This is a genomic window from Caulobacter sp. GW821-FHT10C03 (genome assembly GCF_059415485.1).
The window spans coordinates 55,244-110,295 of sequence record NZ_JBWKNI010000006.1; the positions used below are offsets into that span (position 1 = coordinate 55,244).

Sequence of the window (55,052 nt, forward strand, 5' to 3'; positions counted from 1 at the left end):
AGCGAGCAGAAGCACCCCCGCCACCGCGGCCCCGATTCCCGCTCCGCGCAGGCTGAGCGTCTGGCTCTTCCACAGGGTGTAGAGCGCGCAGCCATAGAAGAAGCAGGGCACGATGCGCAGGGCGCCCCAGCGGATCGTCGCCTCGGTCAGCGGGAAGCCGGCCAGCTTTTCGAAGGCCGGATAGAGCGCCGCGATCACGGCCAGGGCCGCGCCCAGCAGCACCAGCGGCCGCTCGCGCAGCTTCCAGGCCACGAAGGCGAAGGCCGGGAAGCTCAGATAGGCGAACCACTCGGCCGAGATCGACCACGAGGGGTGGTTCCAGCCCGACACCGGCGCGAAGCCCCAGGCCTGGACCATCAGCAGGTTGGCCGGCAGGGCGTCCCAGGCCAGCATGTTCTTGTCGACGGCGATGCCGGCGATCCCGGCGGCGATGGCCATCAGCCCGACGCCGGCCATGGTGAAGAGGTGCAGCGGATAGACCCGCGCCAGCCGGTTCCACAGGAAGCCGCCATAGCCGAACCGGCCCTCGCCGAAAGCCGTCAGATAGACGTGGCAGAGGATGAAGCCGGACAGCACGAAAAAGGCCTCGACGCCCAGGTAGCCCTTGGCCACCACGCCCGGAACCGCGCCCGTGACGGCGAGGTTTGGCCAGTAGTGATACATCACCACCCAGAAGGCGGCGAAGAAACGAAGCGCGGTCAGGGGCTTGATATGGGCGGCGTCGGTCATATCTGCATTTCCAAGTCCCAGTTTCGCCGCATTTCGCCGACCGCCGTTTTGGCGGCCGCGGCGGGGCTCGCGGCGGGCTGGGGCGTGATCAATTTGTCCACAGCCTAGCCAGGACCCATGAACGAACTCCTTCACCTCGCCGCAGACCCGGCCGCATGGGCGGCCCTCGTCACCCTGGTGGTCATGGAAGTCGTCCTCGGGATCGACAACCTGGTCTTCATTTCGATCCTGTCGAACAAGCTGCCGCCCGAGCATCGTCAGCGCGTGCGCCGCATCGGCATCTCGCTGGCGCTGATCATGCGCCTCGTCCTCCTGTCGACCATCGCCTTCATCGTCGGCCTGACCGCCCCGGTCTTCGACCTCGGCATCGTCGGCCCGGTGGGCAGCCACGGCGAGCCGGCCTTCGAGACCGCCTTCTCCTGGCGCGACCTGATCCTGATCGCCGGCGGCCTGTTCCTGATCTGGAAGGCCACCAAGGAGATCCACCACACGGTCGATCCCAAGGAGGAAAGCCACGACGTGCTCGACAAGACCGGGGCGGCGATCTCCAACGTCGGCGCGGCGATCTTCCAGATCATCCTGCTGGACCTGGTGTTCTCGATCGACTCGATCCTGACCGCCGTCGGCATGACCGAGCACCTGGCGATCATGGTCATCGCCGTCGTGGCCGCCGTGACCGTGATGCTGCTGGCCGCCGACCCGCTGGGCAACTTCATCAACAACAACCCGACCGTGGTGATGCTGGCCCTGGGCTTCCTGCTGATGATCGGCACCGTGCTGATCGCCGAGGGCTTCGGGGTGCACGTGCCCAAGGGCTACATCTACACCGCCATGGCCTTCTCGGCCGGCGTCGAGGGCCTGAACATGCTCTCGCGCAGGTCGGCGAGTAAGAAAGGGAAGTAGGCGCGGCCGCCCCTCGCGGGGCGACCCCCTCCGGCCCTCCGGGCCACCTCCCCCAGAGGGGGAGGATCTGGAGCGTCGACCAAGATGCTCCCCCTCTGGGGGAGCTGTCGCGGAGCGACTGAGGGGGATCCAGCGACCTCGAACGAAAAACGCCGCGACGGCCCTGGGCTGTCGCGGCGTTTCTTTTATCTGGCTCTCACCGACTTCAGTGCGCCGTCGCCGGCGGCGGGGTCCTTCTCGGCGCCCGCTGCAGCATCCCCCGGGCGATCTCCTGCTCGCCGATCAGGGCGTCGGTGGCGCCCATCTGGGTGAGCAGGTCGACATCGGCGTCGGTATAGGCGCGGGCGACGATGCGGGCGTCGGGGTTGGCGGCGCGGGCCTGCTCGATGATCCGGGCGGCCTCGAAGGGGCTGGGCACGGCGACGAAGACGTGGGTGGCCTTGTCCAGGCCCGCCTGCATCAGCACCTCGGGACGCACGGCGTTGCCCTGCACCACCTCGAAGCCGGCCTCGCGCAGTTCGATGGCGCGGTCGCCCTCGTCCTCGATGACGACCAGCGGCGTGCGGTTCTTCAGGCCCTCGGCGACCGCCTTGCCGACCCGGCCGTAGCCGACCAGCACCGCGTGCGGCTGGGCCGCGGCGGCCACCGGCTCGACGGCCTCCTTGACGCTGACCTTGACCATGGCCTTGTCCAGCCAGGCGAACAGCAGCGGGTTGATCAGGATCGACAGGATGGCGCCGGCCAGGATCAGGTCGCGGCCTTCCGCCGGCAGCAGCTTCAGCGACACGCCCAGGCCGGCCAGGATGAACGAGAACTCGCCGATCTGGGCCAGGCTGGCGGAGATGGTCAGGGCCACGCTCTGCGGACGCTTGAAGGCCAGCACCAGGGCGTAGGCGACCAGCGACTTGCCCACCACGATGATCAGCACGGTGGCCAGCACCGCCAGCGGCTCGCGCAGCAGCACCATCGGGTCGAACAGCATGCCGATCGAGACGAAGAACAGCACGGCGAAGGCGTCGCGCAGCGGCAGGGTCTCGTTGGCGGCCTGATGCGACAGCTCGCTCTCGGCCATGATCATGCCGGCGAAGAAGGCGCCGAGCGCGAACGACACGCCGAACAGCGCGGCCGAGCCGAAGGCCACGCCCAGGCAGATGGCCAGCACCGCCAGGCGGAAGAGCTCGCGCGAGCCGGTGTGGGCGATGCGGTGCAGGATCCAGGGAATGACCCGGCGGCCGACGATCAGCATGAAGGCGACGAAGGCGACGACCTTGCCGATGGTGATGGCGAAGGTCATCAGCAGGCCGCCCGAGGCGTTGGCCGGCGGGGTGCCGCCCATCAGGCCCGAAAGCGCCGGCAGCAGCACCAGGGCCAGCACCATGGCCAGGTCCTCGACGATCAGCCAGCCGACGGCGATGCGTCCCCGGTCGGTCTCGATCAGCCGGCGCTCCTGCAGGGCGCGCAGCAGCACCACGGTCGAGGCGACCGACAAAGCGAGGCCGAACACCACGCCCGCGCCCCAGCCCCAGCCCAGCGCGACGGCCAGGCCCACGCCCATGACGGTGGCGGCGGCGATCTGCACGACGGCGCCGGGGATGGCGATCTTGCGCACCGCCATCAGGTCCTTGACCGAGAAGTGCAGGCCGACCCCGAACATCAGCAGGATGACGCCGATCTCGGCCAGCTGCGGGGCCAGTTCCTGGTCGGCGACATAGCCCGGGGTGAAGGGGCCGACGATGACGCCCGCCAGCAGGTAGCCGACCAGTACGGGAAGCTTCAACCGGTTGGCGAGCGCGCCGAAGACGAAGGCCAGGCCAAGCCCCGCGACGATGGTTGCGATCAGCGAGGTGTGGTGCATGAAGCCTCCTTGACGGTCATCTTTTTCGGGCGTACTCAACCAATATGGGTGACAAGCCCGCGAGTTTCCAGATGCCTCACGCAAAAATTCTCCTTCCGGCCCAATGCCGGGGCGCCCGCGGCCTGCTCAACTGGTCGCAAGGCGAGCTCGCGGACAAGGCGGGGGTGTCGCGCAGCACGGTCAAGGACTTCGAGACCGAGCGCCACGCCTTGCACCATAGCACCGAGCGGCTTCTCATCGATGCGCTCGAAGAGGGCGGCGCGGTGCTGATCGCGGCGGTCGAGGGCGGCGCGCCGGAAACGAGCGCGTGGGGGCCCGGGGTGCGGCTGAAGGCGGCGACTGATTAGGATCGACCAAGGAGGGCAGGGCGCTTGAACCACGAGGTTTCACCGGCGGACTACAAGGATCTGGTCCTGTTCCTGGCCACGGCCGGGATCGTCGCGCCGCTGTTCAAGCGCCTGAAGATCAACCCCATCCTCGGCTTCCTGCTGGCCGGCGTGATCCTGGGGCCGTTCGGCCTGGGCCGGCTGATCGGCATCGCCCCCTGGCTCGACTACGTCACCGTCGACAATCCCGACGAGATCGGCCAGCTGGCCGAGTTCGGCGTCGTCTTCCTGCTGTTCATGATCGGGCTGGAGCTGTCGTGGGAGCGCCTGCGGCTCTTGCGCAAATACGTCTTCGGCCTGGGCGCGGCCCAGGTGGTCGGCTGCTCGCTGGCCCTGGGGGCGGTGGCCATGCTGCTGGGCCAGTCGCCGGTGGCGGCCCTGGCCATCGGCTCGGCCCTGACCCTGTCGTCCACCGCCATCGCCGTGCCGGTGCTGGCCGAGCGCAAGCGGCTGCACGCCGAGGGCGGGCGCGCGACCTTCTCGGTGCTGCTGTTCCAGGACCTGGCGGTGGCCCCGATCCTGATCACCCTGGCGATCCTGGGACGCGGCCATGGCGAGTTCGACGCTCGCGGCCTGCTGGCCCTGCTGCCGGCGGCTCTCGGCCTGGGGGGCATCGTGCTGGTCGGTCGTCTGGCGCTGCGGCCGATGATGCGCTCGGTCGCCAAGGCCAAGAGCGAAGAGATGTTCATGGCCGCCTGCCTGCTGGTGATCATCGGGGCGGGCCTGGTCAGCGCGCTGTCGGGCCTGTCGATGGCCCTGGGCGCCTTCGTCGCCGGCGTGCTGCTGGCCGAGACCGAGTATCGCCACGAGGTCGAGGTCAAGATCGAGCCCTTCAAGGGCCTGTTGCTGTCGCTGTTCTTCGTGTCGCTGGGCATTCGCCTGGACCTGTCGCTGCTGGTCGCCTCGCCGGTCCTGGTGCTGGGCACGGCCGTCGGTCTGGTGGTGGTGAAGGCGGCCATGGTGTTCGGGCTGGGCAAGCTGTTCGGCCTGTCCAACCGGGCTTCGGCCGAGAGCGCCCTGGCCCTGGCGGCCGGCGGCGAGTTCGCCTTCGTGCTTTTGGCCAACGCCATGGACGCCGAGGTGGTCAGCCCCTCGGTCGGCCAGGCCGTGCTGGTGGCCGCCACCCTGACCATGTTCCTGATCCCGGCCCTGACCGGCATTGGCGCGCGGCTGGGGCGCAAGACCCCGGCCGAGACCACCGAGACGCCGGAGGGCGTGGACCTGTCGACCGAGGAGCCCAAGGGGCGGGTGCTGGTGGTCGGTTTTGGACGCGTGGGGCGGCTGGTCGGCGACATGCTCGACCGCCACGACCTGCCGTGGATCGCCATCGACCGCGACCCTGGTCTGGTGCAGCAGGGCCGCCGCGCCGGCCACCGCGTCTATTTCGGCGACGCCGCCCGGATCGAGCTGCTCGAGCGCTGCGGCCTCGATCACGCCCGCGCGGTGGTCGTCACCATGGACGCGCCCGAGGCCGCCGAGGCGGTGGTGGCCGCCGCCCGGGGCCATCGTCCCGACCTGACCATCGTCGCCCGGGCCCGCGACGCCCGCCACGCCGCGCGGCTCTACGAACTGGGAGCCACCGACGCCGTTCCGGAGACCATCGAGGCCTCGCTGCAGCTTTCCGAGGCGGTGCTGGTCGATATCGGCGTGCCCATGGGGCTGGTCATCGCCTCGATCCACGAGCGCCGCGACGAATACCGCAAGGTGCTCAACCGGCCTGACGCCCTGGGCGGAAAGCGCAAGCGGCTGCGCGACGCCGGGTGAGGTCCGCCTGCGCCCATCAAGGTCGCAGGTAGCCGGACACCATGTGGAAAACTTGGCCATTACGGCCATTTTTCCGCCTCTAGAACCTGCGCGACGCTACGGAAGGCCTTGCGCGGACGCGCTTTGCGTGCGAACCGAGAGGGGAGCGGACGCCTTCGGGAAACCCCGGTCGCCAGATTCGGCGAGCGGGTTTCACAGGGCGACCGTGAGGTGTCGCGGGGGGCTTTCCGCCTCGGTGAAACTTTGGACGGTGTTGCCGAGCCGACACTTTCGCGGAACGTGCGCCTTGGTATAACGATGCTCGGCCGTTGGGCCGAGCAGGGCAATAGAGGGCTCTTGATATGAAACTCAAACTCCTGGCGGGAGCCGCCCTGGCCGCGGTGTTCGCCGCGTCGGGCGCTTCGGCCCAAGAGACCGGCTGGTACGGCGCGGTCGACCTCGGCTACCACTGGCCGAACGAAGTCACCAGCGAGTCGGACGGCAACGCTCCGGACGGCGCTCACTATCACTGGACCTGGAACACCGACTCCGATTGGACCGGTTTCGTGCGTCTGGGCTACCAGTTCACCCCGAACTGGCGCGCTGAACTCGAAGGCGGCTACCGTCCGGGCGACCTGAAGAGCGTCCGCGGCAACCCCGTCCGTCAGCAGCCGATCGGTCTCTGCACCCCCGGCGTGACCCGTACGACCGCGGCTCCGCGCTGCGGCGGTCCGGAAGGCTCGATCGAGTCCTGGTCGCTGATGTTCAACGTCCTGTACGACTTCGCGCCGGACGCCAAGATCAACCCGTTCCTGGGCGCCGGTCTCGGCGTCAACCGCCTGGACGTCCAGACCCTGGGTCAGTTCAGCGGCGTCTCGGGCGCGATCACGACCGCCAACCCGGCGATCCAGAACCTGACCGTCGACGACGACGACATCGCGATCGCCTGGCAGGGCATCGCCGGTCTGGCCTGGAAGGCGACCGACAAGCTGAAGCTCGACGTCACCTACCGCTACTTCGCCACCGACGACCACAGCTGGCAGTCGAAGGGTTCGGCCGCTCTGCAGCCGGGCACGTTCGAAGGTCAATACAGCGACCAGTCGCTGACGGTCGGCCTGCGGTACTCGTTCGCGGCTCCGCCGCCCCCGCCGCCGCCCCCGCCGCCGCCGCCTCCCCCGCCGCCGCCGCCTCCGCCGCCTCCGCCCCCGCCGCCTCCCCCGCCGCCTCCCCCGGCGTTCGAAGCGCGTGAATTCATCGTCTACTTCCCGTTCGATCAGTACGTGCTGACGCCGGAAGCCCAGTCGGTGGTTTCGGAAGCCGCGAAGTACGCCAACGACGGCAAGGCCACCAAGATCGTGGTCGTCGGTCACACCGACACCTCGGGCTCGCCGAAGTACAACGTCCGCCTGTCGGAACGTCGTGCGAAGGCCGTGGCCGACGCTCTGGTCGGTCTGGGCGTCGCCCAATCGACCCTCGGCGTCGACTGGAAGGGTGAAAGCGCCCCGGCCGTCGCCACCGGCGATGGCGTGAAGGAACCGCTGAACCGTCGTTCGACGATCTCGATCAACTTCTAAGATCGGATCCCGGACGGAGGCTTCACGCTTCCCGACGAAATGCGAAGGCCCCGGAGGAAACTCCGGGGCCTTTTGCTGTCTGGCCTTCTCCCCTTGCGGGAGAAGGTGGCGGCTGAAAGCCGACGGATGAGGGGTCTCTCAGAACTTCAAGGCCCCACCCGGTCGACCCGCCACAGCGGCGGATAGGACTTTCGACCCCTCACCCGACCTCCTTCGGAGGCCACCCTCTCCCGCAAGGGGAGAGGGACTTTGAGCGCCACATATCCCCGCTCTTTTTTGCTCCGAACCCTTCCGAAGAATCCGGAATCGTCGGTTGGCCGACCCCTCCGGTCGCGGAGCTTCGTTAACGCTGCTGCGGCGCTTCGCCGCGCCGAAAAATTCTCATGTGGGCAACCCCTTGATACGCACGGGGAACCTCCAGGCGTTCACAGCTTGTTAACGAAAAACTCGCCTCGGAAGCGTTCCGACCCGTTGACGAAGAGGCGGGGTCTGTGGCCCCATATATGGGCTCTGGGGGCGCAACGCCCACTATATCTAGCGGCTTCGCCGGAAGCGGACGGCTTCTCGCAAGCGCATGGTAAATGGACGGGTTCTGCACATGACCGCTGGTGAAGCGACCAAGATTCAAGCTGCCGCGCGCCCTGCGTCGGCCTTCAAGGAACGTCCGGCCCTGGCGCTGGTGCGCAAGGTCGAGGTCGACCGTTCGCGCGACGCCCTGCTGACCGATTTCGGCAAGACCACGCTGGAAGACCGCTATCTGCTGCCGGGCGAGTCCTACCAGGACATGTTCGCGCGCGTCTCGACGGCCTTCGCCGACGACGCCGACCACGCCCAGCGCGTCTACGACTATATGAGCCGCCTGTGGTTCATGCCGGCCACCCCGGTGCTCAGCAACGGCGGCGCCGATCGCGGCCTGCCGATCAGCTGCTTCCTCAACGCCGTCAACGACAGCCTCGACGGCATCCTGGGCGTCTGGAACGAGAACGTCTGGCTGGCGGCCAACGGCGGCGGCATCGGCACCTACTGGGGCGGCGTCCGTTCGATCGGCGAGAAGGTCAAGGGCCAGGGCCAGACCTCGGGCATCATCCCCTTCATCCGCGTGATGGACTCGCTGACCCTGGCCATCTCGCAGGGCTCGCTGCGCCGCGGCTCGGCCGCCGTCTATCTCGACATCCACCACCCGGAAATCGAAGAGTTCCTGGAGATCCGCAAGGCCTCGGGCGACTTCAACCGCAAGTCCCTGAACCTGCACCACGGCATCTCGATCACCGACGAGTTCATGCACGCCGTGCGTGACGGCCTGAAGTTCGGCCTGCGCTCGCCCAAGACCGGCGAAGTGCTGCGCGAAGTCGAGGCCCGCGGCCTGTGGCAGAAGATCCTGGATCTGCGCATGCAGACCGGCGAGCCCTACCTGATCTTCTCCGACACCGTGAACCGCGCCATGCCGTCGTTCCAGCGCGAGCTGGGCCTGAAGGTGCGCCAGTCGAACCTGTGCAGCGAGATCATGCTGCACACCGGCACCGACCACCTGGGCAAGGAGCGCACCGCGGTCTGCTGCCTGTCGAGCGTCAACGCCGAGACGTTCCTGGAGTGGCGCGACCACCCGACCTTCATCGAGGACGTCATGCGCTTCCTCGACAACGTCCTGCAGGACTTCATCGATCGCGCCCCGGACGCGGCCTCGACCGCCGCCTACGCCGCCATGCGCGAGCGTTCGGTGGGCCTGGGCCTGATGGGCTTCCACAGCTTCCTGCAAAGCCAGAACGTGCCGTTCGAAAGCGCCCTGGCCAAGAGCTGGAACATGCGGATGTTCAAGCACCTGCGCCGCGAGGCCGACAAGGCCTCGATCGCCCTGGGCGAAGAGAAGGGCCCGTGCCCGGACGCCGCCGATCGCGGCTCCAAGGAGCGCTTCTCGCACAAGCTGGCCATCGCCCCGACCGCCTCGATCTCGATCATCTGCGGCGGCACTTCGGCAGGCATCGAGCCGATCCCGGCCAACATCTACACCCACAAGACCCTGTCGGGCTCGTTCGCGGTGAAGAACCCCTACCTGGAGAAGCTGCTCGAGGAGAAGGGCCAGAACACCGACCTGGTGTGGGGCTCGATCCTGGAGAACGAAGGCTCGGTCCAGCACCTGGAGTTCCTGAGCCAGGACGAGAAGGATGTCTACAAGACCGCCTTCGAACTGGACCAGCGCTGGGTGGTCGAACTGGCCGCCGACCGCACGCCGGAAATCTGCCAGAGCCAGTCGGTGAACATCTTCCTGCCCGGCGACGTCGACAAGTGGGACCTGCACATGCTGCACTGGCAGGCCTGGGAGCGGGGCGTCAAAAGCCTCTACTACCTGCGCTCCAAGTCGGTTCAGCGCGCGGCCTACGCCGGCGCCGACGGCAAGGCCGAGGCGGGTGAGGGCGGCTTCGACGTCGCGGAAAAGACCGACTACGAAGAGTGCCTCGCCTGCCAGTAAAGCGAGCGTAAAAGCGACAATCAACCACAGCGGCGCGACATATCGCGCCGCTGTTTTTCTGTGCGGAACCAATACAGTCACTGACTGTTCACCGAACGCCGGGTTTTCCCGGTGGACGTATCCGAAATGCCGGATACGGTGGGCAGGATTGGGATTGGGGAATCCGCAATGCGTATCGTTTGCGTGACGATCGCGACGTGCTGCGGCGCCATGCTGGCGCTCGCGGGCGCGCAGGCTGACGCCGCTGTCCGCAAGGGCAAGCGGGCCAAGCCCGCGCCCGCCGCCGCGCCGTCGCTCAGCCCGACCCTTCAGAAGCTTGATCTTGCACGGCGGGCTCCGGCCCAGCCCTCGGCGGCCGCCTTCGTCGCGCGCCCCGTCGACACCCGCGCCACGGAAGCCGAGGGCGAGGCCTTCGCCGTTTCGCCGGCCGGTCTCTATGGCGACGCCAACCTGCTGGACGCCGACCGCTATTACGACGAGCGCGGGCCCGTCAGCTGGCGCTCGAGCAGCGTCGTGGTCGGCGACAACGGCCACGCCGTGGACTCGGTTCGGGTCTCGGTGGCCAGCTCCTCGCGCCTGGCCCAGAGCGCGCCGCTCAGCCTTGTGCGCCCGGGCGCGGCCAATTTCGACGCCGACACCGTCGACGTCAGCGTTTCGCGCGGCTGGCCGGCGGCGGCCAAGTTCGGGGCCGGCAAGCTGTCGGTAGACTTCACCCCGCACGCGGGCCTGGGCTTCGGCGGAGCCGGCGGCTCGGCCGAGCTCGGCGGCATGGTGCGCATCGGCAAGAGCAGCGGCAAGAGCGTCGAGGACCGCGTCATCGACGGCCTGGGCGTGCGCGACGGCCGCGAGACCTTCGGCGACCGCGGACGCTGGTACCTGTTCGCCGGGGCCAGCGGCCAGCTGGTCGGCATGAACCTGCTGCGCGGCCAGGACGGCGACTGGAGCCGGGCCGGCATCACCGCCGACACCACCAGCAAGCTGATCGGCGACGCCCAGGCCGGGGTCGGCTGGCGGCGCGGTGCCATGCAGGCCTCGGTCGGCTACATCCGCCGCGAGATCAAGGCCAAGGACCAGATCATGGGCATGGCCACCCAGGAAGACTCGGTCGTGGCCCTGTCATTCAGCCTCAAGCCGGAGTGGTGAGCGGGGCTTTCGATGCCCCCCTGGGCCCCCTTTGGGCCCCCTCAGGCGTGCGAACCCTTGAGTTTCCGGCCGCGATCATGCAGCTAGCGACCATCCTTCCGTAAAGTCGTCGAGCGTCATGAGCGATAGCGAGCCCCCGCGCCGCAAAATCCTGAGCCTGAAGAGCGGTGTCGCCGCGCCTGGCGGTCCGCCGCCGCTCGAGCGCCTGCAGAAGACGGCCCGGGTGGTGACGCCTGAACCGGCCGCGCCTCCGCCGCCGCCGCAAGTCGGCGACTGGAAGTGCAAGCCCTGCGGCACCCGCTTCGACCCGCCGGCCGAGCTGACCGACGAGGATCACGTGCGCTGCCCTTCGTGCAACGCCCGCCTGGGCGTGGCCGCCGACTTCCGCGCCGATCCGCCCCGCGTCGAGAAGACCCGCGCGCGCTACCTCAAGAAGGCCGGCTGAGGCCTTGTAGGCAGTTAAAGCCAAGCTACGCCAGAGTAGTGCTATCTGCTAGAACGCCCCCTGGTTGCTTTGGGGGTTGCTTTGGATAAGAAAAAACCTGTTCGGTGGAAGTGGCCCTGGGCAACATTCCTCGTGCTGGGCGGTCTGCTGTCGGCCGGAGCGGCGGTAGCCGCACCGCCCGCTGCCGAGCCTCCCGCACCCTTTTTCCAGTCTGACTTGTGGCAAAAGCTATTGGTCGCGTTCTTCTCCGCCATTGCGGCGGCGTTGAGCAGCTATTGGATCTTCCAACTAAACAAGCGGAAGGACGAGAGGCGGGTCATCTCGTACGCCGCCAAGATCGACCAAGCGCTACGTCCCTTTGAAGGGAAGTTGGACGCCACCGAAGTTCGTTTTCGCGGTAAGGTCGTGCAGCGTCTTCATACGGCCACCTGCACGCTAACCAACATTGGCAATCGGGTGGTGCGCAAGCAGGACCTGCGTGTCTTTTTCGGTGCGGGTGTTGATGTGCTGGAATTTAATCCGGACGCGCCGCCGCAACCTGAGTTTGGCTACCAGCAGGATGTGATTGCGCCCGAAGATCCAGCTTCGGCCAAGATCAAGTTGGCTTATTTTCCACCGGGCGCCGCCCTCACTTTGACCTTTGTCGTCACGGGCGAGGATCCAAAAATTGAGATCCATGCTCGCAACGACGAAAGCGATGTCATCGTCGCCGAAAAGTCGGCGCAGATCGCCACCAGCGAACGGGAGGCGGTGAGGCGGTTTGTCTTTTGGACTCTGATCTATTTCTTGGTGCCGCCCGTGTTCGACCTCCCGATGTCCGGTCCAATCGGTGAAGTAGGGATTTGGGCTGCTCGTCTCGCGATCATAGGCTGGATTGCTCCCACCATAGAGCCGCTGGCCAAGATCTTCGGTCGGCTGTTGGTGCAGGACAAGCCGTCAAAGGGGCTGAACCTGCATATCCACGAAAGCGCGGTTGATCAGATTACCATTGGAAATAACAGCTTCTAAGACGTTTGCTTCGATCTAGCGCGGCGGCGGACGATCCGAACCGTCGCCCGGAGGCGGGCCGCCCGGCTTGCCGTCAGGTCCACCAGGGGGCGGACCGCCGGGACCCGGACCGCCTTCCGGCGGCGGGCCATCCGGCAGGAACGCCGAGATGCGGTGATTGCTGAGGGTGAAGCGCACCTTCTGGCCCACCGTCACCTCGCCCAGCATGCCCGGCTTGACCGTGGCGAAGGGCATGGTCCCCGCCGGCCAGTTCAGCGGCTCTGACGCCGCGTAGGCGATCGTCACCCGATCGGCGGCCGCATCGAGCGCCAGCACCACGCCGGTGATCACCACCTTGTCGAGATCCGTCTGCTTGATCCCGCCGCCCGGTCCGCCGGGGCCGCCGCCTCCGGGAGGCGGACCGCCGCGACCGCCGCCGGGCGGCTGGGCGTGAGCCGCCGAGACGGCGAGCAGGGCGACGGCGAGGGCGGGAAGGATGAGCTTGCGCATGACCGGACGGGAACGTTGATGTCCGCGCCTGCCTAGCCGGTGAGTGCTGCGGGAAGACTGCGTTCGGTTTCCGGCCTGCAATGCAGGCGAGGGGCGGGCGAGGAGGAGGCGGTAGCGCCGAGGCGTGACGACGGCTAGGGTCGTCGGATGAGCAAGCCGCCTTCAGAGCCGGAACATCCCAAGCCCGTCGTCATCGCGATAGGCGCCAATGGCGCCGTGACCGCCACGGTGGACGGCGAACCCGTCGATCCCGATCAGCTCATGGCCGAACTGACCGCCGCGCCGCCACAAGCCGACAACGACGCCTAGGGTCGTACGGACAGCCGACGCCCTGCTTCCGGAAGCCGGTGACGCGCGCTAGCGTCTCGGCATGAAGCACTCGGTCCTGGTCGCGTTCCTGGAAGGGGAACTGTCACCTCTGCGGTTTTCCACGGAGATCGCCCCCGAGGTGGACGCGTGTCTCGCCGCCATCGAGGCCACGGGGCGGGGGCGCATCGTCATCGAGCCTGGTCCCGAAACCGTGCTCACGCGCGCCCATGCCCGGCGTCTCCTGCAGGCGCTATCCGATGGCTCGCTCTCATACCGGGCTGCGAGCTACGTGGCCGATTGCATCATCATGGGTCATGACTTCGACGCCGGCGACGACGACGCCGTGCTCGAGGCCATCCATTTCGCGGCTGACGACTACGCGCCTCCGACCGAGGATGAGATCCGAAGCGCGCTCGAGCGCCTGGGCTAGGGCGCGCCGCCCTCGCCCTCAGGCCTCGGTGCCGGGATCCAGGCTGATCGCGCCGGGTTCGGGCTTGGGCCGGCCGCCGGGGCGGCGGAAGAGGCCGCGCCAGCCGGTGGGCTCCAGGGCCGGGCTGGTCCAGACCTTGTCGTCGGCCGCCAGGGCCTCGGCCTTGTCGTAGATCTTGCGCATGGTCACGGTGTCGAACCGCAGCATGTTGAAGCCGTCGAAGTCGCCCGGGATCGAGGCCACGCTTAGCGGCAGGTTGTGGCGCGTGCAGAAGCCTTCGGCCAGGCTCAGGGCCTGGCGATAGGAAAATCGCAGCATGGTCTCGAAGCTGCGGCCCATGATCGAGGCCACGCCCGGCGGGGTCGAGCGCACCGACGGGTCCAGCACCGTGTTGACGATGACGTAGACCCGGCCCCGGCGCACGCGCGAGCCGAGGTTGCGCCAGTGCAGCAGGGCGTCGGGCATCAGGAACAGCGGCGCGGCCACGCCGCCGTCGACATGCATCTCCTGACGCCGCTCGCCGTCGCACTCGACGTCGAACAGCTTGGGAGGGAAGAGGCCGGGCACCGAGGCCGAGGCCACCAGGATCTCGCGGAACAGCTTCACCGCCTCGGGTCCGCCGCGCGTGGCGATCGCGCCCATGTCCCAGATCGTGGCCCGCTGGTTGTCGAGATTGGTGGTGGCGATCAGCAGGCGCCGACCCTTGGCGTGCTCGACGGCGACGGCCTCGATCAGGGTCTCGTCGACGAAGGGCTCGACCAGGGCGTCCAGGCTCTCGCCCTTGAAGATGCTGGGGCCGAGCGCCGGGGCCAGGCGCCGCAGGCTGAGCAGTTCGGCCGCGTGGCCGCCCAGATAGGCGTCGGTCAGGCGGTCGTCCCAGTCCGGGCCGAGAAAGGCCAGGGGGGCGATCAGGGCGCCGGTCGAGACGCCGGTGACGATGGCGAAGTGAGGCCGCCGGCCGGCCTTGGACAGGCCGGTCAGCACGCCCGCGCCATAGGCGCCGCCGGCCGCCCCGCCCGACAGGGCCAGGATGTTGAACTCGTCCATGCCGATCAGCGAGCGCACCGGCGCCAGGCGGTCGGCGGCGGCCTTCAGCGCGTCCTCGGCCTGCTCGATCGACAGGCGCACGCCGGGAAAGCCGACGGCCTCGGCGTGGGCTGTGGCCAGCGGGGCGGGCAGGCGCTTGCCGCGCAGGGGATCGGGGCCGCGCCAGTCGCGCAGCAGGCTCTGGATGGTGATCCGGGTCTCGGTTCCGGTCGGCTCGTTCCCGTGCGGTGCTCCGTCGCGGGCCATGCGGATCAGGCCCGGGCGCCGGCCAGGACGACTCCGACCAGCACGGCCGCGTAGTGCAGGCCCGCGCCGCCGATCACGTGGCCGTGCCAGATGGCGCGGCGGAACTTCAGCCGGCGCATCAGGTAGAACACCGTGCCGGTGGAATAGACGAGGCCGCCGATGGCCAGCAGCAGCAGGGCCACCCACGACAGGCCCTCGATCATCGGCTTGATGGCCACCAGCACCAGCCAGCCCAGCGCCATGTAGAGGCCGACCCAGAAGCGCTTGTCGAGGCCCGGCAGGAACAGCTTGGCCAGCACGCCGAGGCCAGCGATGCCCCAGACGGCGGCGGTCATGCCGATGGCCCACCAGCCGGTCAGGTTCTGGGTGGTGAAGGGGGTGTAGGAGGCGGCGATCATGATGAAGATGCCGGCGTGATCGAAGCGGCGCAGCAGGGGCTGCCAGCGCGCCTTGGAGAAGTTGTAGGCGGTCGACAGCGACAGCATGGTCACCATGCCCACCGTATAGACCCCGATGGCCGCCATCTGGCTCAGCGAGCCCAGGCCGAAGGCCAGGCCCAGCAGGATGCCGCCGCCCAGCAGGGCGCAGGCGAGGCCCGCCAGGTGCACGATCAGGTCGGCCAGCTTCGCGCCCGACGTGGGATAGTGCTTGGTGAAGTCTGAGATCGTCATGGCCCGCCCAGCCTAGTCGAATTGGGTGACGTATAAACGCCGATCATCATGGCGCCGAAAGGGCATATCGCAAGCGCGACCGTTCATCACATCAGCCCCATCAATCCGTCCCAGGCCAGCTTGGTTCCGACCAGGATCAGCAGGACGTAGATCACCTTGTAGAAGCCCTCGGCCGGCACGCGCCGCACCAGCCAGACGCCGGCCCAGGTCGAGGCCAGGGCCAGGGGCGTCAGCACGGCCACGGCGGTCAGAACGCTGGGCGTGAACTGGCCGAGAGCCAGGTAGGCCGGCATCTTCATCCAGTTGACGATGGCGAAGAAGATCGCGCTGGTGCCGACGAAGACGTCGCGCGGCAGGCGGCGCGGCAGCACGTAGATCTGGAACGGCGGGCCGCCGGCGTGGGAGATCTGGCTGGTGAAGCCCGAGGCCATGCCGCACAGGACGCCCAGCCACGGCCGGCCGGGCGTGGCCTCGATCGCGGCGGCGGCTTTGACCGCCCGCTCGGCCCACAGGCGCTGGGCGGCGAACAGCACCGACACCAGCCCCACCGCCAGCTCCACGGCCGACGACGACACCAGCGCCGCCAGGGCCCAGCCCAGGAAGATGCCGACCGCGGCCGGCGGGACCATCAGGATCAGCAGGCCCTTGTCCCAGGTCTTGCGATAGGACCAGACGCCTACGACGTCCTGCAGGATCAGCAGCGGCAGCAGGATCGCCGCGGCCTTCACCGGCCCGACCGCCAGGGCCAGCAGGGGCGTGGCCACCACCCCGATCCCCGCGAAGCCGCCCTTGGCCAGGCCCACCAGGATCACGGCGGGAACGGCGACGGCGTAGAAGAAGGGATCGGTGAGCATGGCCGGGGCTTAGCAGGCGGCGGCCGGACGGGCCATGGGGCGCGCTACACCAGCGGCGGGTTCACCTGCCGGAAGCCGCCTTCGCGCCAGTAGGGGTAGTAGGGATAGGCCGGGGTGACCGCGCTGGCGGCGTCCAGCGCCGCGACCTGCTCGGGGCTCAGGCTCCAGCCCACGGCGCCGAGGTTCTGGCGCAACTGCTCCTCGGTGCGCGCGCCGATGATCACGCTGGAGACCGTGGGGCGGCGCAGCAGCCAGTTGATGGCGATCTGCGGCACGGTCCTGCCGGTCTCGGCGGCGACGGCGTCCAGGGCGTCGACGATGCGGTAGAGGCGCTCGTCGTCGACCGGCGGGCCGGCGTCGGCGGTCTGGTGCAGGCGGCTGGTTTCCGGCAGCGGCTGGCCGCGGCGGATCTTGCCCGTCAGGCGGCCCCAGCCCAGCGGGCTCCAGACCATGGCCCCGACGCCCTGGTCGGCGGCCAGCGGCATCAGCTCCCATTCGTAGTCGCGGCCGGCCAGCGAGTAATAGGCCTGGTGGGCGACATAGCGCGGCCAGCCGTGGCGGTCGGCGGCGGCCAGCGACTTCATCAGCTCCCAGCCGGCGAAGTTGGAGGCGCCGACATAGAGCACCTTGCCGGCGCTCACGAGGTCGTCGAGGGCCGACAGCGTCTCTTCCACCGGCGTCACACCATCGAAGGCGTGCAGTTGCAGCAGATCGATGCGGTCGGTCTTCAGCCGCTTCAGCGCCGCCTCGACGCCGCGCACCAGCCGCAGGCGCGAGGCCCCGGCGTCGAGCGGTCCGTCGCCCATCGGCAGGCCGAGCTTGGTGGAGATCAGCGCCTCGTCGCGCCGGCCGACCAGGGCCTCGCCGAGGATCTCCTCGGAGGCGCCGTTGGAATAGACGTCGGCGGTGTCGAACAGGGTGACGCCGGCCTCCAGGCAGATGTCGATCAGCCGCCGGGCCTCCTCGACGCGGGTGTCGCCCCAGGCGCTGAACAGCGGCCCCTGGCCGCCGAACGTGCCGGCGCCGAAGCTGAGGGCGGGGACCTTGAGGCCGGACCGGCCGAGCGTGCGGTATTCCATGGGAAGTCTCCTGAGGAAGACGGGGGAAGGGATCCCGGCCGGTCGGCGATAGCGCTCCCGCAGGAGCGGTTCTTGCTCGATCCGACTTTCGGCTTTGGGCGCTAGGTTCAGGCCGCCGCCAGTTTCTCGCGGCGTTCCAGGCCAAGGCTCAGCGCGGCCAGGGCCAGGGCGGCCATCGGCACCAGGGCCGCGATCGGGGCGATGGCCGCGAGGCCCGCGCCGTGGGCGATGACCGCGCCGCCCAGGGCCGCGCCGATGGCGTTGCCGAGGTTGAAGGCGGCGATGTTGAGGCTGGAGGCCAGGCCCTGGCCCGCGCCGCCGGCCTGGCTCAGCACCCGCATCTGCAGCGGCGCGACGGTGGCGAAGGCGGCCGCGCCCAGCAGGAAGGCGGCCAGCACCGCGCCGACCTTGTCGTGGAACGCCCAGCCCGAGGCCAGCATGACCACGGTCAGGACGGCGATGCTCCCGGCCAGGGCGGCGTTGAGGTTCCTGTCGGCCCAGCGGCCGCCCAGCAGGTTGCCGGCCACCAGGCCCGCGCCGAACACCAGCAGGATCGGCGACACCGCGGCTTCCGAGAAGCCGGCCAGCTCCGTCAGGATCGGCTGGATGTAGGTGAACACCGCGAACACCCCGCCAAAGCCCAGCACGGTCATCACCAGGCCTAGCTGCACCTGCGGACGGGCCAGCACGGCGAACTCCTCCTTCAGCGGCGCGGGCTCGGCGGCCTTGTCGCCCTTGGGGACCAGCAGGGCCAGGATCACCAGCGCCAGGGCGCCGATGGCGGCCACCGCCCAGAAGGTCGAGCGCCAGCCGAAGGCCAGGCCCAGCCAGGCGCCGAACGGCACGCCCAGCAGGGTGGCCAGGGTCAGGCCCGTGAACATGATGGCGATGGCCGAGGCCTTGCGCTCGGGCGCAACGAGCGAGACGGCGACCAGCGAGCCGACGCCGAAGAAGGTGCCGTGGGCCAGGGCCGTGACGATCCGCGCGCCCATCAAGAGAGCGAAGTTCGGCGCCAGGGCGGCGGCCAGGTTGCCCAGGGTGAAGATGGCCATCAGGGCCAGCAGCGTGGTCTTGGGCGGCAGGCGGCGCGTGGCCAGGGTCAGGATCGGCGCGCCGACGAAGACGCCCAGAGCGTAGCCGGTGGTCAGCCAGCCGGCCGTGGGGATCGAGACGCCGAGATCGGCCGAGACCTGCAACAGCAGGCCCATGATGACGAACTCGGTGACGCCGATGCCGAAGGCGCCGACGGTCAAAGCATAGAGGGCGAGGGGCATGACGGCCGGCTCCGGTGAATGTGCGGACCGTCAGATAGCGCTGGCGCCTTCGATGAATTAGATTGCCGGAAGGATCATCACTTGTGAATTGAAGGCGCGATGGCGCGGCAGGAAATCAATCGCACCGCCGAGATGGAGGTCTTCGTCCGGGTGGTGGAGCAGGGCGGCTTTTCGGCCGCGGCGCGCTCGCTTCGGATGACCCCGTCGGCGGTCAGCAAGCTGGTGGCCCGGCTGGAGGCGCGGCTGGGCGCGCGGCTGGTCAACCGCTCGACCCGCAAGCTGACCCTGACCGCCGAGGGCCAGACCTTTCACGAGCACTCGCTGCGGGTGCTGGCCGACCTCGACGAGGCCGAGCGCGCCGTGGCCGCCAGCGCCGCCCCGCGCGGCCGGGTGAGGGTCAATTCCAGCGTGCCGTTCGGCCAGCACTACCTGCTGCCCCTGGCCCCGAAGTTCCTGGCCGCCCACCCCGACATCCAGCTCGACATCACCGTCACCGACCAGGTGATCGACCTGATGGACGAGCGGGCCGACGTCGCCATCCGCGTGGGGCCTATGCGGGCCTCGCAGCTGATGGCCCGCAAGATCGCCCAGAGCCGCATGGTGCTGGTCGCCTCGCCAGCCTATCTGGCGGGCGCCGGGACGCCCGCCCATCCCGACGACCTGCCCCGCCATGAGCTGATCACCTTCAACTTCGCCCGCCACTGCAACTCCTGGCCGTTCTTCATCGACGGCGAAGGGGTCTTTCGTCCGGTCCACGGTCGGGCCGAGGTCGGCGACGGCGAGAGCGCCCGCGTGCTGGCCCTGGCGGGGCAGGGGATCGCGCGCCTGTCGGTGCTGCACGTCGGTCCCGACATCGCCGCCGGGCGCCTCGTCCCGGTGCTGGAAGCCTTCAATCCCGGCGACATCGAACTGATCCACGCCGTCTATGTCGGCCACGGCGGCCAGCTGCCGGCCCGGGTGCGAGCCTTCATCGACTGGCTGGCGGGCGAGGTGACCGTGGGCAAGGGCGAGCCGGCGGCGCTGGCGCAGTTCGCGGCTTGAATCCCTCTCTCTGTGAGAGAGGGAGGGGCCCGCCGCGCAGCGGTGGGAGGGTGAGAGGTAACAAACTCTCCGAACCTGGCGCGAGACTGAACACCCCCCGCCTCCCTAGGCCTCGTGCCTGGGGGCCAGGGTTCCGCCGCCGAGATTGTCGACTTCCTCACGACCACGTTGGCGGCGCCCAGGCTGGGGCGCCGAGCCTGGCCCGGCCATGGGTCCTCGCCACAGGGGCGAGGAAGGCGGGAAATGAGAGCGCGATCGTCCGAAGGAGGGGGCTTTCGGGATTTGCCGGCCGACGGTGAAACCTCTCACCCTCCCACGCCTTGCGGCGCGGGCCCCTCCCTCTCTCAAAGAGAGAGGGATCTTCCTACCGCGCCGCCTTGCCGTAGGCGCTGATCGCCGCCGCCATCTCGGGCGTCGCTTCGACCGCCGGTGCGACGGCCGCCTCGGGTGCGGCTCCGCCGGCCAGGCGGGCCTGGGCTTCGGGGGAGAGGGTGACGGTGTCGCGCGGCGTGACCGAGGGCTGGGCGGCGTCGCGGTCGGACTGCAGGCGGGCGCGGTAGTCGCCGACGCTGGCCGGACCCTTGGCGCCGGGCACGCCGACCTGCAGCGAGGCGACGATGGTCTGGTCGGTTTCCGACAGGGCGTCGAAGGCGTCGAGCGCCTTCTGCTGGGGAACCGGCGGGGCGGCGTCTGAGCCGGCCCAGGCGGCCTTGGTGAAGGTGTTCAGCGCCGACTGCACGGTCTTGGCGAACGGCGACTCGTTGAGCGCCTGGGACAGGCCCGCGCGCTCGCCATGGCCCGCGCCGGCCCAGCGGTCGGCCAGGGCGTGATAGGCGCCCAGCTGCTGGTCCAGCCCGAGCGATCCTGTCGTGTCGTTGAGCGCCGCCGTCGCGGCCGCCGTCCCGCCGGGATAGGCGACGGGGGCGGCGAAAGCGCCCGTGTCGGTGGTCGATAGCTGCGAAATCTTCATCCTGCCGACAGCCATCGCGCCCGCGCGGTGAAGAGGGGATGAACGCTCATCCCAGGGCTGCGCGGCATGCTGTCGCGCCTAGAGGGGAGGGCTCCCGCCGCGCGGCGGGAGCCCTCAATCAGCGTCAGCCGCCGACCAGCACCTCGGCCACCTGCACGGCGTTCAGCGCCGCGCCCTTGCGCAGGTTGTCGCCGACCACGAAGAGCGCCAGGCCGTGTTCGACCGTCGGGTCGGGGCGCACGCGGCCGACGAACACCGGGTCCTGGCCGGTGGCGGCCAAGGGGTTGGGCACATCGTCCAGCACCACGCCCGGCGCATTGCCCAGCAGCTCCAGCGCTTCGGCCACCGAGATCGGCCGCTCGAACTCGGCGTTGATCGACAGGGCGTGGCCGCTGAACACCGGCACGCGCACGCAGGTGCCGCTGACCGGCAGCTCGGGCAGGCCCAGGATCTTGCGGCTCTCGTCGCGCAGCTTCAGCTCTTCCTCGGTATAGCCGTCCTCGCCCAGCACGTAGTTCAGCGGCACCACGTTGTAGGCGAGCGGCACGGCCCACTTCTGCGGCTCGGGCAGGGGGGCGGCGTCCGGCGACAGGGCCAGGCCGTCGAGGTCGCCGGCCGCGCCGGCCTGCACCTGCTCGGACAGCACCCGGATGCCCTCGACGCCGCCGCCCGAGGCGGCCTGGTAGGTGCTGACGGTCAGGCGCTTGAGGCCCGCCCGGTCGTGCAGCGGCTTCAGGGCCGGCATGGCGGCCATGGTGGTGCAGTTGGGGTTGGCGACGATGCCCTTGGGGATCACGGCCAGGGCGTCGGGGTTCACCTCTGACACCACCAGCGGAACGTCCGGGTCGCTGCGCCAGGCCGAGGAGTTGTCGATGACGATCGCCCCGGCCGCGGCGGCCTTGGGCGCCAGCTCGCGCGAGGTGTCGCCGCCGGCCGAGAAGAACACGATGTCGAGGCCGGCGAAGTCGGCGCTGGCGGCGTCCTCCACCGTCACCGACCCGTCCTTCCAGGCCAGGGCCTGGCCGGCCGAGCGGGCCGAGGCGAAGACCCGCAGCGAGGCCAGCGGGAAGTCCCGCTCGGCCAGCAACTTCAGCATCATGCCGCCGACCAGGCCGGTGGCGCCGACGACGCCGACGTGCGGCGGGTTCGAACGGGAAAACTTGTGGCTCATGGTGGTGCGTCTCCTGGTGATGTGGAGCGCGGGGAGCCGTCAGATCTCGTGGTCAAGAGAGCCGCCCCGCGCAGTGCGGGGCTGGTCTGGGGATGCTTGCGTTAGATCGCGCGCATACCCGCCGCCCCGCCGAAGCGGGTCGTTTTGCGGGTAATAATTTTGGTCGCGGCGAAGTGCATCGAGCGGGGCTATTAGCCGCTAAAGCTCTGCACGTAAACCTGCCAGCGCGCATCGCCGCCGCCGGGCGCGTCGGATCCCGCCAGCACTCGGCCATGGCGATAGGCGTGCTTGGCGCCGCCGTCGATCCTCTGGCCTCGAATGCTGTGCTGCAGAGAGACGTGGTCGCGCACGATCTCGCAGGTGATCAGACCCAGGCACTCGTGGTGCTCGAGGCCGATGTCGCGATCGGTCTCCACGTGCAGGTCGAGCCTCTGCGGCGAGCCGCTCCAGGCCCGCACGACGGCGTCGTCCCCGTAATAGCGGCGCACGGCCTGCACGATGTAGCGGGCTTCGTCTTCGGTCACGTCCATGGTCACCCGCTGGCGCCCTTGCTCTCCCAGCCGTCGACGAACGGGAAGCGCTTGTCCCAGAACCCCGCCAGCCGCGGGTCGGCGTCCACGCGGCGCACCACGTCGGCCATCTTCGGCGCGCGGTCGTAGAACCGCACCCGGCGCGAGCCCCAGCGGCTGACGACGGCGACATAGAGGTCGAGCACGGTCAGTTCGTCGCCGAGGATGTAGGCGCCCGGCTCGACCTGGGCGTCCATCATCGCCCAGCAGTCGGCGATGCGGTCGGCGGTGGCGGCCTTGACGCGGGCCTGGGCCTCCGGATCCGGGCCGGCCAGGCGCGAGGGATCGTCGCGCACCCAGAACAGCGAATAGATCGAGGCCGGGATGAAGGTCATCCAGCGCAGGAACTGCCCCCTGCGCGGATCGCCGATCCCCGGCCCCAGCCGCGCCTCGGGGTGGTTGTCGGCCAGCCAGATCAGGATCGCCGCGCTCTCGGTGATCGTCTCGCCGTCGGGGGTGACAAGGGCCGGGATCTGCTTCATCGGATTGACGCCGACGACCTTGGCCTGCTGGGCCGCGCCCTCCCAGGTGGGCGCCTCGATGACCGTGTAGGGCTGCCCCAATAGGGTCAAAGTCGCTTCGACGGGGACCGAGCCCGAGCCAAGCGCGCCATAGATGGTGTAAGCTCGATTCATCATTGGTTACCCATTCTGCCCACAACATCTTGTGTGCTGAGACAATCTGACCACTAGATGCGCGCCGTCGCCCTGCGCTATCTAGATCCTACTCGCCCGCTCGATTCGCGTCCGCCCGCTCTGGAGACCGCCCATGTCCGCCTCGCTGATCACCACGCCCGGCCTCATGATCCCCTCGGGCGGCTACAAGCCCTTCCGCTATCCCTGGGCCTATGACTTCTGGAAGAAGCAGCAGCAGGTCCACTGGATGCCGGAAGAGGTGCCGCTGGGCGAGGACCTCAAGGACTGGGCCGTCAAGCTGAACGACAAGGAGCGCAATCTGCTGACGCAGATCTTCCGCTTCTTCACCCAGTCCGACGTCGAGGTGCAGGACAACTACATGGAGCGCTACGGTCGGGTGTTCAAACCGACCGAGGTGAAGATGATGCTGGCCTCGTTCGCGAACATGGAGACGATCCATATCGCGGCCTACGCCCTGCTCCTCGAGACCATCGGCATGCCCGAGACCGAGTTCTCGGCGTTCATGGAATACGAGGCCATGAAGGCCAAGCATGACTACATGCAGACCTTCGGCGTCGACAGCCATGCCGACATCGCCCGCACGCTGGCCATGTTCGGCGGCTTCACCGAAGGCCTGCAGCTGTTCGCCTCGTTCGCGATGCTGATGAACTTCCCGCGCTTCAACAAGATGAAGGGCATGGGCCAGATCGTCTCGTGGTCGATCCGCGACGAGAGCCTGCACTGCGACGGCATCATCAAGCTGTACCACGCGTTCAACAAGGAGACCGGCGCGGTCACCAAGAGCGTGGCCGACGACATCGTCGACTGCTGCAAGACCGTGGTCGGCATGGAGGACAACTTCATCGACCTGGCCTTCGAGGCCGGCGACATCCAGGGCATGACGCCCGACGACATCAAGCAGTACATCCGCTTCGTCGCCGACTGGCGCCTGCGCCAGCTGGACCTGCCGGAAGTCTACGGCGTGAAGGAAAACCCGCTGCCGTGGCTGCAGGCCCTGCTCAGCGGCGTCGAGCACGCCAACTTCTTCGAGGCCCGGGCCACGGAATATTCCAAGGCCGCGACCAAGGGCCAGTGGCACGGCGCCGACGGCGTGTGGTCGAGCTTCGAGGCCATGCTGCAGAAGCGCACCGACATCGTTTCGGCCGACCACTGAGGTCCGCGAAACCGTCGTGACGAGATTGACGCCGCCCGCTAAGCCGGGCGGCGTTTTTCGTTCTGGAGAGCATGCATGCGCATCGCGGTGATCGGTCCCGGCGCGGTCGGCGGGACCCTGGCGGCCTGGCTCGGCCAGGTTCATGAGGTCACCCTGTGCGCCCGCACCGCCTTTACGCGGCTGGAGGTCGAGACGCCGGAACGGACGCTGGCAGCGACGCCGACGGTGCTGACCGATCCGGCGGAGGCGACGCCCCATGACTGGGTGCTGGTCACCACCAAGACCTATGACGCCGCCGGCGCGGCCGCCTGGCTGGCCGGGCTGGTCGGTCCCGACACGCGGGTGGCGGTGCTGCAGAACGGCGTCGAGCACGTCGAGCGGTTCAGCCCCTACCTGCCGGCCGAGCGCATCGTCCCGGCGGTGGTCGACATCCCGGCCGAACGCACCGCGCCCGGCGTGATCCGCCAGCGGCGCCTGGGCTGGATCAAGGTTCCGGCCGGGGCGGCGGGCGAGGCCTTCGCCGGCCTGCTGGCCCATACGCCGATCGAGGTTTCGACCACCGACGACTTCAAGACCGTCGCCTGGCGCAAGCTGGCCCTCAACTGCGCCGGCGCCGTCAGCGCCCTGACCCTGAAGCCGGCCGGGGTCGCCCGCCGCGACGACATCGCCGCGATCATGCGCGACCTGGCGGCCGAATGCGTCGCCGTGGGCCGCGCGGAAGGCGCCGACCTGCCGCTGGAGCTGCCGGACGAGGTGGTGGCGGGCTATCGCGCCAGCCCGCCGGACGGGGTCAACTCCCTGCACGCCGACCGCCTGGCCGGCCGCCCCATGGAGATCGACGCCCGCAACGGCGTCATCGTCCGCAAGGGCGCCGCCCACGGGATCGCCACGCCGGTGAACGCCATGGTCGTGGCGCTGCTGGCGGCGGCGGGGGAAGGCTAGGGCTTCAGGAAGCCGCCCAGCAGGCCGCCAACGGCGCCGCCGATGCCCTCGTCGGGCAGCTTGCCGCCCGGGGTCAGCTGGTCGACCAGGCCGGGCAGGATCTCCGACAGCTTGGCGGCCGCGGTCTGGGGATCGACGCCCAGCTTCTCGGCGAACTGGCCGACGGCGCCCGAGCCGAGCACGGCCTGGATCTGTTCGGCCGAGACCGGCAGGTTGTGGCCGCTGGCGACCCACGACTGGGCGACTTCGCCCAGGCCGCCCTTCTGGAAGGCGTCGACGAGGCCGCCGACCCCGCCGGCCACGCCCAGGCTCTTGACCGCCTCGGCCAGGTCGCCCTGGCCGCCCAGCAGACCCGTCAGATTGTCCAGCAGACCCATGGTGTCGCTCCGCTCGATCGCCGCCGACCCGTCGCGGGTCCGCTGACGTCGCGCCATTAAGACCCCGAGGCCGGCGAGCGGCCAAGAGAAAAGGCGCGAGCCGGAGCCCGCGCCTTTCTCGACGTCGCTATGGAGGCGCGGTCGGCTACGGCCGGTCCTTCTTGGGGATGGCGGCGATCTCTTCCGGCGTCAGCTTGGTGATGGTCTTGGCGCGGATCGGCATGGCGAAGCCGCTGCTGTCGGAGACCTTCAGGTCCAGGTCGATGGGGTTGCATACGGTGTCGATGCCGCGAACGGTCGAGACCAGGAAGTTGCCCGGCCAGGTCAGCTGGTTGCTGCCCCAGGCGAGGTCCACCTTGTAGACGTCGCGATTGCGCACCTTCATGTAGAGGGTGTTCTTGTCGGGGGCGCTCCAGCCCTGCCAGTCCGACAGCTGGAAGCACTGGCGCTGGGCCTTCTGCGGCGCGGCGGCGGTTTCTTCGGGGCTGTTGGCGGCCAGAGCCGGGGCCGCGAGAAGCGCGCCGGCCAGGCCGGCCCCGATCAGCGTGGCATGGGCGATGGTTTTCAGCTTGACCATAGCGTTTGTCCTTGCAGTCCCTCTCGCGAAAGATTGGGCCTGACGAGGCCGCCGTCAATGGTCAAGGCGTCCCATTTTTGGGCCGGGCAGGGGGAAGGTTTCCCCGTGGATGATCCACGACCCCCAAAACCGTAAAACCCCCGCGAAAGCGGGGGCCTAGGCTTTTTTCTGAAACGCGGGGCGCTCGACGATAAAACGCCTGGATCCCCGCTTTCGCGGGGATTTTACGGAAGAAAGTATCAGGCGGTGGCCGAAGCCTCCTCCGGCTGGATGTCCTCCAGCTCCCCCTCCCACTTGGCCACGACGGCGGCGGCGACCGAGTTGCCGACGACGTTGGTGGCCGAGCGGCCCATGTCGAGCAGGTGGTCGACGCCGAGGACGAGGGCGATCCAGGCCTCGGGCAGGCCGAAATAGGTCAGGGTGGCCATGATGACGACGAGCGAGGCGCGCGGCACGCCGGCGATGCCCTTGGAGGTCACCATCAGCAGCAGCAGCATGAAGATCTGCTGCTGGATGGTCAGATGCACGCCGTGGGCCTGCATGATGAACATGGTGGCGAAGGTGCAGTAGAGCATCGAGCCGTCGAGATTGAACGAATAGCCCAGCGGCAGGACGAACGAGACGATGCGGCGGCGCACGCCCACCTTGGGCAGGCTGTCGAGGATGCGCGGATAGGCGGCTTCGGAGCTGGCGGTCGAGAAGGCCAGCAGGGCCGGCTCGCGGATCACCCCGAACAGCGGGATGGCCCGCTTGCCCAGCACCACGAAGGCGGCGGCGAACAGCAGCACCCACAGCGTGCCCATGGTGGCGTAGAAGCCCAGCACGAACTTGGCGTAGGTGCCCAGCATGGCCAGGCCCTGGGTGGCGATGGTCGAGGCCAGGGCCGCGAAGATCGCCAGCGGGGCCAGCTTCATGACGAAGCCGGTGACCTTGAGCATGATCTGGGCGCACTGCTCGACCAGGTGCAGCACCTGCGGAGCCTTGTCGTCGAGGGCGGCGACGGCGGTGCCGACGAACAGCGAGAAGACGACGATCTGCAGGATCTCGTTCTTGGCCATGGCGTCGAAGATCGAGGTCGGCACCAGGTGGGTGATGAAGCCCTTGAGGGTGAAGGCGTCGGTCGAGGCGGCCGGCTTGGACGAGACGGCGGCTTCCACGAGATGCAGCCCATGGCCCGGCTGCAGCAGGTGGACCATCAGCAGGCCCAGCAGCAGGGAGACGGCCGAGGCGCCGATGAACCAGCCCAGGGTCTTGGCGCCGATGCGGCCCACCGCGGCGGCGTCCTCCATGTGGGCGATGCCGGCCACCAGGGTGGTGAACACCAGGGGCGCGATGATCATCTTGATCAGGCGCAGGAAGATGTCGGTGATCAGGCTCAGGCCCGAAGCCGCCGACTTGGCCCCCTCGGCGTCGAGGAACTGGTTGCACCCCCAGCCGACGAGCACCCCCAGCACCATCGCGCCGATGATCAGATAGGCGAAGCGTTTGTTCATCCCGGGTCCCCTGGGCCCGTCGGCGTCGACGGCTGGCTTATGGAGGAACGACGCGCGAGAGGGTCCGCGCCGCCATTCGCTCCTTATTTGAGCATTTCCGCCCTTGTGGCCGACGAACCTGGGTTCGTCCATGCCCTAGAGGTGATCTTGGTCGGCTTGCCTGGCGTCACGCCGGATAAACAGGCGCACCTGTAGAGACGAAAGGCCGTTGCCCGTTCCCGGATTGACCCGGCGGCGAGCGACTTCGCTAAGTAAGAAAGTTTTCCACCTGGGCGGGGCGCCCGTCTCGCCAATGTCGTGAAATGTCGCTATAAAGACCCATGTCAAACCAAGAAAAAGCGATCGCCGTCGTCGAGCGGCTCAACTCCGAATACCAGCGCGCCGTCGAGGCCCTGCGCACCGCCCTTAGGGCCTATCTCGAACATGGAACCCGCCCCGACCCGCAGATGCGGTTCGACGGCTCGTTCACCTATCCCGAGCTGCGCCTGACCTACGACCCCGAGGCCCTGCCGCCGAAACTGGCGCGCGCCTTCGCCCGGGTCAGCCGTCCGGGGGTCTATTCGACCACCATCACCAAGCCGGCCCAGTTCCAGGACTACCTGGTCGAGCAGCTGACCCTGCTGATGGACGACTTCGAGGTCGAGATCGAGGTCGCCCGCTCCGAGCAGGAGATCCCCTATCCCTACGTGCTGGACGCCAGCATCGACCTGAACCAGGCCGACGTCCGCAGCGAGGATATCGCCCGCTTCTTCCCGACCACGGACCTGGCCTTCATCGGCGACGAGATCGCCGACGGCGTCTGGAGCCCCGCACTGGAGGAAACCCGGCCCCTGGCCCTGTTCGACGGCCTGCGCACCGACTTCTCGCTGGCCCGCCTGCGCCACTACACCGGCGCCCCGGCCGAGCACGTGCAGCCGTTCATCCTGTTCACCAACTACCATCGCTATGTCGACGAGTTCGTCCGCTGGGGCGTCGAGCAGCTGAAGAAGCCCGATAGTCCGTACACGGCGCTGTCGTGCTCGGGCGGCGTGGTGGTCACCGCCGAGACGCCGAACGCCGAGCAGGCGATCGCCGACGGCGCGTGGCGCAAGCACCAGATGCCGGCCTACCACCTGATCGCCCCGAACGGTCAGGGCGTCAGCCTGGTCAATATCGGCGTCGGCCCGTCCAACGCCAAGACCATCTGCGACCACCTGGCTGTGCTGCGCCCGCAGGCCTGGCTGATGATCGGCCACTGCGGCGGCCTGCGCGACACCCAGACCATCGGCGACTACGTGCTGGCCCACGCCTATCTGCGCGACGACCACGTGCTGGACGTGGTGCTGCCGCCGGAGATCCCGGTGCCGTCGATCGCCGAGGTGCAGCGCGCCCTCTACGACGCGGCCAAGGCGATCAGCGGCGACACCGGCCAGGAGCTGAAGAAGCGCCTGCGCACCGGCACCGTGGTCACCACCGACGACCGCAACTGGGAACTGCGCCACAGCCTGTCGGCCCTGCGCTTCAACCAGAGCCGGGCCGTCGCCATCGACATGGAAAGCGCCACCATCGCCGCCCAGGGCTACCGCTTCCGGGTGCCGTACGGGACGCTGCTGTGCGTGTCGGACAAGCCGCTGCACGGCGAGATCAAGCTGCCGGGCCAGGCCAACGCCTTCTACGAGCGGGCGATCAGCCAGCACCTGCAGATCGGCATCCTGACCTGCCAGCTGCTGCACGAGGAAGGTCCCAACCTGCACTCGCGCAAGCTGCGCGCCTTCGACGAGCCGCCTTTCCGCTAAGGAATTGGCCGCTAAGGAATTGGCCGGTAAGCGCGGCCAGTCCGAAAACGACGAAGGGGCGGTGGTCATCCACCGCCCCTTTTTCTTTGAAGTCCTGTCGCCCTACTGCGGAACGCTGAAGGCGATCGGGATCGTCACCTGGCCCCCGGCGATGGGCTGGCCGTCGATGGTCTTGGGCTGCATGCGGAAGAACTGGCTCAGTTGCAGGGCCGCGTCGCCGAAGGCGTAGGGCCCGTCGCTCTGGCGGACGACGGCGCAGTTCTCCAGCCGGCCGTCGAGGGCGACGCGGCAGGTGATGAGCGCCCGGCCGGAGGCCTTCGCCGCCGCCGCGTCGGCCGGATAGTAGCGGGCCAGATCGTTGGCGTCGGGCTTTTCGACCCAGTCGGGGCGGGTGATCACGGCCGGCTCGGGGGCGGGCGCGGGATTGGCGGCCCAGACGGCGCCGGCGGCGGTCGAGGCGACCAGGGCCACGAGAGCCAGGCCCGCCTTGCGGCGCAGCGGGGTGACGGAGGCGGTGTTCAGCATGATCAGTCTCTCCTTCAGGGGATGGGGGCCCGTCGCGGGCCAATGGCAGCCGAGCGGGGCGTGGGAGCCGCCCAGCACCGAGCCGAGCAGGGTTTCGGCGTAGAGCCGGCGGGCGTGCGGATGGCGGTCGATCACGGCGGCGTCGCAGGCGATCTCCTGGTCGATGCGCAAGGCCCGGGCGGCCAGGTGGACCAGCGGGTTGAACCAGCACAGGCACTGCAGGGCGACGGCCAGGCCGTTGATGCGGGCGTCGCCGCGCCGCAGGTGGACGTCCTCGTGCGCCAGCACCAGGGCGCGGGCCTCGCCCTCGAAGCGGTCGGCGAAATCGGCCGGCACGACGATGCGCGGGCGCAGCCAGCCGAGCACCAGCGGGCCGGCCTCGACATGCTCGCCGCGCAGCACGGCCGGCTGTCCGTTGAAGGGCGTGAGGCGGCCGACGGCGCGCACGAAGCGCAGCTGGCGCACGGCGAACAGGCCGAAGGCGGCCAGCACGCCCAGCTCCCAGATCACCAGCAGCAGGATCGGCAGGGCGGGGGCCTTGGCCGCGACCGGGGCGACGGCCTTGCCGGCGGTGGCGACGAGCTCGACCGCCGGGGCCATGATCGCCGTCGGGGCGGGAACCGGGACCAGGCTGACCAGGGCGCAGATCGGCGGGGCCAGCCACAGCATGTAGGCCGCCAGGGGTCCGAACCGCGCCCGCACCGGCCGGCGCAGCAGCATCACCGCCAGGATCGCGGCGGCCAGGGCGAGGTTTGCGCGCAGCAGCGCCTCCAGCAGGGCGCCGCTCATTTGGAGATCCTCTCGACCAGGGCCTTCAGCTCGGCGACGTCCTCGTCCGACAGCTTTCCGCCCTCGGAGAACTGAGTGACCAGCGGCGCCAGGCGGCCGTCGAACAGCCGGTCCAGCAGGCCCTGGCTCTCGGCCTCGACATAGTCGCGGCGGGCCAGCAGCGGCGTATAGAGATAGCGGCGGCCGTCCGGCTTGGCGGCGATGGCCTTCTTCTTCAGCAGGCGGCTGATCAGCTGCTTGACCGTGCCCTCGGTCCAGCCGTTGGGCTCGCCCACCTCGCCGATGATGGCCTCGGAGGTCAGCGGGCTGGACCGCCACAACGCCTCCATGATCACGCTTTCCGCCGAACTGATCCTCATGGCGCTCCCCGCTGTTTGCGATGACAAACGTCAACGATGTGACGTTGACACTTGTCATCAGTGTCGTCAACCGGCGTTCTTTTTGTTCCCTCTTCCATAGGGAGAGGGAGGGGCCCGCCGCGCAGCGGTGGGAGGGTGAGGGGTTACGAGGTTTGACGGCGTGCCGGCGCTCCGTCGCACGCCGTAACCCCTCACCCCGGCCCTCTCCCTATGGGAGAGGGAGACGTCCCTACCGCGACGCCCGGTCCAGGAAGCCGACGATCCCCGCCGCCAGGGCCGGCTCCATGACCGCGCTCATGTGGTCGCCGGGTACGCGCTGGGCGCGAGCGTTGGGCAAAAGGCCGGCCAGGGCCTCGGCCGAGCCGTTGTCGTCGTCGCGCTGGCCGGCGATGACTAGGGTCGGGACGTCGATGCGGGCGATGTCTTCGGCCGAGGTCGGGACGAAGGCGTTGAGTACCCCCAGCATGGCCTCGGGCTTGAGGCCTCCAGCGGCGATCATCGCCTGCACGCGACGGCCGACGCGGGGGTCTCTGGCCTGGTCGCCGTTGCGGATGGCGTCCTCGAACATCGCCGCCCGCTCGCCCGCGCCCATCAGGCCCGACGCGCCCATGCCGGCCAGCACCAGCCGCTCGGGCCGCGCCCCGCGCACCAGCATCCGCACCGCCGTGCGCGCGCCCAGCGAATAGCCCACGAGATCGTAGTCGGTGAGGTGCAGGTGCGAGACCAGCGCCTGCTGGTCCATGGCCAGCACGTCGGCGGGCCAGGCGGCCGGGTCGGTGGGGGCGTCGGAGCGGCCATGGCCGCGCAGGTCCGGGGCGATCACCTTGCGGCCGGCCTGGGCCAGGGCCGCGGCGACGCCAGGCAGGAACCAGTTGCTCTCGGCGCTGGCCAGAAATCCGTGCAGCAGCAGGGTCGGCCAGCCCTCGCCCAGGGTGCGGTAGGCGATGGAAACGCCGTCGAAGCTCTGGAATCGCTGGACCGGAAGCATGGGGGCAGCTTCCGCGCAGTTGCACGATCCGTCCAGTCGCCTGAGCGGACGTCTCGATTTCGTCGCCGTGGATCGCTACATCGGGGCCATGACCCGTCAAATCCCCCTGCAAGGCGTCGAGAACTTCCGCGACTACGGCGACTACGCCGCCGGGGCGGGCCGGTTGAAGAAGGGCCTGCTGTTCCGCGCCGCCCACCAGGCCGACGCCACCGACGAGGACCTCTCGGCCATGGCCGGCCTGGGCATCGTCACCATCGTCGACCTGCGCCGCAGCCAGGAGCGCAGCCACCAGCCCTCGCGCCGCTGGGAAGGCTTCGCCGCCGAGGTGATCGACAACGACCTGGGCGGCCAGGGCGACGATCCCTGGCTGACCTTCCTGCGCGGCTGGGATTTCTCGGAAGGCGACTTCCGCGGCTACATGATGGAATCCTATCGCCGGAAGCCGTTCACGCCGCGCCACGTCGATCTCTTCAGGCGCTACTTCGCCGCCCTGGCCCAGGCCAAGGGGCCGGTGCTGATCCACTGCGCCGCCGGCAAGGACCGCACGGGCCTGCTGGCCGCCCTGACCCACAGCCTGGCCGGGGTGTCGCGCGACGATCTGGTCGAGGACTATCTCGCCACCAACGATCCCGAGCGCTACGGCCGCATCGGCGAGCAGATCGGCCGCCACTTCGCCGACTACACCGGCGTCGTCCCGCCCGAGGCGGCGATCCGCGCGGCTCTCGGCGTCGAGGCCGAATACATTCTGGCCTCGATCGAGGCCATGGAGGCGGCCCACGGCTCGATCGAGGCCTATCTGGAGGCCGTGCTGGGCGTCGACGCCAAGACCCGCGAGGCGATCTCGGCGCACATCCTGGCGTAGCTTCGCCTAAGAGCTAGCGGGACGCTTCTGGAAAACGGGCCAGCTTCCGCACGTCGCCTGGGTCGTGCTGGACGATGATCCGCGCCTTCAGGGTGGTCGCCAGCTGGGCGAGGCGATCGATCGACGCCAGGGAGTCGGCGCGGTCGGTGTTCCAGGTCGGCACGCGGCGCGGGGCCAACTGGGTCTCCAGGTGGGCGACGTCGCCGCTGAGGATCACCGCCCCGGTCTGGGGAAGCCGGACCAGCAGCGCCTGTTCGCCGGGCGTGTGGCCGGGCGCGGCCAGGATGGTGACCGATCCGTCGCCGAACACGTCGCGGTCGCCCTGGATCGGATCGATCGCGCCGCCGCCGGTCAGCCAGGGCGCCAGCAGGCTGGGATCGGCGAAGGGCGGAGAGCCCGCGCGCAGGGCGGCCAGATCCGCCGCGCCGATCAGCAGGGTGGCGCGCGGGAACAGGGCGGCCTGTCCGACATGGTCGAAATGATAGTGGCTGATCGCCAGCCGGCCGATCTGGTCGGGGCGCACGCCGATCGCTGCCAGCTGGCTTTCCAGGTCCTGGTCGAGGGTGGCGCTGATCGGCTGGTCGTCGAGAGGCTTGCCCAGTAGCGCGCGCGGCAGGCCCGCGTCCCACAGCAGGTAGTCGTCGCCGTGCTGGATGAGATAGCAGCCGTTGCTGAGCTGGCGCGTCTGGCCGGCATAGGCGCCGGTGTCGGACAGCGGCGAGGCGTCGTTCATCTGGATCCGGCCGCAGTCCAGCCGCCACAGGCGCAGCGGCGCCGGCCCCGGTGTGGGTGTCGCGGCCGTCGCCGGAACCGCGCCCAGAGCGCCCAGGGTCAGGAAAAGGCTCGTCGTCAGTCTCAGCCAGGTTCTACGCATGTCGTCCTCACTCGTGGATGGAGGATCGACTAGCCGGCGAACGGGCGGGGCGAGGCCCCCGGACGCTCGACCATGAGCCCGAAACGCTCGCTTTGCGGCTTGCCTCGCCGCACCGACCCGTCGAAGGGTTGAGCCATGGACCTCGACCTTTCCGCGATCACCGACAAGAGCCTGCGCCAGGCGTTGCTGGCGCGGCTGGCGGCGCTCAGGTCGCGGGGCGCGGCGGGGGCGCATCACTATGCCGGGTCCGACGGCGGGGCGGTGTTCGGCTATTGCTGCTTCGTCCGCGAGCGGATCGCCCAGCTGCGTCTTTCCGATCCGCTGATCGTCGTCGTGCTCAGCGGCGCCAAGGAGCTTTGGGCCGGCGAGCGCTGCGAGCGCATTCCGGCCGGCGTTCCGTTCGTCATCCCGGCCGGGGTGACCTTCGACATCGTCAATGCGCCGGACGCCGCCACGGGGCGCTACGAGTCCGTCGCCATCACCATCGACGAGGCGCTGCGGCGATCGGCGCGACGCCTGGCCGGGCCGGGGGATCAGCCGGAGCGGGCCGGACGCTGGGCTTCCAGGTCGGCCATCGCCCTGACGCCGGACCTGGTCGAGGCGTTCGGCCACGCCGCCGCCGCCCTGACCGATCCTGACCAGGCGACGGCCCTGGCGCGCCACCGCATCCTCGAGATCCTGCTGCTGGTGCGGCGGGCGCCGGCCGCGGCCGGCCTCTTCGCCACGACGATCCGGACGCGGGCCGAGGAGATCGTCCGCCAGGATCCGGGGCGGAGCTGGCGGGTGGAGGCCCTGGCGCGGGCCATGGGCCTGGGCGCCTCGACCCTGCGGCGACGGCTGGCGGCCGAAGGCGGATCGTTCCGCCAACTGCTGCTGGAGGCCCGGATGGCGGCGGCGCGGGAGTTGCTGACCCACGACGCCTATAGCGTGGCCCAGGCGGCGCAGGCGGCCGGCTACAGTTCGCGGTCGCACTTCGCGCGGCGGTTCCGCGTCGCCCATGGGGTTCGTCCGGGTCGCCTGCGCGCGGTGACGACGTGACAAACGCTCGTTTGCGAGCCAGGCTCCGCTTCAGGGCCGCGTCAGACGGCCCTTAGGGAAGGGCGGAGAGGCATGAGCGAGGTCCTGGACGGCGCGCCGTCGGCCGTGGGTGAGGGCTCGCGCGTCCCCCAATCAGCTCCGGTTAAGGCGCCTCTGACGCGGGGCGGGCTGTCCTGGGTGCTGCACCAGGGCTCCCGCGACGTCTATGTGGTGCTGGTCACCATCTATATCTTCGCCCCCTACTTCTCGGGCGTGCTGGTCGGAGACCCGGTGCGGGGCCAGGCGATCATGGCCCAGATCGCCACCGCCTACGGCCTGCTGGTGGCCCTGACCGCCCCGGTGCTGGGCGCGTCGATCGAGCAGTACGGGCCGCGCAAGCCGCTGATCACCCTGGCCCTGACCACCATGCTGCCGCTGCTGGTGCTGCTGTGGTGGTCGATGCCCGCCGGCGGGCTGCCGCTGTGGGCGACGTCGCTGACGCTGATCGTGCTGGGCGTGGCCTATAACTGGGGCGACGCGCTGAACAACGCCCTGCTGCCGCGCGCGGCGGCCACGCCTGCTCAGGCCCCGCTGCTGTCGGGCCTCGGCTATTTCCTGTCCAACGGCCTGTCGGTGCTGATGCTGGTGCTGATGCTGTGGGGCTTCGTACTGCCGGGACAGGTGGACTGGCCGGGGATCCCCAGGACGCCGCTGCTGGGACTTTCCACCGGCAACCACGAGCCCAGCCGCCTGGCCGGACCGCTGTCGGCGCTGATCATGGCCCTGGGGGCGATCCCGTTCCTGCTGTGGACGCCGGACGCGCCGCGCACCGGGCTTTCGGCCCGCGCCAGCCTGACGGCGGGCCTGGCGTTGCTGCGCGACACCTTCGCCAACCTCAAGGGCCATCGCGACGTGGCCACCTTCCTGGGCGCGCGCATGCTCTATTGCGACGGCATGACCGCGCTTCTGGTGTTCGGCGGGCTGTTCGCGGCCGGGCTGATGGGCTGGGGGCCGCTGGAGATGCTGGTCTATGGCGTGTCGCTGAGCCTGGTCGGCTCGCTGGGCGGCTTCCTGGCCCCGGCGCTCGACCGCCGGCTCGGGCCCAAGCAGGCGGTGCAGGTCGAGATCGCCGGCTGTCTCGTCGCGCTGATCTGCGCCCTGGGCATGCGGCGCGACCGCATCCTCTATGTCTTTCCCTATGATCCCGCCGGACCGGCGGTGTGGGACGGGCCGCTGTTCCGCACCGCGCCGGAGCTGCTCTATGTGGGGCTGGGCCTGATCATCGCCGTCTGCGTCACCGCCCAGTACGCCTCGAGCCGCACCCTGCTGGTGCGCCTGGCCCCGCCGGACCGCACGGCGGCCTTCTTCGGGCTCTACGCCCTTTCGGGCACGGCGACGGTGTGGCTGGGCTCGGCCCTGGTGGCGGCGGCGACCTCCGTCTTCAACAGCCAGGTCGCCGGCTTCCTGCCGATCGTCGGCCTGCTGGCCCTGGGCTTTGCGGCCCTGTTCGCGGTGCGCGGCGGCGGACGGGAAGCTTGAGGCGCCAGCCGGACGGGCCTATCACCCGCCGATGCGCGACGTCGCCCTCATCGCCGCCCCCTGGCGCGACCCTCTCTGGGCGGCGGCCCCCTGGCGGGACGAGCCCTTCGCCTGCGCCCTGCTGTCGGGCGGGGCGGGCGAGCGCTGGTCCTACCTGCTGCGTGATCCGGACCAGACCCTGACCCTGGCGGCCGCCGACCGCCGCGATCCCTTTCAGGCCCTGGCCGCCTTGGTCGGCCCACCGCTGCCCGTCGATCCGGAAGGCCCGCCGTTCCAGGGCGGCGTGATGGGCCTGGCGTCCTACGAACTGGGCGATCGGATCGAGGCCCTGAACCTTCCGCGCGGCGACTGGCCCGACCTGGTCTGCGCCCGCTATCCGGCCCTGCTGGCCTTCGACCACCTGGCGCGGACCATCGTCGCCGTCGGTCGGGGCGAGGGGAAGGCGCAGGCCGAAAGCCGCGCCCGCGCCGCCCTGGCCTGGCTGGACGCTCCGGCCCGCGACCCGTTCGAAGGCCGGCTGTGCGAGGCGCTGCAGGCCGAGCCGCCCGCCGCCTACGAGGCGGCGGTCGCCGAGGTGGTCGAGCGGATCCTGGCCGGCGAGATCTTCCAGGCCAACATCGCCCGGGCCTGGCGCGGGCGGCTGGCGGCGCAGGCCGATCCCTTCGATCTTTTCGTCCGTCTACGGAGCATGAGCCCGGCGCCGTTCGCGGCCTGGCTGCGCCTGCCGGGGCGGGCCATGGTCTCCAACTCGCCCGAGCGGTTCCTGAAGGTGCGCGGCGGGGCGATCGAGACCCGGCCGATCAAGGGCACCCGGCCGCGCGGCGCGACGCCGCCGCAGGACCGCGCCCTGGCCGCCGAGCTCTTGGCCAGCGCCAAGGACCGGGCCGAGAACCTGATGATCGTCGACCTGATGCGCAACGACCTGGCCCGGGTCAGCCCGGCCGGCAGCGTGCGCACGCCCGAGCTCTTCAAGGTCGAGACCTACGCCAACGTCCATCACCTGGTTTCGACGGTGGAGGGGCGGCTGAAACCGGGCCTCGGCGTCGCCGACCTGTTGCGGGCGACCTTCCCGCCCGGCTCGATCACCGGCGCGCCCAAGGTGCAGGCCATGAAGGTGATCGCCGGCCTGGAGGGGCCGCGCGGCCCCTATTGCGGTTCGCTGTTCTGGGCCGGCTTCGACGGGGCGTTCGAGTCCAGCGTGCTGATCCGGTCGGTGGGGCTGGTCGAGGACGCCGAGGGCTGGCGGCTGGAGGCCAAGGCCGGCGCCGGCATCGTCGCCGACAGCGACCCGCTGGCCGAGCGCCTGGAGACCGAGGCCAAGATCGACGCCCTGCGCCGGGCGCTGACCGGGGAGGGGGTATGACCATCGACGCCGTTCCTTTGAGCGCCGTTTCTTTGAGTGACAGGGGCCTGCTGCTGGGCGACGGCCTGTTCGAGACCCTGCTGGCGGTGGATGGCGTCGTCCGGCACGTCGAGGCTCACCTCGACCGCATGGCCGCCGGTTGCGAGGCCCTGGGCTTGCCGCCGCCGGATCGCGCGGCGGCTCGCGCCTTGATCGAGGCCGCCCCCGCCGAGGCGGGTCTGACCGAGGGCCGCGCCGCCGTGCGCCTGACCCTGACCGCCGGCTCGGGCGGGCGGGGGCTCGATCGGCCCGAGGCGCCGGCCTTGCGGCTGTTCGCCTCCTGCGCCGCCGCGCCGCCGGCCGGGGCGCCGGCGTCGGCGGTGATCGCCACGGTCCGCCGCAACGAGGGCTCGCCGGCCTCGCGGCTGAAGACCCTGGCCTATCTCGACAACGTGCTGGCCCGCGCCGAGGCCCGGGCGGCGGGGGCGGACGAGGCCCTGATGCTGAACAATCGCGGCGAACTGGCCTGCGCCTCGGCCGGCAACCTGTTCTGGCTGGACGGCGAGACCCTGGCGACGCCGGCCCTGGCCTGCGGCGTGCTGGCCGGCCTGGCGCGAGGGCGGGTGATGGCCGCCGCGCGCGCCATGGGCCTTTCGGTGGTCGAGGTCGCCGTGGGGCCCGAGGCGCTGACCTCGGCGCGGGCGGCGTTCCTGACCAACAGCCTGACGGGTGTGCGGCCGCTGCGGCGGCTGGACGGCCGCGCGTTGGGCGAGGACCCGCGCGTCGCGGCCCTGGCGGCGGCGATCTAGCGCCCTAGGAGGTCGCCCAGGTCACCGTGTCGGACTTGCGCGGCCGCAGGTAGAAGGTGCGCTTGAAGGTGATGCTCTTGGAGATCAGCATCGAGGTCGGCGAGGCGTAGGTGTAGCTGGCCGTGCTCATGATGACGCTGCTGCTCTTGGGCAGCACGCCGTCCGAGACGGTGACCGTGGCGTTGGCCTTGGGGCAGTCCGAGGCGTTGCTGTTGGCGGTCCAGGCCACGGTGCCCTTGCGCGTGCCGTCGGAGGCCGCCGCCGTGGTGTCCGAGGTCAGGCTGACCAGGCACATCTTCAGGTTCGTCGACGAGAACGGCGACATCACCGTCTTGCCGATCGTGAAGATGTCGGTGATCCGGCTCTGGGTGATGGTGGCGTTCTGGGCCGCGATGTCGCCGATCAGCGAGGTGGTGTGGCTGAGGCGGCGCTGGGCCATCATCGCCTGGGTTACTTCGCACATGCCGAAATAGAAGAGGATCAGCAGCGGCGCCAGGACGGCGAACTCCACGGCCACGGCGCCGCGGGTGTCGCGCCAGAGGCGCGCGCGGGAGAGAAGGCGGGCGATCATGAGGGGCACGTCACGCTGCTGGCCGTGGTGCTGTTGTACGGCTCGTTGACGAAGGCGGTGGCGGCGGTGAGCGTGCGCTTGCCCTGGCTGTTGGTCGACAGCGCGCTCTGCAGCAGCGGCGTGATCACCGGCCAGGCGTAATAGGCGCGCACCACGACCAGCGAGGCCGGACCGCCGGGATCCCAGCAGGTGGTGGTCGGCGTCTTCAGGCTGCTGGCCGAGGCGAAGGTGCTGACCGTGCGAACATCGACGCGCAGGGCCGAGGCGCAGGGGCCCTCCAGCCAGGTCATGCGCGTGCAGACCGCGCTCTTGAAGCTGCTGGCGGTGCCGCTGGCGACCTGCACCTGGCCGGTGCGGATCTCGCGGCTGGTGTCGATGACCGCGTTCTCCAGGGTCACGCCGGCGAAGAAGATCAGCCCCAGCTCGATCAGGCCGAAGAACAGCAGCAGGAACGGGATCATCAGCAGGGCGAACTCGACCGCCGTCGCGCCGCCTTCGTCGCGCGCCAGGGCGGCCGCGCGACCCATGCGCAGGCGGCGGGCGGCGAGCCGCAGGCGGGCTCGGAACGATAAGGGCGGAGTCCCCATGCGAAGGTCCGTGGCTGATACCGGGCGACCTTAGCCCACGCTCCCTAACCGCCTCCTAATCGCGGGGCGGCGGGATCCAATCAGGAAGATGCGCGTGCCCGCGTATGTACGCGGGCGAGGGCGGCGGCTTTAGGGCTGGCCGGCCGCCGGGGCGCTGGTGGTCGAGGTCAGGACGGTGCAGCGGCCGTCGCAGGCGTAGGTCGAGGCGTTGGCGCCGCGCTGGACGGTGACGGCGTCGGCCGAGACCTCGGTGACCAGCACCTGGCCGCCGGCCAGGGCGCGGCCCTGGGCGTCGAAGGCGAACACGGTGGTCACGCCCACGCGCTTGCCCAGGATCACCAGCGTGCGGTCGTTGACCACGCTGACGTCGGCGATCTGCGGGTCGCCGACCACGATCTCGCGGGCCGAGCCGTTCAGCGGCAGGGTGGTCGCCTGGCCCGCGGCCACCGAGAGGGTGCGCGGAACGGCCGGAGCCGGGGTCGGAGCAGCCGCCTGGGCCGCGGCGGCGGCCGCGCAAAGGCTGAAGAAAGCGACGATGGCGAGCGAGAGGCGGCGCATGGCGGTCCTGTCGGAGCAAATTCAACGCCCATGACTTTGCCGAAGAATGGTCAATAAAAGACTAAGGACTGCTTGCCTGCGACAAACTGGACTGTTCAAAAGTCCTTAGAAATAAGGCGGTTGCGACGCTCTAAAACCGACTTGGTTAAGAGTTGCTAATGGTAAAATTAAATAAACCAAAAGAAAAATCGCAGAAAAGTTCTGTTGTTTACTGTCGATTAAGCGAGGTTGGCGAAATTGATCGTGTTTTCGGGGGTGAACAAGTCGCAGCGGCTTGCTGACCCAGCCAAGTTTTTCTCAGCAGGAGATCAAGTCATGTCGAAGTTTGTCACGCGCTTCCTGAAGGACGAGTCGGGCGCCACGGCCATCGAATACGGCCTCATCATCGCCCTGATCGCCGTCGTCATCGTGACCGCGTTCACCACCCTGCGTCCGGCTCTGTCGAGCGCCTTCGGTAAGGCCACCACCGAGCTGAACACCGCGGCGGCCGGCTAATAGCCAGCTGTTGATGGAGAGGCGACCGATGGTTGTGTTCTGCGAACGCTTCCTGAAGGACAGCCGGGGCGCGACCTCGATCGAATACGGCCTCATCGCCGCCTTGATCAGCGTCGTCGTCCTGGCCGCCGTCCAGCTCCTGGTTCCGGCCATCGCCGGGGCCTTCGGCCAAGCCGAGACCCAGCTCAGAGCCGTCGCGCAGTAAAAGCGACAGCGCCGAGCTTCAGAACTTGGGCCGCGTCCTCGCAAGGGACGCGGCCCTTGTCTTTTCCGGGTTCTGCTTTCGGGATCTCTGGCGAAGTCTTCGCCTTCGTTTCGGCGCCGCTCGGAAACCATTGCTTCATTGGCCGTGGGGTAGGGTTGGTTCAGCAGCCGTCCGGAATTGCAGATGCAGACCCTGTCCTTTCTTCCCCTGATCGTCTTCGCGGGCCTGGCGGTGGTCGCCGGCCTGAAGGACGTCACCAGCTACACCATCCCCAACTGGATCTCGCTGGCCCTGCTGGGCGCTTTCCCGTTCGCGGCGCTGCTGGGCGGCGTGGGCTGGACCACGGCGGGCCTGTGCCTGGCGGTGGGCTTCGGCCTGCTGCTGGTCGGCATGCTGATGTTCGCCCTGCGCTGGGTGGGCGGCGGCGACGCCAAGTTCCTGGCCGCCTGCGCCCTGTGGATGGGCGTCACGGGCCTGCCTTCGTTCCTGCTGATCACGGCCCTGGCCGGCGGCGCCCTGACCTTCGGCCTGATGAGCCTGCGCTCGGGATGGCTGGAGCCGATCATCGCCGGCAGCCCGGCCTGGGTGCGCCGTCTCGGCGACAAGAAGGGCGACGTGCCCTACGGCGTGGCCATCGCGTTTGGCGCCCTGGCCGCTCTCCCGCAGAGCGCGATCGGCCTGGCGATCCTCAACTAATTTCGGCGCGCGCCGCGTTCGGCGGCCGCGTCAGGCTGTCGCGGCCGGGAAGCCCTTTGGAGGGCAGGTCCTTTAGCGGCTGTTAACCATGGGCGCCCCAGTCTGGGATGCGGCCAGAACGGCTGTCGATCCAAGCGTCCGCTGGCCTGAAGGCCGCGACGCCCGCAGCCCGCCTCGCCGACCAGAGCCCCGCCCGCGCATGAATCCCGTCAGAATCATCATCGTCCTGGTGGCCGCCGTCTCGGCGATCGGCCTGGCCGTGCTGATGCAGAAGGCCGTCGGCGGCAAGCCCGCCAAGGCCGCCGCTGTCGCCTCGGCCCCCGCTCCCGGCCTCGACGCCAAGCCCATGACCCTGGTCCTGGTCGCCAAGCGCGACCTGTCGATCGGCGCGCGCCTGGGCCATGACGACGTCGAGTGGAAGGCCTGGCCGGCCGACGCCGTCAGCCCCGTCTACATCACCAACGGCGCGGCTCCGGTCGAACCCGCCAACGGCGCGGCCAAGGCGGTCAAGACCGTCGGCGACGCCACCGGCCTGGGTGGGGCGGCTCCCGAAGCGGCCGTCGAAGGCGCGATCGTCCGCGACCCGCTGCTGGCCGGCGAGCCCATCGTGCCGCGCAAGATCGTCCGCGGCGGCGAGGGCGGCTACCTGTCCGTCGTGCTCTCGCCCGGCGCCCGCGCCATGGCCGTGCCAGTCACCTCCGAGACCGCCGCCGGCGGCTTCATCCTGCCCGGCGACCGGGTCGACGTGCTGCAGACCCGCGACGCGCCGAACACCGAAGGCGCCAGCTCCGGCAAGCAGGTGATGGCCGAGACCGTGCTTCAGAACATCCGCGTCCTGGCGCTCGACCAGTCGACCACGGCCGACAAGGACGCCAAGACCATCGTCGCGGCCACCGCCACCCTCGAGGTGCGCCCGGCCGAGGCCGAGGCCCTGACCCGCGCCAAGGCGTCGGGTCCCGTCACCCTGGCGCTGCGCGCCTACACCGACCTGGGCGGCCCGTCCGGCGTCGCCGCGCCCACCCAGGACTCCACGGTCATCCGCATCAATCGCGGCGGACAGACTTCTAGCATCGCGGTGCGCCAATGATCCGCCGGTTCGCTTCCGTTTCTCTCGCCGTCTTGACGGCCCTGGCGCCGGCCATGGCCCCCGTGGCGGCCTGGGCCGACGGCCCGCCGGCCGGCGACCGGGTCTATCGCCCGGCCCGCGCCGTCTCGCGCCCCGTCGCGGCCGTTCCCGACTACGCCCCGGCGCCGGTCGCCGACCAGGTGCTGCGCATCGACCTGACCGCCGGTCCGGGCGCTCGCACGCTGAACCTGCCGCGCGGCAAGTCGGCGATCATCGAGCTGCCGTCCGACGTGCGCGACCTCTTGGTGACCAACCCGCAGGTGGCCGACGCCGTGCTGCGCAACCCGCGCCGCATCTATGTGCTGGGCCTGGGCAAGGGCACGACCGACGCTGTGTTCTTCGACGCGGCCGGCCGCCGGCTGCTGTCGCTGGCCATCCGCGTCGACGAGGACTCCAGCACGCTGCAGGACACCCTGCGCAAGGTGCTGCCCGCCTCGCGCATCGAGGTGCAGGCGGTCCGCGACAGCCTGATCCTGACCGGCATGGTCGCCAACGCCGCCGAGGCCAACACCGCTTCGCAGATCGCCGCCCAGTTCGTCTCCAAGCCCGACCAGGTGGTCAACCTGCTGTCGGTCGCCGGCAAGGACCAGGTGACGCTGAAGGTCCGGGTCATCGAGGTCCAGCGCAACATCGTCAAGCAGCTGGGCGTCAACGTCTCGGCCGCGCTGAACCAGCTGGGCAGCAACAACTTCTCGATCGGCTTCGAGCCCAAGTACGCGATCAACAACGGCCTGCAGGGCGGCGGCACGATCGGCGCCACCATCGGCGGCAGCAACAACAGCGCCACGGCCAGCGTGCAGGCGCTCGAGCGCGTGGGCCTGGTGCGCACGCTGAGCGAGCCGAACCTGACGGCGGTGTCGGGCGAGGCCGGCCGCTTCCTGGTCGGTGGCGAATTCCCGGTGCCCGTCGACATGTCGGAGACCGGCAAGGTCACCCTGCAGTTCAAGCCCTACGGCGTCAGCCTGGGCTACACGCCGGTGGTGCTGTCGGGTGGCCGCATCTCGCTGAAGCTGTCGACCGAGGTCTCCGAACTGACCAGCGTCGGCGCCTACAGCCTGACTTCCGGCACCTCCACCGTCGTGGTGCCCGGCCTCAGCGTGCGCCGCGCCGAGACCACGGTCGAGCTGCCGTCGGGCGGCTCGCTGATGATCGCCGGCCTGCTGCAGCAGCAGAGCAAGGAAAACATCGACGCCCTGCCGGGGCTGAAGAGCCTGCCGATCCTCGGCGGCCTGTTCCGGTCGCGCGACTATCTGAACGGCGAGACCGAACTGGTGATCCTGGTCACGCCCTACATCGTCGATCCGACCAAGCCGGCCGACCTGCAGACGCCGGCCGACGGCCTGCGGCTGGCGGGCGACATGGGCACGGTGCTGCTCGGGCGGCTGAACACGGTGGTCAACGCGCCGGCCGGCGCCAACGCCAACCGCAGCTATCAGGGGCCTGTCGGCTATGTCATCGAATAGGGACGCGGCCATGACGCGATGCAACCTCCAGCGCCTGGCCGCGACCGTCGCGGGCCTGGCCGTGCTCACCGCCCTGTCGGGTTGCGCCTCGGCCATGAACGAGGCGCGCGCCGACGCCGCGCCGATCGCGCCGCCGCCGGCGACGACCGAGACCCAGCAGTGGGAAGATCGCGTGCGCGTCGACTCCGCGCCGGACGAGATCCTGCTGGCCATCCACGCCGAAGGCCTGTCGCAACGCCAGGCCGAGGCGCTCGACGCCCTGGCCCTGCGCGGGATCCAGGCCGAAGCCCGCGAGATCGTCATCGGCGCTCCGGCTGGCGGACGCGACCTCCGGGCCGTCGATCGGATGGTCTCGGCCGCCCGCGCCCGCCTGACCGCGGCCGGAACCGGCGACGCCGACATCCGCGTGACCAGCTACGACGCCGCCGGCGACAAGAGCCCGGTGCTGCGGGTGGGCTATCTGCGCCACACGGTGAGCACGCCCCTGTGCGGCCAGAACTGGGAAAACCTGACGGCCACCCGCAAGAACGACGTCTACGGCAACTTCGGCTGCGCCATCACGGCCAACATCGCCGCCCAGGTGGCCAATCCGCAGGACCTGCTCGGGCCGCGGCCGACCGCCCCGGTCGACGCCGGCCGCCGCGACACCGTGTTCGACAAGTATCGCAAGGGCGAGAAGACCTCGTCGGTTCGTGAGCCCCAGGCGTCCGGGGTCGTTTCGGAGGCGGTGAAGTGACGACTCGCGACCACGACCCCTTCGACCTGGGCTTCGAGGCCGACGACGAGTTCGCCTCGCCGACCGCCGGCGATCCGTGGCGGGCCGCCCCCGCCGCGCCCATGGCCGCGCCCTCAGGCGCCCCTACGGCTGCCTACGCCGCCGCCTCGACCGCTCTCGGCGCCGATCCGTTCGCCGACTTCCCGCCGGCCCGTCCGCGTGTGGAGGCCGCTCCGCCCGTCGCGCCGTCCAACCCGTTCGCCGAACTGGCGCCCGCGGCCGCGGCCGCCTTCGCCGCCGCCCCGGCCGCTCCGGTCGCCCAGGTCGCGTCTCTGGATATCGCCCGCCCGCAGGCCGCGCCCCAGGTCCAGACCTGGTCCGCGCCGCCCGCCGAGGACATCCTGCCCGGCGCCGACGCCACCACCGGCGAGGCCAGCGTGCCGCGCATCGCCATCCACGCCTTCGGCGTGCGGGCCGAGACCCTGGCGATCATCGAGGCCGCCGCCGCCGACCGCCGCATGGCCCGCGCCAGCGTCACCGCCCGCTCCGGCGGGCTGGAAGCGGCCGTCGACTTCTACCAGAACCAGCCGACGCCCTCGCTGGTGCTGGTCGAGACCATGGACTCGGCCCAGCGCATGCTGGCCCTGCTGGACGGCCTGGCCCAGGTCTGCGACCCGGGCACCAAGGTCGTGGTCATCGGCCAGACCAACGACATCGCCCTCTATCGCGAGCTGATGCGCCGCGGGGTCAGCGAGTACCTGACCCAGCCGCAGAGCCCGCTGCACGTGATCCGCGCGGTGTCCGCGCTGTATGCCGATCCTTCCGCTCCGTTCGTCGGCCGCCAGGTGGCCTTCGTCGGCGCCAAGGGCGGGGTGGGCGCCTCGACCCTCGCCCACAACTTCGCCTGGTCGATGGCCGAGCGCGTCGAAGCCGCGACGGTGATCGTCGACCTCGACCTGCCGTTCGGCACCGCCGGCCTCGACTTCAACCAGGACCCGCTGCAGGGCGTGCTCGACGCGCTGAGCCAGCCCGAGCGCCTGGACCCGGTGCTGATGGACCGCATGATGGTCCGCTGCGGCGACCGCCTGTCGCTGCTAGCCGCCCCGGCCACGCTGGAGCAGGACTACGACATCGGCGCCGACGCCTACGAGGAGGTGACGCAGAAGATGCGCGGCGCCGCCCCGTTCGTGGTGCTGGACCTGCCGCACAGCTGGGCCCCGTGGACCCGCCGGGTGCTGGTGGGCAGCGACGATCTCGTCATCGTCGCCACGCCGGACCTGGCCAGCCTGCGCAACGCCAAGAACATCGTCGACCTGGTGCGCCAGGCCCGTCCCAACGACGCGCCGCCGCGCCTGGTGCTGAACCAGGTGGGCGTGGCCGGCCGTCCCGAGATCCCGGTCAAGGACTTCGGCGAGGCCCTGGGCGTGACCCCGTCGCTGGTGCTGCCGTTCGATCCCAAGCTGTTCGGCCAGGCCGCCAACAACGGCCAGATGGTCGCCGAGGTGGCCCCCAAGTCGAAGGCGGCCGAGGGCATCGATCACCTGGCGCGGCTGATCAGCCGCCGCGAGGCGCCGCCGGCGGCCAGGTCGGCGTCCATCCTGTCGGGCCTGTTCAAGAAGAAGTAGGGGCGAATGTTCGGCAAGCGCGATCAGGCCACCGTCACCGAGCGTCAGGCGCCGCCGCCCGCCCCCACGGGCGGCGCGGCCATCGCCACGCGCCCGCAGCGCGTCGAACCGACCGCGCCGCCGCCCGCCCCGAAGGCCTCGGCGCCCGCGCCCAAGCCCACGCAAGGGCTGGAGCAGCTGCGCGCCGCCCAGGGCGCGGCCAATCAGACCGCCAACATCGTCCGTGAGCAGAGCGACTACTACCACGCCACGAAGACGACGATCTTCAACGCCCTGCTCAACACCATCGACCTCTCCCAGCTGGCCCAGCTCGACCAGAAGCAGGCCGCCGAGGAGATCCGCGACATCGTCGCCGAGCTGGTGGCGATCAAGAACGTCTCGATGTCGGTCTCCGAGCAGGAGCACCTGGTCCAGGACATCATCAACGACGTCCTCGGCTACGGTCCGCTCGAACCGCTTCTGGCCCGCGACGACATCGCCGACATCATGGTCAACGGCGCGCACCGGGTGTTCATCGAAGTCTCCGGCAAGGTGCAGCTGACCAACGTCCGCTTCCGCGACAATCTGCAGCTGATGAACATCTGCCAGCGGATCGTCAGCCAGGTCGGCCGCCGGGTCGACGAAAGCTCGCCGATCTGCGACGCCCGCCTTCCCGACGGCAGCCGCGTCAACGTCATCGCGCCCCCCTTGGCTCTCGATGGTCCCACCCTGACCATCCGGAAGTTCAAGAAGGACAAGCTGACGATGAAGAACCTGGTGGAGTTCGCCTCCATCAGCGCCGAGGGCGCGCGCGTCCTGGGCGTCATCGGCGCCTGCCGCTGCAACGTCATCATCTCGGGCGGCACCGGCTCGGGCAAGACGACCCTGCTCAACACCATGACCGCCTTCATCGACCCCACCGAGCGGGTCGTGACCTGCGAGGACGCGGCCGAACTGCAGCTGCAGCAGCCGCACGTGGTGCGCCTGGAAACCCGTCCGCCGAACCTGGAAGGCCAGGGCGCGGTGACGATGCGCGATCTGGTCAAGAACTGTCTGCGGATGCGTCCCGAGCGGATCATCGTCGGCGAAGTCCGCGGCCCGGAGGCGTTCGACCTTCTCCAGGCCATGAACACCGGCCACGACGGCTCGATGGGCACGCTGCACGCCAACAGCCCGCGCGAAGCCATCAGCCGCGTCGAGAGCATGATCACCATGGGCGGCTACGGCCTGCCCTCCAAGACCATCAAGGAGATGATCGTCGGTTCGGTCGACGTCATCATCCAGGCCGCCCGTCTGCGCGACGGCTCGCGCCGCATCACCCACGTCACCGAGGTGGTCGGGCTGGAAGGCGACGTGATCGTCACCCAGGACCTCTTCGTCTACGAGATCACCGGCGAGGACGAGCACGGCAAGGTGCTGGGCAAGCACCGCTCGACCGGCATCGCCCGGCCGCGCTTCTGGGACCGCGCCCGCTACTACGGCCTCGAGCGCGAGCTGGCCGAAGCGCTGGACGCGGCTGAGTAAGAGGCGGCCATGTTCATCCTGATCGCCGTCCTCGGCTTCATCACCATCGCGGGCCTGGGCTTCGTGCTGACGGGCGGCGGCGAAAGCGGCGGCGCCAAGGCCGCCAAGCGCGCCCAGGTGATCGTCGGCGGCGGCGAGCGCCAGGCCGCCGCGCGGGCCAAGGTCGCGGCCAACACCCCCGACGCCCGCCGCAAGCAGATCCTCAAGACGCTCAAGGAACAGGACAAGAAGCAGAAGAAGGCCACCCTGACGATCGCCGCCCGCCTGCGCGCCGCGGGCCTGGGCGAGAACGTCAAGATGTTCTGGATCATTTCCGGCGTCCTTGGCCTGATGGTCATGCTGGTGCTGCTGATCGTGCAGAAGATCCCGCTGGTGGCCCTGGGCGGTGGTTTCGCCGCCGGCTTCGGCCTGCCGCGCTGGGTGGTCGGGTTCCTGGCCGCCAAGCGCACCAAGAAATTCACCGAGGCCTTCGCCGACGCCGTCGACATCATCGTCCGCGGCATCAAGTCGGGCCTGCCGGTGCACGACTGTCTGAAGATCATCGGCAAGGAATGCCCCGAGCCCCTGGCCGGCGAATTCCGGATGCTGACCGAGAACATCGGCATGGGCATGCCGATCGACACCGCCCTGGAGCGCCTCTACGAGCGGATGCCGACCTCGGAAGTGCGGTTCTTCGCCATCGTGCTCAACATCCAGCAGAAGACCGGCGGCAACCTGGCCGAGGCGCTGGGCAACCTGTCGACCGTGCTGCGCGCCCGCAAGCTGATGACCGAGAAGATCAAGGCGCTTTCCGCTGAAGCCGTGGCCTCGGCCTTCATCATCGGCTGCCTGCCGCCGGGCGTGATGGTGCTGATCACCGTCATCGCGCCGGACTACATGACCACCCTGTTCACCGACACCCGCGGGCGGCTGATGCTGCTGGGGGCCGCGATCTGGATGAGCATGGGCATCTTCATCATGCGCCGCATGATCAACTTCAAGTTCTAGGGAGGGACGACGCATGGCCGCGATGCTGACCGACCCCTCGAACCTGCTGACCGCCTTCGTCGCGCTGGTCGTGTTCGCCACCATCATCACCCTGGCCGCGCCGGTGATGAACAGCAGCGGGCTGGAAAGCCGGCTGAAGTCGGTGGCCAACCGCCGCGAGGAGCTGCGCCGCCGCTCGCGCGCGGCCCTGGCCAACAAGGGCGCCGCCGGCGGCGGCACGCTGCGCCACACCGACGAGGGGATGTACAAGACCATCGTCGACCGGCTGCAGCTGTCCAAGCTGCTGGAAGATCCCAAGGTCGTCGACAAGCTGGCCCAGGCCGGCTTCCGCGGTCCCAAGCCGGTGTCGACCTTCTACTTCTTCCGCTTCGTGATGCCGTTCGCCTTCGCCCTGCTGGCGGCGACCTACCTGTTCGGCATCAACGGTTTCGGCCTGCAGACCATGCAGAAGCTGGCCCTGTGCGTGGGCGCCCTGACCATCGGCTACTACGCCCCCAACCTCTATATCCAGAACGTCGCCCAGAAGCGCCGCGAGTCGATCGTCTCGGCCTTCCCCGACGCCCTCGACCTGCTGCTGATCTGCGTCGAGAGCGGCATGTCGATCGAGGCGGCGATCCAGAAGGTCGGCAACGAGGTCGGCTCCAGCTCGATGGAACTGGCCGAGGAGCTTTCCCTGCTCACCGCCGAGCTCTCCTACCTGCCCGACCGCCGCCTGGCCTATGAGGGCCTGGCCCGCCGGACCAACCACCCGGGCATCAAGTCGGTGGCCACGGCCATGATCCAGGCCGAGCGCTACGGCACGCCCCTGGGCGCGGCCCTGCGCGTCATGGCCAAGGAAAACCGCGAACTGCGCCTGTCGGCCGCCGAGAAGAAGGCCGCCAGCCTGCCGCCGAAGCTGACCGTGCCGATGATCGTGTTCTTCCTGCCGGTGCTGTTCATCGTCATCCTGGGCCCGGCGATCCTCAAGATCTCCGACCTGATGGCCAAGAAGCCGGTCGGCTGACGCGGCCTCAGAGGTTCCGCAGCAGGAAGTCGGCGCGATCGCGCACCGCGCCGCTGCGGTCGTCCAGCAGAGAACGGGCGATGTCGGCGGCGTCGGGCATTTCAGCGCGCCGGGCGTAAAGGCCATCCACGGCGACCTTGCGGACGAGCGCGAAGCGATCGCGTACGGCCGCGCGGATCAAGGCGTCCACATCGTGGGCTTCCAGCGGACGTTCCTTGGTCAGCATCACGCGTCGCCGTAGGCCGTAGGCCTTGTCGATCCACTTCCAGCCATAGCCGACGGGCCAGCGGGCGCGGCCGAACACCAGGGTCTCCAGCGCCACGGCCCGGACCGCCGGCATGGAGGCGCTCGCGGCGAGGGCCGGCAGGTGAGCGTCCACGGTCGGAAACCGCAGGATCGCTTGCAGGACGGCGCGGCCGGGGCCTGAGGTCATGGCCTCAAGTTCGCCCGCCAGGTGCTGGATCACGTCGGGACGAGCCAGGGCGGCGTCCAGCACGGCGGCCTCGCTCGTCCACCGGCTCCACGAGTGGCGTCGCTGCAGCAGGTAGTGCGCGGCGCTGGCCACGGCCTCGGGCGGGGCCAGGGGCAAAAGGCGCTCGGCGGCGGCCTGGGCCGCCTGACGCACCTCCGGGACCCAGTCGTTGAGTCGGATGGCGATGGCCAGGAATTCGAAGGCCGCCGCCGGCGGACGGTTCAGGCATTGGAGCGCGGTCTGGCGCAGGTAGCCGTTCGGGTCGAATGCTATCAGCCAGGCGATTTCAGGATGCTGGCGCAAGAGGCGTCGGCCGCGGTCGCGCCGGTCGCCTTGGGTGGAGAGGAAATACCAGCTTTGCTTCGCGCCCAGATTGGCGACGTCGTTGGGCGCGGCGGCGCGCAGGATCGCGAGGGCTTCTTCGGCGTTCGCCTGGTCAAAGGCGACGGGAATGGCCTCTTGTAGCGAGGCCTTGTTGGCCGGAGGGTCCAGCAGAGGCCGAGGCGTCGTTTGGACGCCCGGTCCGGCGAGCCTTTCGATCAGGGTTCTTATCCAGCGCATGGCCGCCTCCTTCGGCGGGCAGCCGTGGACGAAAAGGCGCGAGCGCGCAACTTCAAGCTTGGCCTTTCGGCCTTCTCTCCGAAAAGTTGGTCTCGCGCGTCGGCGATCACTCCGCCGCGCGCGTCTCCGCCTCCGCGCGGACGGCGCCGGCCAGGAAGGCCGCGTGGGTCGGCAGCGCGCTCGCCGTGCGGGCGGCGGCGTGGGCCAGGTCGGCCAGCCAGTCGTCGACGCGGGCGTCCGCAACCGCCGCCGTCATCGGGTGGGCGGCGGCCGGCGTCAGGCCCTGGCCCAGCAGCACCTGCACCCAGCTGGTTTCCTTGAAGAGGTCGTCCTCGTGGCTGAACACCCGGCCGGGGCCGGTGAACAGCGACAGGCGGTCGGCCAGGCTGCCTGGGATCTCCATCGCCTTGCGGCTGGCCCAGAACGGCGTGTCGTCGCGCTCGGTGGCCTTGTAGTGCAAGACGAGAAAGTCGCGGATGCGGGCGTATTCGTCGCCGGTCTGGCGGTTGAACTCGGCGATCAGGGCCGGATCGAAGCCCTGGTCGGGGAACAGGGCCAGCAGGCGCGCCAGGCCCGATTGCACCAGATGGATGCTGGTCGATTCCAGCGGCTCCATGAAGCCAGAGGCCAGGCCCAGGGCCACGACGTTGCGGTTCCAGAACGCCTTGCGGCGGCCGGTGACGAAGGTCAGCAGGCGCGGATCGGCCAGCGGTTCGCCCTCCAGATTGTCCATCAGCACCTGGCGGGCCGTCTCCTTGTCGGTCCAGGCGCTGGAGAAGACGTGGCCGTTGCCGGTGCGGTGCTGCAGCGGGATGCGCCACTGCCAGCCGGCGTCGCGGGCCCAGGCGCGGGTGTAGGGAACAGGCGGCGCGTCGTCGCGGCTGGGGACGGCCCAGGCGCTGTCCATCGGCAGCCAGCGCGACCAGTCCTCGTAGCCGGTCTTCAGCGCCTCCTCGATCAGCAGGCCCCGGAAACCCGAGCAGTCGATGAAGAGTTCGCCCTCGACGCGGCGGCCGTCCTTCAGGGTCACGGCCCGCACGAAGCCGCTGTCGGAGTCCTGGTCGACCGCGACCACCCGGCCCTCGACCCGCTGCACGCCCTGGGCCTGCGCATGGGCGCGCAGATGGCGGGCGTAGAGCACCGCGTCGAAGTGGAAGGCCCAGTTCAGCGGCTCGCCGCCCTCGGGAGCGACGCGGCCGAAGCGCCCGGCGCGGGCGGCCAGGGCGTTGGCCGACCAGGCCCAGAAGTCCTCGCCGACGGTTCCGCGCCGGCGGGCGTCCAGCCACCAGTGGTGGAAGGGCGTGGTGCCCAGCGAGCGTCCGACCTGGCCGAAGGCGTGCATGTAGCGGTGGCCGGGGCGCAGCCAGTCGACGAACTCGATGCCCAGCTTGATGGTGCCCTGCGTCGCCCGCAGGAAGGCGTCTTCGTCCAGGCCGATGAAGGCGTTGAAGAACCGCAGCTGCGGGATCGAGGCCTCGCCGACCCCGACCGTGCCGATCTCCTCGGACTCCACCAGCGTGATCGTGGCGGAAGGGCCCAGCGCCCGGGCCAGCAGGGCCGCGCTCATCCAGCCGGCCGTGCCGCCGCCGACGATGACCAGGTTGCGGATCGGTCCTGCGGTCATGGCGTGCTCCTTGGCGCGACCCGCGGCCGCCTTCTTGCGAGGCGGCTGCGCATCGTCGCGGTCTCCTGAAAAAAGAAAACCCCCGTCGGCGCAGGAAGCCGACGGGGGCGCGAGGACGCGGGGGAAGTTCGCGCCTTAGAACTTGTAGGCGACACCGACGAGGTAGGTGCGGCCGTACTCCTGGTAGTCGATGATCTGGCGCTCATCGCCGTTCTGGTAGGTGACGAAGGGCTCGTTGGTCAGGTTGTTGACCTGGGCCGTCAGCGACAGGCCCTTCAGCGGGCCGTTCTCGAACGAGTAGCCGATCTGGCTGTCGAGCACGGTCTCTTCCTTGACCATCCGGTAGGTGCGGCCGTTGCCGAAGCCGGAGACCTCGCCCAGGAACTTCGAGCGGTAGCGCTCGCTGAGACGGGCCGAGAAGCCGCCCTTCTCATAGTAGACGGTCAGGTTGCCGACGGTCTTCGACAGGCCCGGGATCGGGATCGACGGGTCGCTGAGGCTGTACTGGATCTCGCTCTCGGTGCGCGAGGCGCTGAAGATCGCGCCGAAGCCCTCGAGGACGGGGTGGATCAGCGAGCCCGGCATCGAGACCGTGAACTCCAGGCCCTTGATCGAGCCGCCCTGGCCGTTCTGCGGGATGGTGATGTAGCCCTGGCGCAGCACCGGCTCGGGGTTGGCGCCGATCGGGTAGCCGGTGAAGTCGTGCAGGACGCTGGCGTCGTACACGTAGGTCTTCAGGTCCTTGTAGAAGGCGGCCAGCGAGACATAGGCCTGGCGGCCGAAATACTTCTCGTAGGAGACGTCGATGGCGTTGGCGCGCCACGGCTCCAGCTCAGGATTGCCGCCGCTGCCGCTCCAGGGCGAGTTGGCCAGGCTGGTGCTGGTCGCGAGCGCCGAGTTGTAGCTGTAGTTGGTGCTGGCGCGCATCTGGTCCATCCGCGGACGGGCCAGGGTGCGGGCCGCGGCGAAGCGGATCACCTGCTCGTTGGGCAGGCGCAGCTGCAGGTTCACGCTGGGCAGGAAGTCGACATAGCTGGTGCCGCCCGACAGCTGGGTCTGCTGAGTGGCCGTGCCGGTGCCGCTGGCGCCCAGGGCGTTGGAGCTCTGGTCGGTGTTGACCACCTGGAAGCCGAAGTTGCCGGTCAGGGCGTGGCCGCCGACCTCGGTCTCGATGTTGGCCATCAGGTAGCCGACCGTGACCTTCTCCTCGACTTCCCAGCTCTTGACCAGGACGTCGGCGTTCGGGTTGCGGATCTTGGTGTAGGTCCCGTTGTTGAGCAGCGAGAACGGGTCGTAGGCGACGACGCCCGACAGGCCGGCGAAGCCCAGCGAGGTGACGCCCAGGATGGCGCTCGACGGGATCGTGACGCTGGCCGGGGCGCCGACGACGCTCAGGAACCATTCGTCGTTCACGAGGCCCTTGGTGCGTTCGCTGTAGTTGACGCCGAAGGTGATGCTGGACAGGCCGCTGTCGGGGTTCAGGTCGCGCTTGGCCGAGAAGCGGGCAGCCTTCAGCTCGTCCTCGATGGTCGGCATGTTCAGGTAGCCGTCCTGGCCGCCCGTGACGACGTCGCCGCCCCAGCCCTGCGAGCTGGTCAGCTTGGTCACCGCCGGATCGCCGTAGTTCAGGGCGTTCTTGAAGCTCGCGCCGTGGTCGCTCATCGAGAAGCTGACGGTGTCCAGAGCGCCCAGGGTGTTGCGGCCGGTGCCGGCGTAGGTCTCGAGGATCATGTCGGTGCGCTCGACCTTCGACCAGGAGAGGTCGGTGTCGATGGTCCAGCTGTCGCCGACGCTCCAGCGGTTGTTCCAGCCCAGCGACCAGATGTCGGCGTCGCGGTCGTTGCCGTCGTTGCGGATCACCGGCTTGACGTTGGAATAGGTGGCGTTGGTGATCATGCCGCCCGAGGCGGTGGTCCCGCTGATGGCGGGGCCGGGGCGCGTGCCGTTGGCGTCGGTGGCGCCGCCGCCCCAGGCCAGCGGGATCTCCATGCCGCGCACCAGCTGGTGGTTCTCGAACTTCGAATAGAAGACGTCGAGCGTGCTGGTGAAATTGTCGGTCGGGGCGAACTCGACCGTGGCCATCACGCCGTCGCGCTTCAGCTTGCTCGACATGGCGGTGACCCGCGCGCCGCCGAGCACCAGGTTGCCGGCGCCGTCGGTGGGATAGCCCCAGGCGTTGAAGCGCTGGGCCTGGTAGGGCGACTCCATGTGGGCGTAGCCGATGGCGACGCCCAGCTTACCGTCCATGAACTGGTCGATGTAGGAGATGTTGAAGCGGTTGCCGTGGGCCGACGAGCCCGGGTTCAGCGCGCCGATGTCGTTCCACTCGTAGCGGGCGCCGACGGCGAAGGCGCGCTTGCCGAACTTCAGCGGGCGGATGG

54 protein-coding genes and 2 pseudogenes (2 of these 56 running past the window's edge) are annotated in these 55,052 nt (G+C 69.6%); 29 read left to right on the forward strand and 27 right to left on the reverse strand.

Translation table 11 applies throughout. From position 1 onward, the window contains the following. Window positions 1-729: the 5' portion of an acyltransferase family protein gene (locus AC07NG_RS09510; RefSeq protein ID WP_494593576.1), read on the reverse strand. 372 nt of this gene lie to the left of the window's left edge; the window shows 729 of its 1,101 coding nt (coding positions 1-729); it begins with the start codon at window positions 727-729; its stop codon lies beyond the left edge, outside the window. Between the two features lie 117 nt (window positions 730-846). On the opposite strand from AC07NG_RS09510, the gene AC07NG_RS09515 reads away from it, so the two are divergent. After that, window positions 847-1,632: a TerC family protein gene (locus tag AC07NG_RS09515; RefSeq protein WP_494593578.1), complete on the forward strand. Its 786-nt coding sequence runs from the start codon at window positions 847-849 to the stop codon at window positions 1,630-1,632. 205 nt (window positions 1,633-1,837) lie between these two features. On the opposite strand, the gene ybaL is transcribed toward AC07NG_RS09515, so the two are convergent. Beyond that, complete coding sequence (ybaL, locus tag AC07NG_RS09520; protein ID WP_494593580.1) at window positions 1,838-3,487, reverse strand: YbaL family putative K(+) efflux transporter; 1,650 nt, start codon at window positions 3,485-3,487, stop codon at window positions 1,838-1,840. Window positions 3,488-3,558: 71 nt separating this feature from the next. Here ybaL and AC07NG_RS09525 point away from each other — a divergent pair, with 71 nt between their 5' ends. From AC07NG_RS09525 to AC07NG_RS09555, 7 genes are all read left to right on the forward strand, one after another. Then, window positions 3,559-3,834, forward strand: coding sequence for a helix-turn-helix domain-containing protein (locus AC07NG_RS09525; RefSeq protein ID WP_492856778.1), 276 nt, complete (start codon window positions 3,559-3,561; stop codon window positions 3,832-3,834). A gap of 24 nt (window positions 3,835-3,858) precedes the next feature. Then, a complete protein-coding gene (locus tag AC07NG_RS09530) occupies window positions 3,859-5,637 on the forward strand; it encodes a cation:proton antiporter domain-containing protein (protein WP_494593582.1) in 1,779 nt (592 codons plus the stop codon). A gap of 341 nt (window positions 5,638-5,978) precedes the next feature. Next, window positions 5,979-7,190, forward strand: coding sequence for an OmpA family protein (locus AC07NG_RS09535; RefSeq protein ID WP_492856656.1), 1,212 nt, complete (start codon window positions 5,979-5,981; stop codon window positions 7,188-7,190). Between the two features lie 598 nt (window positions 7,191-7,788). Beyond that, window positions 7,789-9,657: a ribonucleoside-diphosphate reductase subunit alpha gene (locus tag AC07NG_RS09540; RefSeq protein WP_492856657.1), complete on the forward strand. Its 1,869-nt coding sequence runs from the start codon at window positions 7,789-7,791 to the stop codon at window positions 9,655-9,657. A 168-nt stretch (window positions 9,658-9,825) separates the two neighbouring features. Beyond that, on the forward strand, window positions 9,826-10,800 hold the full coding sequence (locus tag AC07NG_RS09545) for a lipid A-modifier LpxR family protein (protein WP_492856658.1): 975 nt from the start codon (window positions 9,826-9,828) through the stop codon (window positions 10,798-10,800). Window positions 10,801-10,918: 118 nt separating this feature from the next. Further along, on the forward strand, window positions 10,919-11,245 hold the full coding sequence (locus AC07NG_RS09550) for a hypothetical protein (protein WP_110121710.1): 327 nt from the start codon (window positions 10,919-10,921) through the stop codon (window positions 11,243-11,245). Between the two features lie 81 nt (window positions 11,246-11,326). After that, window positions 11,327-12,253 carry a hypothetical protein gene (locus AC07NG_RS09555; RefSeq protein WP_494593585.1) on the forward strand — a complete coding sequence of 309 codons (927 nt, stop codon included), beginning with the start codon at window positions 11,327-11,329 and terminating at the stop codon, window positions 12,251-12,253. A 15-nt stretch (window positions 12,254-12,268) separates the two neighbouring features. Here the strand turns inward: AC07NG_RS09555 and AC07NG_RS09560 are convergent, their stop codons facing one another. Then, the gene (locus tag AC07NG_RS09560) at window positions 12,269-12,742 is read right to left on the reverse strand and encodes a copper-binding protein (protein ID WP_494593587.1); all 474 of its coding nucleotides are present in this window, start codon (window positions 12,740-12,742) and stop codon (window positions 12,269-12,271) included. A 147-nt stretch (window positions 12,743-12,889) separates the two neighbouring features. Between AC07NG_RS09560 and AC07NG_RS09565 the strand changes: the two genes are divergently transcribed. Continuing rightward, window positions 12,890-13,051: a hypothetical protein gene (locus AC07NG_RS09565; RefSeq protein ID WP_492856662.1), complete on the forward strand. Its 162-nt coding sequence runs from the start codon at window positions 12,890-12,892 to the stop codon at window positions 13,049-13,051. Window positions 13,052-13,112: 61 nt separating this feature from the next. Next, window positions 13,113-13,481, forward strand: coding sequence for a hypothetical protein (locus tag AC07NG_RS09570; protein ID WP_492856663.1), 369 nt, complete (start codon window positions 13,113-13,115; stop codon window positions 13,479-13,481). 18 nt (window positions 13,482-13,499) lie between these two features. Here AC07NG_RS09570 and AC07NG_RS09575 read toward each other — a convergent pair whose 3' ends face one another. From AC07NG_RS09575 to AC07NG_RS09595, 5 genes are all read right to left on the reverse strand, one after another. After that, window positions 13,500-14,774, reverse strand: a complete 1,275-nt coding sequence (locus tag AC07NG_RS09575; protein WP_494593589.1) for a patatin-like phospholipase family protein — start codon at window positions 14,772-14,774, stop codon at window positions 13,500-13,502. Window positions 14,775-14,779: 5 nt separating this feature from the next. Continuing rightward, entirely contained in the window at window positions 14,780-15,445 is a 666-nt protein-coding gene (gene trhA, locus AC07NG_RS09580; RefSeq protein WP_494593591.1) for a PAQR family membrane homeostasis protein TrhA, read from the reverse strand. An 86-nt stretch (window positions 15,446-15,531) separates the two neighbouring features. After that, window positions 15,532-16,299, reverse strand: coding sequence for a sulfite exporter TauE/SafE family protein (locus tag AC07NG_RS09585; RefSeq protein WP_494593593.1), 768 nt, complete (start codon window positions 16,297-16,299; stop codon window positions 15,532-15,534). 44 nt (window positions 16,300-16,343) lie between these two features. Then, entirely contained in the window at window positions 16,344-17,378 is a 1,035-nt protein-coding gene (locus AC07NG_RS09590) for an aldo/keto reductase (protein ID WP_494593595.1), read from the reverse strand. A 107-nt stretch (window positions 17,379-17,485) separates the two neighbouring features. Continuing rightward, entirely contained in the window at window positions 17,486-18,652 is a 1,167-nt protein-coding gene (locus AC07NG_RS09595) for an MFS transporter (protein WP_494593597.1), read from the reverse strand. Window positions 18,653-18,751: 99 nt separating this feature from the next. On the opposite strand from AC07NG_RS09595, the gene AC07NG_RS09600 reads away from it, so the two are divergent. Next, window positions 18,752-19,693, forward strand: coding sequence for a LysR family transcriptional regulator (locus tag AC07NG_RS09600; RefSeq protein WP_494593599.1), 942 nt, complete (start codon window positions 18,752-18,754; stop codon window positions 19,691-19,693). Between the two features lie 364 nt (window positions 19,694-20,057). On the opposite strand, the gene AC07NG_RS09605 is transcribed toward AC07NG_RS09600, so the two are convergent. The 5 genes from AC07NG_RS09605 to AC07NG_RS09625 form a co-directional block, all read right to left on the reverse strand. Next, the gene (locus AC07NG_RS09605; protein ID WP_494593601.1) at window positions 20,058-20,663 is read right to left on the reverse strand and encodes a hypothetical protein; all 606 of its coding nucleotides are present in this window, start codon (window positions 20,661-20,663) and stop codon (window positions 20,058-20,060) included. 124 nt (window positions 20,664-20,787) lie between these two features. Beyond that, window positions 20,788-21,834, reverse strand: coding sequence for an aspartate-semialdehyde dehydrogenase (locus AC07NG_RS09610; RefSeq protein ID WP_494593602.1), 1,047 nt, complete (start codon window positions 21,832-21,834; stop codon window positions 20,788-20,790). Window positions 21,835-21,935: 101 nt separating this feature from the next. Continuing rightward, the gene (locus AC07NG_RS09615; protein ID WP_487292010.1) at window positions 21,936-22,013 is read right to left on the reverse strand and encodes a hypothetical protein; all 78 of its coding nucleotides are present in this window, start codon (window positions 22,011-22,013) and stop codon (window positions 21,936-21,938) included. A 12-nt stretch (window positions 22,014-22,025) separates the two neighbouring features. Beyond that, the gene (locus tag AC07NG_RS09620) at window positions 22,026-22,364 is read right to left on the reverse strand and encodes a hypothetical protein (RefSeq protein WP_494593604.1); all 339 of its coding nucleotides are present in this window, start codon (window positions 22,362-22,364) and stop codon (window positions 22,026-22,028) included. A gap of 2 nt (window positions 22,365-22,366) precedes the next feature. Continuing rightward, on the reverse strand, window positions 22,367-23,038 hold the full coding sequence (locus AC07NG_RS09625) for a glutathione S-transferase family protein (RefSeq protein ID WP_494593934.1): 672 nt from the start codon (window positions 23,036-23,038) through the stop codon (window positions 22,367-22,369). A gap of 133 nt (window positions 23,039-23,171) precedes the next feature. Between AC07NG_RS09625 and AC07NG_RS09630 the strand changes: the two genes are divergently transcribed. Next, window positions 23,172-24,212, forward strand: coding sequence for a ribonucleotide-diphosphate reductase subunit beta (locus AC07NG_RS09630; protein ID WP_110121697.1), 1,041 nt, complete (start codon window positions 23,172-23,174; stop codon window positions 24,210-24,212). Between the two features lie 75 nt (window positions 24,213-24,287). Next, on the forward strand, window positions 24,288-25,154 hold the full coding sequence (locus AC07NG_RS09635; RefSeq protein WP_494593606.1) for a 2-dehydropantoate 2-reductase: 867 nt from the start codon (window positions 24,288-24,290) through the stop codon (window positions 25,152-25,154). Here AC07NG_RS09635 and AC07NG_RS09640 read toward each other — a convergent pair. The 3 genes from AC07NG_RS09640 to AC07NG_RS09650 all read right to left on the reverse strand — a co-directional run bounded on the left by AC07NG_RS09640 (window position 25,151) and on the right by AC07NG_RS09650 (window position 27,601). Further along, window positions 25,151-25,588, reverse strand: a complete 438-nt coding sequence (locus AC07NG_RS09640) for a YidB family protein (RefSeq protein ID WP_492856676.1) — start codon at window positions 25,586-25,588, stop codon at window positions 25,151-25,153. The genes AC07NG_RS09635 and AC07NG_RS09640 overlap by 4 nt on opposite strands. Window positions 25,589-25,676: 88 nt before the next feature. After that, the gene (locus AC07NG_RS09645; RefSeq protein ID WP_492856677.1) at window positions 25,677-26,108 is read right to left on the reverse strand and encodes a DUF6491 family protein; all 432 of its coding nucleotides are present in this window, start codon (window positions 26,106-26,108) and stop codon (window positions 25,677-25,679) included. A 239-nt stretch (window positions 26,109-26,347) separates the two neighbouring features. Further along, window positions 26,348-27,601 carry a dicarboxylate/amino acid:cation symporter gene (locus AC07NG_RS09650; protein WP_487291988.1) on the reverse strand — a complete coding sequence of 418 codons (1,254 nt, stop codon included), beginning with the start codon at window positions 27,599-27,601 and terminating at the stop codon, window positions 26,348-26,350. Between the two features lie 320 nt (window positions 27,602-27,921). On the opposite strand from AC07NG_RS09650, the gene AC07NG_RS09655 reads away from it, so the two are divergent. Next, on the forward strand, window positions 27,922-29,376 hold the full coding sequence (locus AC07NG_RS09655) for an AMP nucleosidase (protein ID WP_110119558.1): 1,455 nt from the start codon (window positions 27,922-27,924) through the stop codon (window positions 29,374-29,376). Between the two features lie 102 nt (window positions 29,377-29,478). On the opposite strand, the gene AC07NG_RS09660 is transcribed toward AC07NG_RS09655, so the two are convergent. From AC07NG_RS09660 to AC07NG_RS09675, 4 genes and pseudogenes are all read right to left on the reverse strand, one after another. Beyond that, window positions 29,479-30,690, reverse strand: a complete 1,212-nt coding sequence (locus AC07NG_RS09660) for a TonB family protein (RefSeq protein WP_494593609.1) — start codon at window positions 30,688-30,690, stop codon at window positions 29,479-29,481. Next, window positions 30,687-31,049 (reverse strand): BlaI/MecI/CopY family transcriptional regulator, encoded by a 363-nt coding sequence (locus AC07NG_RS09665; protein ID WP_494593611.1) that lies wholly within the window; start codon window positions 31,047-31,049, stop codon window positions 30,687-30,689. Before AC07NG_RS09665 ends, AC07NG_RS09660 begins: the two co-directional genes overlap by 4 nt. An 87-nt stretch (window positions 31,050-31,136) precedes the next feature. Further along, window positions 31,137-31,244 (reverse strand): annotated as a pseudogene (locus tag AC07NG_RS09670) (hypothetical protein); the annotation flags it as partial. Window positions 31,245-31,278: 34 nt separating this feature from the next. Further along, complete coding sequence (locus AC07NG_RS09675) at window positions 31,279-32,037, reverse strand: alpha/beta fold hydrolase (protein WP_494593613.1); 759 nt, start codon at window positions 32,035-32,037, stop codon at window positions 31,279-31,281. An 88-nt stretch (window positions 32,038-32,125) separates the two neighbouring features. Here AC07NG_RS09675 and AC07NG_RS09680 point away from each other — a divergent pair, with 88 nt between their 5' ends. Beyond that, window positions 32,126-32,899: a tyrosine-protein phosphatase gene (locus AC07NG_RS09680; protein ID WP_494593615.1), complete on the forward strand. Its 774-nt coding sequence runs from the start codon at window positions 32,126-32,128 to the stop codon at window positions 32,897-32,899. A gap of 13 nt (window positions 32,900-32,912) precedes the next feature. Here AC07NG_RS09680 and AC07NG_RS09685 read toward each other — a convergent pair whose 3' ends face one another. After that, a complete protein-coding gene (locus AC07NG_RS09685) occupies window positions 32,913-33,773 on the reverse strand; it encodes an N-acyl homoserine lactonase family protein (protein WP_494593617.1) in 861 nt (286 codons plus the stop codon). Between the two features lie 135 nt (window positions 33,774-33,908). Here AC07NG_RS09685 and AC07NG_RS09690 point away from each other — a divergent pair, with 135 nt between their 5' ends. From AC07NG_RS09690 to AC07NG_RS09705, 4 genes and pseudogenes are all read left to right on the forward strand, one after another. Then, window positions 33,909-34,811: a helix-turn-helix transcriptional regulator gene (locus AC07NG_RS09690; RefSeq protein WP_494593620.1), complete on the forward strand. Its 903-nt coding sequence runs from the start codon at window positions 33,909-33,911 to the stop codon at window positions 34,809-34,811. Between the two features lie 72 nt (window positions 34,812-34,883). After that, a complete protein-coding gene (locus AC07NG_RS09695) occupies window positions 34,884-36,329 on the forward strand; it encodes an MFS transporter (protein WP_494593622.1) in 1,446 nt (481 codons plus the stop codon). A gap of 19 nt (window positions 36,330-36,348) precedes the next feature. After that, window positions 36,349-37,692: pseudogene (gene pabB, locus AC07NG_RS09700) on the forward strand (aminodeoxychorismate synthase, component I); the annotation flags it as partial. After that, complete coding sequence (locus AC07NG_RS09705) at window positions 37,689-38,480, forward strand: aminotransferase class IV (RefSeq protein ID WP_494593624.1); 792 nt, start codon at window positions 37,689-37,691, stop codon at window positions 38,478-38,480. The pseudogene pabB and the gene AC07NG_RS09705, both read left to right, overlap by 4 nt. A gap of 4 nt (window positions 38,481-38,484) precedes the next feature. On the opposite strand, the gene AC07NG_RS09710 is transcribed toward AC07NG_RS09705, so the two are convergent. The 3 genes from AC07NG_RS09710 to AC07NG_RS09720 all read right to left on the reverse strand — a co-directional run bounded on the left by AC07NG_RS09710 (window position 38,485) and on the right by AC07NG_RS09720 (window position 40,196). Beyond that, window positions 38,485-39,051: a TadE/TadG family type IV pilus assembly protein gene (locus AC07NG_RS09710; RefSeq protein WP_494593626.1), complete on the reverse strand. Its 567-nt coding sequence runs from the start codon at window positions 39,049-39,051 to the stop codon at window positions 38,485-38,487. Further along, complete coding sequence (locus AC07NG_RS09715; protein ID WP_494593628.1) at window positions 39,048-39,638, reverse strand: TadE/TadG family type IV pilus assembly protein; 591 nt, start codon at window positions 39,636-39,638, stop codon at window positions 39,048-39,050. Before AC07NG_RS09715 ends, AC07NG_RS09710 begins: the two co-directional genes overlap by 4 nt. Before the next feature lie 129 nt (window positions 39,639-39,767). After that, entirely contained in the window at window positions 39,768-40,196 is a 429-nt protein-coding gene (locus AC07NG_RS09720; RefSeq protein WP_494593630.1) for a pilus assembly protein N-terminal domain-containing protein, read from the reverse strand. A gap of 315 nt (window positions 40,197-40,511) precedes the next feature. Here AC07NG_RS09720 and AC07NG_RS09725 point away from each other — a divergent pair, with 315 nt between their 5' ends. From AC07NG_RS09725 to AC07NG_RS09770, 10 genes are all read left to right on the forward strand, one after another. After that, a complete protein-coding gene (locus AC07NG_RS09725; RefSeq protein ID WP_110119565.1) occupies window positions 40,512-40,691 on the forward strand; it encodes a Flp family type IVb pilin in 180 nt (59 codons plus the stop codon). 28 nt (window positions 40,692-40,719) lie between these two features. Beyond that, complete coding sequence (locus tag AC07NG_RS09730; protein ID WP_110119566.1) at window positions 40,720-40,896, forward strand: Flp family type IVb pilin; 177 nt, start codon at window positions 40,720-40,722, stop codon at window positions 40,894-40,896. A gap of 183 nt (window positions 40,897-41,079) precedes the next feature. Continuing rightward, window positions 41,080-41,592, forward strand: coding sequence for an A24 family peptidase (locus AC07NG_RS09735; RefSeq protein WP_494593633.1), 513 nt, complete (start codon window positions 41,080-41,082; stop codon window positions 41,590-41,592). Window positions 41,593-41,791: 199 nt separating this feature from the next. Next, window positions 41,792-42,679: a Flp pilus assembly protein CpaB gene (cpaB, locus tag AC07NG_RS09740; protein ID WP_487291975.1), complete on the forward strand. Its 888-nt coding sequence runs from the start codon at window positions 41,792-41,794 to the stop codon at window positions 42,677-42,679. Beyond that, entirely contained in the window at window positions 42,676-44,181 is a 1,506-nt protein-coding gene (locus tag AC07NG_RS09745) for a type II and III secretion system protein family protein (protein WP_492856701.1), read from the forward strand. Before cpaB ends, AC07NG_RS09745 begins: the two co-directional genes overlap by 4 nt. 10 nt (window positions 44,182-44,191) lie before the next feature. Then, window positions 44,192-44,917, forward strand: a complete 726-nt coding sequence (locus AC07NG_RS09750; protein WP_492856702.1) for a CpaD family pilus assembly protein — start codon at window positions 44,192-44,194, stop codon at window positions 44,915-44,917. Then, complete coding sequence (locus AC07NG_RS09755) at window positions 44,914-46,521, forward strand: cellulose synthase operon protein YhjQ/BcsQ (RefSeq protein WP_494593635.1); 1,608 nt, start codon at window positions 44,914-44,916, stop codon at window positions 46,519-46,521. Before AC07NG_RS09750 ends, AC07NG_RS09755 begins: the two co-directional genes overlap by 4 nt. Before the next feature lie 6 nt (window positions 46,522-46,527). Further along, window positions 46,528-48,024: a TadA family conjugal transfer-associated ATPase gene (locus AC07NG_RS09760; protein ID WP_492856705.1), complete on the forward strand. Its 1,497-nt coding sequence runs from the start codon at window positions 46,528-46,530 to the stop codon at window positions 48,022-48,024. A gap of 9 nt (window positions 48,025-48,033) precedes the next feature. Further along, entirely contained in the window at window positions 48,034-49,011 is a 978-nt protein-coding gene (locus tag AC07NG_RS09765) for a type II secretion system F family protein (protein WP_492856707.1), read from the forward strand. Window positions 49,012-49,024: 13 nt separating this feature from the next. Further along, window positions 49,025-50,014: a type II secretion system F family protein gene (locus tag AC07NG_RS09770; RefSeq protein WP_110119573.1), complete on the forward strand. Its 990-nt coding sequence runs from the start codon at window positions 49,025-49,027 to the stop codon at window positions 50,012-50,014. A 7-nt stretch (window positions 50,015-50,021) separates the two neighbouring features. Here the strand turns inward: AC07NG_RS09770 and AC07NG_RS09775 are convergent, their stop codons facing one another. The 3 genes from AC07NG_RS09775 to AC07NG_RS09785 form a co-directional block, all read right to left on the reverse strand. After that, entirely contained in the window at window positions 50,022-51,047 is a 1,026-nt protein-coding gene (locus tag AC07NG_RS09775; protein WP_494593638.1) for a hypothetical protein, read from the reverse strand. A 106-nt stretch (window positions 51,048-51,153) separates the two neighbouring features. Next, window positions 51,154-52,671 (reverse strand): tryptophan halogenase family protein, encoded by a 1,518-nt coding sequence (locus AC07NG_RS09780; RefSeq protein WP_494593640.1) that lies wholly within the window; start codon window positions 52,669-52,671, stop codon window positions 51,154-51,156. A 135-nt stretch (window positions 52,672-52,806) separates the two neighbouring features. Further along, window positions 52,807-55,052, reverse strand: partial view of a TonB-dependent receptor gene (locus AC07NG_RS09785; protein ID WP_494593642.1) — the 3' portion only. It continues 514 nt past the right edge of the window; 2,246 of the gene's 2,760 nt are visible here — the last part of the coding sequence; its start codon lies off the right edge, out of view; it ends in the stop codon at window positions 52,807-52,809.

Coding starts and splice junctions, on each gene's coding strand:
- trhA (WP_494593591.1), bottom strand. CDS start 15,445: ATGACGATCTCAGACTTCACCAAGCACTATCCCACGTCGGGCGCGAAG.
- AC07NG_RS09540 (WP_492856657.1), top strand. CDS start 7,789: ATGACCGCTGGTGAAGCGACCAAGATTCAAGCTGCCGCGCGCCCTGCG.
- AC07NG_RS09560 (WP_494593587.1), bottom strand. CDS start 12,742: ATGCGCAAGCTCATCCTTCCCGCCCTCGCCGTCGCCCTGCTCGCCGTC.
- AC07NG_RS09635 (WP_494593606.1), top strand. CDS start 24,288: ATGCGCATCGCGGTGATCGGTCCCGGCGCGGTCGGCGGGACCCTGGCG.
- AC07NG_RS09550 (WP_110121710.1), top strand. CDS start 10,919: ATGAGCGATAGCGAGCCCCCGCGCCGCAAAATCCTGAGCCTGAAGAGC.
- AC07NG_RS09680 (WP_494593615.1), top strand. CDS start 32,126: ATGACCCGTCAAATCCCCCTGCAAGGCGTCGAGAACTTCCGCGACTAC.
- AC07NG_RS09535 (WP_492856656.1), top strand. CDS start 5,979: ATGAAACTCAAACTCCTGGCGGGAGCCGCCCTGGCCGCGGTGTTCGCC.
- AC07NG_RS09625 (WP_494593934.1), bottom strand. CDS start 23,038: ATGAATCGAGCTTACACCATCTATGGCGCGCTTGGCTCGGGCTCGGTC.
- AC07NG_RS09690 (WP_494593620.1), top strand. CDS start 33,909: ATGGACCTCGACCTTTCCGCGATCACCGACAAGAGCCTGCGCCAGGCG.
- AC07NG_RS09705 (WP_494593624.1), top strand. CDS start 37,689: ATGACCATCGACGCCGTTCCTTTGAGCGCCGTTTCTTTGAGTGACAGG.
- cpaB (WP_487291975.1), top strand. CDS start 41,792: ATGAATCCCGTCAGAATCATCATCGTCCTGGTGGCCGCCGTCTCGGCG.
- AC07NG_RS09655 (WP_110119558.1), top strand. CDS start 27,922: ATGTCAAACCAAGAAAAAGCGATCGCCGTCGTCGAGCGGCTCAACTCC.
- AC07NG_RS09770 (WP_110119573.1), top strand. CDS start 49,025: ATGGCCGCGATGCTGACCGACCCCTCGAACCTGCTGACCGCCTTCGTC.
- AC07NG_RS09765 (WP_492856707.1), top strand. CDS start 48,034: ATGTTCATCCTGATCGCCGTCCTCGGCTTCATCACCATCGCGGGCCTG.
- AC07NG_RS09600 (WP_494593599.1), top strand. CDS start 18,752: ATGGCGCGGCAGGAAATCAATCGCACCGCCGAGATGGAGGTCTTCGTC.
- AC07NG_RS09665 (WP_494593611.1), bottom strand. CDS start 31,049: ATGAGGATCAGTTCGGCGGAAAGCGTGATCATGGAGGCGTTGTGGCGG.
- AC07NG_RS09725 (WP_110119565.1), top strand. CDS start 40,512: ATGTCGAAGTTTGTCACGCGCTTCCTGAAGGACGAGTCGGGCGCCACG.
- AC07NG_RS09735 (WP_494593633.1), top strand. CDS start 41,080: ATGCAGACCCTGTCCTTTCTTCCCCTGATCGTCTTCGCGGGCCTGGCG.
- AC07NG_RS09745 (WP_492856701.1), top strand. CDS start 42,676: ATGATCCGCCGGTTCGCTTCCGTTTCTCTCGCCGTCTTGACGGCCCTG.
- AC07NG_RS09620 (WP_494593604.1), bottom strand. CDS start 22,364: ATGGACGTGACCGAAGACGAAGCCCGCTACATCGTGCAGGCCGTGCGC.
- AC07NG_RS09590 (WP_494593595.1), bottom strand. CDS start 17,378: ATGGAATACCGCACGCTCGGCCGGTCCGGCCTCAAGGTCCCCGCCCTC.
- AC07NG_RS09760 (WP_492856705.1), top strand. CDS start 46,528: ATGTTCGGCAAGCGCGATCAGGCCACCGTCACCGAGCGTCAGGCGCCG.
- AC07NG_RS09730 (WP_110119566.1), top strand. CDS start 40,720: ATGGTTGTGTTCTGCGAACGCTTCCTGAAGGACAGCCGGGGCGCGACC.
- AC07NG_RS09545 (WP_492856658.1), top strand. CDS start 9,826: ATGCGTATCGTTTGCGTGACGATCGCGACGTGCTGCGGCGCCATGCTG.
- AC07NG_RS09695 (WP_494593622.1), top strand. CDS start 34,884: ATGAGCGAGGTCCTGGACGGCGCGCCGTCGGCCGTGGGTGAGGGCTCG.
- AC07NG_RS09515 (WP_494593578.1), top strand. CDS start 847: ATGAACGAACTCCTTCACCTCGCCGCAGACCCGGCCGCATGGGCGGCC.
- AC07NG_RS09610 (WP_494593602.1), bottom strand. CDS start 21,834: ATGAGCCACAAGTTTTCCCGTTCGAACCCGCCGCACGTCGGCGTCGTC.
- AC07NG_RS09645 (WP_492856677.1), bottom strand. CDS start 26,108: ATGGTCAAGCTGAAAACCATCGCCCATGCCACGCTGATCGGGGCCGGC.
- AC07NG_RS09570 (WP_492856663.1), top strand. CDS start 13,113: ATGAAGCACTCGGTCCTGGTCGCGTTCCTGGAAGGGGAACTGTCACCT.
- AC07NG_RS09585 (WP_494593593.1), bottom strand. CDS start 16,299: ATGCTCACCGATCCCTTCTTCTACGCCGTCGCCGTTCCCGCCGTGATC.
- AC07NG_RS09525 (WP_492856778.1), top strand. CDS start 3,559: ATGCCTCACGCAAAAATTCTCCTTCCGGCCCAATGCCGGGGCGCCCGC.
- AC07NG_RS09710 (WP_494593626.1), bottom strand. CDS start 39,051: ATGATCGCCCGCCTTCTCTCCCGCGCGCGCCTCTGGCGCGACACCCGC.
- AC07NG_RS09750 (WP_492856702.1), top strand. CDS start 44,192: ATGACGCGATGCAACCTCCAGCGCCTGGCCGCGACCGTCGCGGGCCTG.
- AC07NG_RS09720 (WP_494593630.1), bottom strand. CDS start 40,196: ATGCGCCGCCTCTCGCTCGCCATCGTCGCTTTCTTCAGCCTTTGCGCG.
- AC07NG_RS09675 (WP_494593613.1), bottom strand. CDS start 32,037: ATGCTTCCGGTCCAGCGATTCCAGAGCTTCGACGGCGTTTCCATCGCC.
- AC07NG_RS09640 (WP_492856676.1), bottom strand. CDS start 25,588: ATGGCGCGACGTCAGCGGACCCGCGACGGGTCGGCGGCGATCGAGCGG.
- AC07NG_RS09775 (WP_494593638.1), bottom strand. CDS start 51,047: ATGCGCTGGATAAGAACCCTGATCGAAAGGCTCGCCGGACCGGGCGTC.
- AC07NG_RS09630 (WP_110121697.1), top strand. CDS start 23,172: ATGTCCGCCTCGCTGATCACCACGCCCGGCCTCATGATCCCCTCGGGC.
- AC07NG_RS09685 (WP_494593617.1), bottom strand. CDS start 33,773: ATGCGTAGAACCTGGCTGAGACTGACGACGAGCCTTTTCCTGACCCTG.
- ybaL (WP_494593580.1), bottom strand. CDS start 3,487: ATGCACCACACCTCGCTGATCGCAACCATCGTCGCGGGGCTTGGCCTG.
- AC07NG_RS09565 (WP_492856662.1), top strand. CDS start 12,890: ATGAGCAAGCCGCCTTCAGAGCCGGAACATCCCAAGCCCGTCGTCATC.
- AC07NG_RS09615 (WP_487292010.1), bottom strand. CDS start 22,013: ATGCACTTCGCCGCGACCAAAATTATTACCCGCAAAACGACCCGCTTC.
- AC07NG_RS09650 (WP_487291988.1), bottom strand. CDS start 27,601: ATGAACAAACGCTTCGCCTATCTGATCATCGGCGCGATGGTGCTGGGG.
- AC07NG_RS09595 (WP_494593597.1), bottom strand. CDS start 18,652: ATGCCCCTCGCCCTCTATGCTTTGACCGTCGGCGCCTTCGGCATCGGC.
- AC07NG_RS09605 (WP_494593601.1), bottom strand. CDS start 20,663: ATGAAGATTTCGCAGCTATCGACCACCGACACGGGCGCTTTCGCCGCC.
- AC07NG_RS09780 (WP_494593640.1), bottom strand. CDS start 52,671: ATGACCGCAGGACCGATCCGCAACCTGGTCATCGTCGGCGGCGGCACG.
- AC07NG_RS09660 (WP_494593609.1), bottom strand. CDS start 30,690: ATGAGCGGCGCCCTGCTGGAGGCGCTGCTGCGCGCAAACCTCGCCCTG.
- AC07NG_RS09715 (WP_494593628.1), bottom strand. CDS start 39,638: ATGGGGACTCCGCCCTTATCGTTCCGAGCCCGCCTGCGGCTCGCCGCC.
- AC07NG_RS09575 (WP_494593589.1), bottom strand. CDS start 14,774: ATGGCCCGCGACGGAGCACCGCACGGGAACGAGCCGACCGGAACCGAG.